Source organism: Ectorhizobium quercum (assembly GCF_026552795.1).
Lineage (GTDB): Bacteria > Pseudomonadota > Alphaproteobacteria > Rhizobiales > Rhizobiaceae > Ectorhizobium > Ectorhizobium quercum.
Genome location: NZ_JANFPI010000010.1, coordinates 114,572 through 155,497, shown reverse-complemented (window position 1 = coordinate 155,497; position 40,926 = coordinate 114,572). Strand labels below are relative to the sequence as shown.

At 62.0% G+C, this 40,926-nt stretch carries 37 protein-coding genes and 1 pseudogene (1 of these 38 running past the window's edge); 21 read left to right on the top strand and 17 right to left on the bottom strand.

Features of this window, described 5'->3' with window-relative positions:
* Positions 1–92: 92 nt before the first annotated feature.
* A pseudogene (locus NOF55_RS21820) lies at positions 93–906 on the top strand (IS3 family transposase); the annotation flags it as partial.
* Between the two features lie 127 nt (positions 907–1,033).
* On the opposite strand, the gene NOF55_RS21815 reads toward NOF55_RS21820, so the two are convergent.
* The 9 genes from NOF55_RS21815 to NOF55_RS21775 all read right to left on the bottom strand — a co-directional run bounded on the left by NOF55_RS21815 (position 1,034) and on the right by NOF55_RS21775 (position 12,863).
* Positions 1,034–2,038, bottom strand: a complete 1,005-nt coding sequence (locus NOF55_RS21815; RefSeq protein WP_306413239.1) for an LLM class flavin-dependent oxidoreductase — start codon at positions 2,036–2,038, stop codon at positions 1,034–1,036.
* 27 nt (positions 2,039–2,065) lie between these two features.
* On the bottom strand, positions 2,066–3,337 hold the full coding sequence (locus NOF55_RS21810; protein WP_306413238.1) for an NtaA/DmoA family FMN-dependent monooxygenase: 1,272 nt from the start codon (positions 3,335–3,337) through the stop codon (positions 2,066–2,068).
* Complete coding sequence (locus NOF55_RS21805; RefSeq protein WP_306413237.1) at positions 3,334–5,355, bottom strand: iron ABC transporter permease; 2,022 nt, start codon at positions 5,353–5,355, stop codon at positions 3,334–3,336. The genes NOF55_RS21810 and NOF55_RS21805 overlap by 4 nt, the downstream gene beginning before the upstream one ends.
* On the bottom strand, positions 5,352–6,152 hold the full coding sequence (locus NOF55_RS21800; protein WP_306413236.1) for an ABC transporter substrate-binding protein: 801 nt from the start codon (positions 6,150–6,152) through the stop codon (positions 5,352–5,354). The genes NOF55_RS21805 and NOF55_RS21800 overlap by 4 nt, the downstream gene beginning before the upstream one ends.
* A 131-nt stretch (positions 6,153–6,283) precedes the next feature.
* A complete protein-coding gene (locus NOF55_RS21795; RefSeq protein WP_306413235.1) occupies positions 6,284–7,108 on the bottom strand; it encodes an ABC transporter ATP-binding protein in 825 nt (274 codons plus the stop codon).
* A 49-nt stretch (positions 7,109–7,157) separates the two neighbouring features.
* On the bottom strand, positions 7,158–9,620 hold the full coding sequence (locus NOF55_RS21790; protein WP_306413234.1) for a TonB-dependent siderophore receptor: 2,463 nt from the start codon (positions 9,618–9,620) through the stop codon (positions 7,158–7,160).
* A 113-nt stretch (positions 9,621–9,733) separates the two neighbouring features.
* Complete coding sequence (locus tag NOF55_RS21785) at positions 9,734–10,711, bottom strand: FecR family protein (RefSeq protein WP_306413233.1); 978 nt, start codon at positions 10,709–10,711, stop codon at positions 9,734–9,736.
* A gap of 65 nt (positions 10,712–10,776) precedes the next feature.
* Complete coding sequence (locus NOF55_RS21780) at positions 10,777–11,280, bottom strand: RNA polymerase sigma factor (protein ID WP_306413232.1); 504 nt, start codon at positions 11,278–11,280, stop codon at positions 10,777–10,779.
* A gap of 809 nt (positions 11,281–12,089) precedes the next feature.
* A complete protein-coding gene (locus NOF55_RS21775; protein ID WP_306413231.1) occupies positions 12,090–12,863 on the bottom strand; it encodes an SDR family oxidoreductase in 774 nt (257 codons plus the stop codon).
* A 139-nt stretch (positions 12,864–13,002) separates the two neighbouring features.
* Between NOF55_RS21775 and NOF55_RS21770 the strand changes: the two genes are divergently transcribed.
* Positions 13,003–13,905: a LysR family transcriptional regulator gene (locus NOF55_RS21770; RefSeq protein WP_306413230.1), complete on the top strand. Its 903-nt coding sequence runs from the start codon at positions 13,003–13,005 to the stop codon at positions 13,903–13,905.
* Positions 13,906–13,941: 36 nt separating this feature from the next.
* Here NOF55_RS21770 and NOF55_RS21765 read toward each other — a convergent pair whose 3' ends face one another.
* The 5 genes from NOF55_RS21765 to NOF55_RS21745 all read right to left on the bottom strand — a co-directional run bounded on the left by NOF55_RS21765 (position 13,942) and on the right by NOF55_RS21745 (position 17,409).
* A complete protein-coding gene (locus tag NOF55_RS21765) occupies positions 13,942–14,568 on the bottom strand; it encodes a trimeric intracellular cation channel family protein (protein ID WP_306413229.1) in 627 nt (208 codons plus the stop codon).
* 127 nt (positions 14,569–14,695) lie between these two features.
* Complete coding sequence (locus tag NOF55_RS21760; RefSeq protein ID WP_306413228.1) at positions 14,696–15,226, bottom strand: hypothetical protein; 531 nt, start codon at positions 15,224–15,226, stop codon at positions 14,696–14,698.
* A 30-nt stretch (positions 15,227–15,256) separates the two neighbouring features.
* On the bottom strand, positions 15,257–15,664 hold the full coding sequence (locus NOF55_RS21755; protein ID WP_306413227.1) for a lysozyme inhibitor LprI family protein: 408 nt from the start codon (positions 15,662–15,664) through the stop codon (positions 15,257–15,259).
* Positions 15,665–15,675: 11 nt separating this feature from the next.
* The gene (locus tag NOF55_RS21750) at positions 15,676–16,818 is read right to left on the bottom strand and encodes a transporter substrate-binding domain-containing protein (protein ID WP_306413226.1); all 1,143 of its coding nucleotides are present in this window, start codon (positions 16,816–16,818) and stop codon (positions 15,676–15,678) included.
* Between the two features lie 156 nt (positions 16,819–16,974).
* Positions 16,975–17,409, bottom strand: coding sequence for a hypothetical protein (locus tag NOF55_RS21745; RefSeq protein ID WP_306413225.1), 435 nt, complete (start codon positions 17,407–17,409; stop codon positions 16,975–16,977).
* Positions 17,410–17,604: 195 nt separating this feature from the next.
* Between NOF55_RS21745 and NOF55_RS21740 the strand changes: the two genes are divergently transcribed.
* Positions 17,605–18,504, top strand: coding sequence for a helix-turn-helix domain-containing protein (locus NOF55_RS21740; RefSeq protein ID WP_306413224.1), 900 nt, complete (start codon positions 17,605–17,607; stop codon positions 18,502–18,504).
* Positions 18,505–18,600: 96 nt separating this feature from the next.
* Here NOF55_RS21740 and NOF55_RS21735 read toward each other — a convergent pair whose 3' ends face one another.
* Positions 18,601–19,515, bottom strand: a complete 915-nt coding sequence (locus NOF55_RS21735) for a DMT family transporter (RefSeq protein ID WP_306413223.1) — start codon at positions 19,513–19,515, stop codon at positions 18,601–18,603.
* A 91-nt stretch (positions 19,516–19,606) separates the two neighbouring features.
* Here NOF55_RS21735 and NOF55_RS21730 point away from each other — a divergent pair, with 91 nt between their 5' ends.
* Both NOF55_RS21730 and NOF55_RS21725 read left to right on the top strand, forming a co-directional pair.
* Complete coding sequence (locus tag NOF55_RS21730) at positions 19,607–20,485, top strand: LysR family transcriptional regulator (protein ID WP_306413222.1); 879 nt, start codon at positions 19,607–19,609, stop codon at positions 20,483–20,485.
* Positions 20,486–20,746: 261 nt separating this feature from the next.
* Positions 20,747–21,175 carry a VOC family protein gene (locus NOF55_RS21725; RefSeq protein WP_306413221.1) on the top strand — a complete coding sequence of 143 codons (429 nt, stop codon included), beginning with the start codon at positions 20,747–20,749 and terminating at the stop codon, positions 21,173–21,175.
* 33 nt (positions 21,176–21,208) lie between these two features.
* Here the strand turns inward: NOF55_RS21725 and NOF55_RS21720 are convergent, their stop codons facing one another.
* Entirely contained in the window at positions 21,209–22,612 is a 1,404-nt protein-coding gene (locus tag NOF55_RS21720) for an aminotransferase-like domain-containing protein (protein WP_306413248.1), read from the bottom strand.
* 386 nt (positions 22,613–22,998) lie between these two features.
* On the opposite strand from NOF55_RS21720, the gene NOF55_RS21715 reads away from it, so the two are divergent.
* The 16 genes from NOF55_RS21715 to NOF55_RS21640 all read left to right on the top strand — a co-directional run bounded on the left by NOF55_RS21715 (position 22,999) and on the right by NOF55_RS21640 (position 39,975).
* Complete coding sequence (locus tag NOF55_RS21715; RefSeq protein ID WP_306413220.1) at positions 22,999–23,481, top strand: MSMEG_0572/Sll0783 family nitrogen starvation response protein; 483 nt, start codon at positions 22,999–23,001, stop codon at positions 23,479–23,481.
* Positions 23,482–23,577: 96 nt separating this feature from the next.
* Positions 23,578–24,627: a Nit6803 family nitrilase gene (locus NOF55_RS21710; protein WP_306413219.1), complete on the top strand. Its 1,050-nt coding sequence runs from the start codon at positions 23,578–23,580 to the stop codon at positions 24,625–24,627.
* A complete protein-coding gene (locus NOF55_RS21705) occupies positions 24,554–25,672 on the top strand; it encodes an MSMEG_0568 family radical SAM protein (RefSeq protein WP_306413218.1) in 1,119 nt (372 codons plus the stop codon). The genes NOF55_RS21710 and NOF55_RS21705 overlap by 74 nt, the downstream gene beginning before the upstream one ends.
* A complete protein-coding gene (locus NOF55_RS21700) occupies positions 25,669–26,211 on the top strand; it encodes an MSMEG_0567/Sll0786 family nitrogen starvation N-acetyltransferase (RefSeq protein WP_306413217.1) in 543 nt (180 codons plus the stop codon). Before NOF55_RS21705 ends, NOF55_RS21700 begins: the two co-directional genes overlap by 4 nt.
* A gap of 3 nt (positions 26,212–26,214) precedes the next feature.
* Positions 26,215–27,189 carry a sll0787 family AIR synthase-like protein gene (locus tag NOF55_RS21695; protein WP_306413216.1) on the top strand — a complete coding sequence of 325 codons (975 nt, stop codon included), beginning with the start codon at positions 26,215–26,217 and terminating at the stop codon, positions 27,187–27,189.
* On the top strand, positions 27,186–28,349 hold the full coding sequence (locus NOF55_RS21690) for an MSMEG_0565 family glycosyltransferase (RefSeq protein ID WP_306413215.1): 1,164 nt from the start codon (positions 27,186–27,188) through the stop codon (positions 28,347–28,349). The genes NOF55_RS21695 and NOF55_RS21690 overlap by 4 nt, the downstream gene beginning before the upstream one ends.
* The gene (locus NOF55_RS21685) at positions 28,342–28,626 is read left to right on the top strand and encodes an MSMEG_0570 family nitrogen starvation response protein (RefSeq protein ID WP_306413214.1); all 285 of its coding nucleotides are present in this window, start codon (positions 28,342–28,344) and stop codon (positions 28,624–28,626) included. Before NOF55_RS21690 ends, NOF55_RS21685 begins: the two co-directional genes overlap by 8 nt.
* Positions 28,627–28,637: 11 nt before the next feature.
* On the top strand, positions 28,638–29,912 hold the full coding sequence (locus NOF55_RS21680; protein ID WP_306413213.1) for an MSMEG_0569 family flavin-dependent oxidoreductase: 1,275 nt from the start codon (positions 28,638–28,640) through the stop codon (positions 29,910–29,912).
* Positions 29,913–29,962: 50 nt separating this feature from the next.
* Entirely contained in the window at positions 29,963–30,784 is an 822-nt protein-coding gene (locus NOF55_RS21675) for a Pnap_2097 family protein (RefSeq protein ID WP_306413247.1), read from the top strand.
* A 286-nt stretch (positions 30,785–31,070) separates the two neighbouring features.
* A complete protein-coding gene (locus tag NOF55_RS21670; protein ID WP_306413212.1) occupies positions 31,071–31,571 on the top strand; it encodes an RNA polymerase sigma factor in 501 nt (166 codons plus the stop codon).
* Between the two features lie 110 nt (positions 31,572–31,681).
* Positions 31,682–32,689, top strand: coding sequence for a FecR family protein (locus NOF55_RS21665; RefSeq protein WP_306413211.1), 1,008 nt, complete (start codon positions 31,682–31,684; stop codon positions 32,687–32,689).
* A gap of 153 nt (positions 32,690–32,842) precedes the next feature.
* Complete coding sequence (locus NOF55_RS21660; protein WP_370869034.1) at positions 32,843–35,470, top strand: TonB-dependent receptor; 2,628 nt, start codon at positions 32,843–32,845, stop codon at positions 35,468–35,470.
* An 82-nt stretch (positions 35,471–35,552) separates the two neighbouring features.
* On the top strand, positions 35,553–36,257 hold the full coding sequence (locus NOF55_RS21655; RefSeq protein ID WP_306413209.1) for a hypothetical protein: 705 nt from the start codon (positions 35,553–35,555) through the stop codon (positions 36,255–36,257).
* Between the two features lie 7 nt (positions 36,258–36,264).
* A complete protein-coding gene (locus NOF55_RS21650) occupies positions 36,265–38,106 on the top strand; it encodes a type I secretion system permease/ATPase (RefSeq protein ID WP_306413208.1) in 1,842 nt (613 codons plus the stop codon).
* Entirely contained in the window at positions 38,093–39,397 is a 1,305-nt protein-coding gene (locus tag NOF55_RS21645; RefSeq protein WP_306413207.1) for an HlyD family type I secretion periplasmic adaptor subunit, read from the top strand. The genes NOF55_RS21650 and NOF55_RS21645 overlap by 14 nt, the downstream gene beginning before the upstream one ends.
* 35 nt (positions 39,398–39,432) lie before the next feature.
* Positions 39,433–39,975 (top strand): invasion associated locus B family protein, encoded by a 543-nt coding sequence (locus NOF55_RS21640; protein ID WP_306413206.1) that lies wholly within the window; start codon positions 39,433–39,435, stop codon positions 39,973–39,975.
* Between the two features lie 158 nt (positions 39,976–40,133).
* Here NOF55_RS21640 and allB read toward each other — a convergent pair whose 3' ends face one another.
* A protein-coding gene (gene allB, locus NOF55_RS21635) for an allantoinase AllB (protein ID WP_306413205.1) crosses the window boundary here: on the bottom strand, positions 40,134–40,926 show its 3' portion. Its footprint extends 584 nt past the window's final position; the window shows 793 of its 1,377 coding nt (coding positions 585–1,377); its start codon lies beyond the right edge, outside the window — the gene reads right to left on this strand; its stop codon occupies positions 40,134–40,136.

Below are 40,926 nucleotides of genomic sequence, written 5' to 3'. Positions count from 1 at the left end.
CTCGCGGACCTCCGGGGAAAACTTGTTCGTCGTCTTGCTCATCATGCTCCACCTTACTCAAGAGTTGGAGCCTCCGGCAAACCCGGAGCGGTTCAGTGGCCCATGTCTGCAAGGAGCATGACGTGAGCCAGCGCCGGGCGTGTGCAATCCTGGCCGTGGACCGGTCGAGTGTGCGATATTGCAGCGTTCGGCCGAACGATGCGTCCATTCGGAAAGCCATGAGGCAGGTCGCGTCCGATCGCCGCCGCTTCGGTTATCGCCGCATCCATGTGATGCTGGACCGACAGGATATCGTCATCAACCTGAAGAAGCTGCGTCGCCTCTACCGGGAAGAGAAACTCGCCGTTCGCAAGCGTGGTGGCCGCAAGCGGGCCTTGGGAACGCGACGGCCCATCGCGCTGCCGTCATGGGCCAACGAACGGTGGAGCCTCGACTTCGTCAGCGATGCGTTCACCGATGGGACGGAGGTTTCGCGTTTTGGCCGTTGTCGACGACTTCACACGGGAATGCCTGGCGCTGGTCGCCGACACATCCCTTTCGGGTCTGCGTGTCACGCGGGAACTCGATATCGTCATGGCCCAACGCGGACGTCCTCGAACGATTGTCTCGGACAACGGCACGGAACTGACCTCAATGGCAATCCTCAGATGGTGCCAGCAGACCCGTGTCGAATGGCATTGCATCGCACCGGGAAAGCCGATGCAAAACGGCTTCGTGGAAAGCTTCAACGGTAGTTTCCGCGACGAATGCCTCAACGAAACACTGTTCTCCTCACTGCCTCACGCAAGAGCCGAGATCCCCGCATGGAAGGAAGATTACAACAGGCAACGACCGCATTCATCGCTGGACAACATCACGCCCGCCGAATTCGCCATGAAAATGGCTATGGAAAAACAGGCTGCATGAGGCCAGATTGAAAACCCAAGACTCTCCGAAATCCCGGAGGAAACTTGGGGCTAAGGTCACCTGCCAAGACCGCTGACGAGGCTGCATCATCCGAACCAGATCAGTCCACGTCGTAAAGCCCATTCCATTAAGGTGAAACCGCCCGAACTGGAGACTTGCCGAAGCCGAGTCGGTCGCACAGGAAAGGGTGTACTTCCTGTTCATCAAGAAGGCCCTGCGCCCGTAATTGCGGTATAATTTCCTCCGTGAACAGGTGGATGCACGGTCCCCTGACGCAGAAGCCGTCGACAAGCCCCGCCTGGAACCAGTCCGTAATCTTGCGCAAAACCGCTCCGATCCCGTCATCCGCCGAGACTGAAAGCTGTGGCATGAACCTTACTCGCTTCGCCGGACACCCATTTGCGTCCGCTTCAGCTTGAAAGGCCAGACGAAACGCTTCCATTTCCTCACGAGAGCGGATATCGGGCATGACGACGTCCGCGAAGCGTGCCGCGAATGCCGGATTCTCTCCCGGTTTCACCTCCTGAAAGCAGACCGGATGGCCTTGCGGCGGCCTTGGCACGTCGAGTGGTCCCTTGACCTTGTAGAACGTGCCTTCGTGCGAAATCGGGCGATTGCTTTTGCCGTCGACGCCGCTTGCTCCGCCCGGTCTTACAATAATTGCTTCGGAAGACCAGCTGTCCCAAAGCGCCTCGACGACCTCGGTAAATTCGCAGGCCCTTTCCAGCGTTTCCGGCCGTGGCGGGTGGCTGTGATCGCCATATTGCTCCGAAAATCTATCCACGGCCTGCGTCAGGTTCCAGCCCATGCGCCCGCGGCTGATATGATCGAGGGAGGCGAGCCGGCGCGCGACATTGTAGGGTTCGCTGGTCGATGCCGGCACGGCGGCAACAAGGCCGATAGAGCGCGTAGAAGCGGCCAGCGCACCGCAGACCGTGAACGGCTCACACGGCAGAAACGGTCTTCCGGCACGCACTGCCTCCGGTCCGTTTTCATTGGGAAGGATCAGAGCCGCGAAGCCCGCGCGCTCCAGATGGCGGGCGATACCCGCAAGCACCCTAAGCCTGCTGGCGTCCGCTCCGGCCTCAAGGCTGTCGGGACCCAGGATATGAACGAGATGAAGCTGTTTCATGTCTTTGAACTTTCTTGCGGGTAACGCTTAACGGTCGGGTCGGGAGAGACCAAGATTGTCACGCAGTGTCGTGCCGCTATAGGCCGTGCGATAAAGGCCACGCCGTTGCAGGATCGGGATGACCTCATCGACGAACAGGATGTTGGCTTCAAGCGAAGGCCACATCAGCGTGAAACCGTCGCAGGCATGGGTGGTGAACCATTCGCTGATCAGATCGGCCATGTCTTGCGGATTGCCGGCATGGGCCAGATGGGCGCCCTGCTGAAGAAGTTGCCGGGGTGTCAGCCGGTGTTTCCTGACGATATCGAGATAAAGGTCCGAACGGCCCCGCATGCCGTTAGTGAAGCCTTTGTCCGGCAGAAGTTCGAGCGGAACGGGCTCGTCGGACGGCAGGGTGGAGAGGTCGATGCCCACCATTTCCTTCATCCTGACCGTGGAATCCGGGCCGTTTTCCTGTCTTGCCGCGAGTTGTTCCACCGCCTCATCGCGCGTCGACGCAACGATTGGCATCAGGCCCGGCAGGATGTTGAGCGCGTCCGGCGCACGGCCGAAGCCCGTCATCCGTTCATGGATATCGGCGTAGAATTCGCGGGCGATGGAAAGAACGGGCTGGGCCGTGAAAATGACTTCGGCCCAGCGGGAACCGAAGTCGCGACCCGCCTGCGAAGACCCGGCCTGCATGCGCACCGGATGTCCCTGAACTGGACGCGGGATGTCGAGCGGTCCCTTTACATCGAACCATTCGCCCGTGTGTTCAAGTGTCTGGATTTCTTCGGGATCGGCCTTGAAGCCACCATCGGGGGCGGGCCGCAGAGCTTCTTCCCCTAAACTGTCCCACAGGCGTGTCACGACATCGATCACTTCGTGGGCGCGTTCGTAGCGCGTGTCATGTTCGAGATGCTCATCGCGGCTGTAATTGGCCGATACGGTGCCGACAGCCGTCGTGACCATGTTCCAGCCCGCCCGTCCGCCGCTCAGCCTGTCGAGCGAGGCGAACATACGGGCCAGATTGAAGGGTTCGTTATAGGTTGTCGAGGCCGAGGCGATGAGGCCGATGTTTCTGGTGACTGCCGCCAGCGCCGACAGCAGTGTGATCGGCTCCATCGAGAAGCCGGGACGGTAAGTATAGAAATCCGCGATGAACATCGCATCCATCAAGCCGCGTTCGGCCAGTCGCGCCCGCTCGGCAAGCTGGCCGAAATCGAACAGGCGGGCGGGCGACCCGTACGGCTCGCGCCACGCGAGGTCGAGATGGTCGATACAGGAATTGAAATGGACCTGCCGCTTTGGCCTGTTCATGCGCGCATACTCCGGCGAATGAGGTAGATGAGATAAGGCGCCCCGATCAGCGCGATGACCGACCCTGCCGGCAGTTCTGCGGGAGCGATGACGACGCGGGCGGCAATGTCCGCGAGACCGAGCAATATGGCACCGACCAGCACGGAAGTGGGCAGCAGCAACCGGAGCGAATGGCCGCAGAGAAAACGGGCGAGATGCGGCCCGAGCAGGCCGACATAGCCGACCGGTCCCGTCTGGGAGACGCAGACAGCCGCGATTGCCACGCCCGTAACGCCGGCTGCGAGCCGCACCGGGGCTATCGCCGTTCCGAGGCTTCTGGCCGTCAGGTCGCCCAGCGATATGAGTTCCAGACGGGCCGCGACCAGCATGGCGCAGGCCAGACCCGCAACGAGTGTTGGAGCAAGCACGAGAACGGTGTTCCAGTTGGCGCCGTAAAGGCCGCCGATCAGCCAGATCATCGGATTGCTGTTGAAGCGGGTCTGCATGACGAGGATCTGCACGATCGCGCCGCACAGCGCGGAAACCGAAATGCCGATCAGGATGAGGTAGGTTGGCGTCAGATGCGTGCGCCATGCCAGCCCGTAGACGCTGGCAGCCGCGACGATCCCGCCCGCCAGCGCCCCGCAGGCGATGGCAAAGGGAGAAGCCGTGGGAAACAGAGCAACGACCAGCAATATGCCCGCCGTTGCCCCGCCGCTGACGCCAACGATAGAGCTATCGGCCAGCGGATTGCGTACCGCCGACTGGAAAAGCGCGCCAGCCAGCGCAAGTCCGCCACCCGCCAGCAGGGCGCTGGCGATGCGCGGCATGCGCAGGTCCCTGATGATCCGGCGCGCCAGATTGCTGCCGGTGCCAAACAGGCCGTCGATCGTCTGGCTGAAGGAAAGCGGCGAAGCCCCCGCGAAAACAATGCCTGCCAGAAGCGTGACGCCCGCAAGTAGGAGGAGGATGCAGAAGAGCACGGCGGGCGGAACATGCGCGGTGCGGCCGAAGCCGAAAGAGGCCTGACCGTTCATGCCCGCGCCAGGGCCGCGCCGCATGACAAGCCATAGCAGCCATGGCGCGCCGACGGCAGCCGTGATCGCGCCAACGGGCGGGGCGCTGGTGAGCGTGCCCAGCATGTAGGTCATGGTGTCGGCAAGAAGCAGCAGCGCGCTTCCCCAAAGCGCACTGGCGGGAAGCAGAAAGACATTGCGTCTGACGCCCGCCAGCTTGACGAGATGCGGTGCGACAAGGCCGACGAAGCCGATAGGGCCGGTGGCGGCAACAGCCGCGCCGGTCATGACGAGAACGAGTATGATCGAAGCGGCCATGACGGGACCGCGCTTCTGGCCTAGGCCCGCGGCCGTATCCTCGCCCAGCGCGGCGATATCGAAGGAACGCGACGTGATGATCGCGGCAGCGAGGCAGGCGACGATCCATGGGGCCGCGATCTGAACGTTCGCCCAGCCGTTCTGCCGCAGCGAACCGGCGCTCCAGCTTATGAGATAGCGCGCCTCCGCCTCGAAGATCATGAGAAGCGCGCCCGTGAAACCGGAAATCGTCATCGAGACGATCAGTCCCGAAAGCAGGATACGAAGCGGTGTGGCGCGGATGTTGCCGGACATCATATAGACGGCCGTGACAGCCAGCGCCCCGCCCGAAACGGCGACCGGTATCGGCATCGCGGCAAGGATATCCGGCGCGAGAATGGCCGCGAGCACGATGGCCAGAAAACTGCCGGAACTGATGCCCAGAATACTGGGAGACACCATGGGATTGCGCAGGACGCCCTGCATCAGGGCACCGGAAACGGCCAGGGCACTCCCCGCAAGGACACCCATGACAGCACGCGGCAGGCGAAACCCGCCGATCACATCCATCATCAGATTGCTTTCGCCGGATCGCAGCGCGCGGACGATCTCCACAATGCCGATGGCCGCCTCCCCGTGACCCATATTGGCGAGAAAGGCGATGGCGAGTGCGCAGAATCCACCGGCCAGCATCAGGCAACCGGCGCGGATATCGTTCGCGATCAAGGAAGAAGCGCCTTCTGCACGTCCCGCAGGAACAGCCGGGCACTCAGAGGACCATTATGAATGAGACGATAGGGAACGGCATGCACCCGTCCTTCCCGCACGAAGTTCAGGTTGCGCCAGACCGGCGTGGACATCAGGTTTTCGACGCCCTTGGCATTGAAGGGCATGTAGAGAAAATCGGCATCCTGAAAGGCAATGAGGCTTTCCGCCGTCGTGACCGTAAACCCCTTGTCGGCAAAGCGTGCGTCGTCCTGTCCATAATCGAACCCGCACCTGGCCAGAATTTGTGCAGGCAACGCATTGGCATTGAACAGCATGATTTCGGCGCCGGTCACGCCGGCATTGACATTGCCGAGGATGACCGGACGTCCGCCAAGCCCCACCGTTTTGAAACGCGCACGGGCTTCAGCGAGACCGGCATCAAGGCTTGCAAGAAACGCCTCGCCTTCCGTCTGCCGGCCGGTCAGCATGGCGAAAACCCGCAACGTGGCCGACATGTTGCCGAACTGATCGGAACTGCCGGACGGCTGCGACAGGAATGCAGCGACAGGCGCGATTTCCCGCAGCATAGAAAGGCTCTTCTGCACGCTCGAGACATTGCCGACGATAAGATCGGGTTCGAGCGCCATGATCAGTTCGATGTTCGGTGCAGAGAAAAGGCCGAGGTCCACGACATCACCGGCAAGGCGAGGCTCTTCATCGCCGGTGAACCTGCGATAATTGGCAGGACCGGTCACACCCGCCGGCTGCAGGCCGAGCGCCAAAAGGTATTCGGTTGTCTGCTGGTCGAGCGCCACGACTTTCACGGCGGGACGGTCGAGACACACGGAACCGAGCGGGGTTTCGGCGCAAAATGGTGCGGCATGCACGGCCGGGGCGACGGCCAAGCATGCAAGCGACATAAGGCAGAAGGTACGCCTGCCGGTGATCATGGTCTGTCTTCCTTTCGTTCGGTCAGTGTCGCAAGCGGAATGAACCACGGGCAGCCGGATACCGTATCCTGACGGATATCGGCTTCTATCTCGAAGGCATCCCGCAACACCTGCGGCGTGAGGATCGAGACGGGTGAACCATCGGCAATGATGTGCCCTTCCCTGAGAACGATCATGCGGTCCGAATAGCGGGCAGCAAGATTGAGGTCGTGCAGCACCATGACGACCGTACGCCCATGCCTACGGTTGAGTGTGAGCAGCAGGTCGAGAACATCGATCTGGTGGGCGATATCCAGATAGGTCGTCGGCTCATCCAGAAACATGACCTGCGTTTCCTGGGCCACGGTCATGGCAATCCATACCCGCTGACGCTGGCCGCCGGATAGGGCATCGACCGGCTGGTCGGCAAGCGCCCCGATCCGCGTCATCGCGAGTGCCCTGTCGACGGCTTCGATATCGTCCCTTGAACGGATGCCCAGAATGCCTTGATGCGGTGCGCGCCCATAGGCGACCAGTTCCCTGACCGTCACCCCCTCGGGCACGACCGGCCCCTGCGGCAGAATCGAGAGCTTGCGTGCGATCTCGCGGGTACGAAGATCGCGGATGTCGCGGCCTTCGAGCAGGACCGAACCGGCTGCCGGCGCAAGAAGCCGCGAGAGCGCCTTGAGCAGGGTCGATTTTCCCGAGCCGTTCGGCCCGACCAGTGTCGTCACAGTGCCCGGCACGATTACCAGATCGACGCCACGCACAACCGGACGAGTTCCATAATCGACATCCAGCATGCGGGCTTCGACGGAGGGATTGGAAAGAATATCGTTCATCAGGAAAACCGTCATGCCGGCGGCTACGATCGCCGCCGGCGGAAGGAGATCAGAACTTGACGTTGAGCGCGCCGATCACCATGCGGCGCGCGACATAATCGCAATAATTGGCGCTGAAGCAGCCACCCACTGCCTTCCTGTCGACGAGATTGGTGACGGAGATCGCGAGGCGCGCGCCATCCATCTTCTCGGACAAGGCACCGAGATCGTAGGAGAGTTTGGCATCGACAAGCGTGTAGGCCAGTATTTTGGCGGCATTCGCATCGTCGGCATACATACTGCCGATATATCGAACGCCCGTACCGATCATGAGCCCATCGAGCGCGCCTTGATCGAACCTGTAGTCAACCCAGACAGAGGCCATATGGCGCGGCGTATTCGTCGGCACCTTGCCTTCATAACCATCATTGCTGGATGTCACCTCGGCATCCATATAGGCATAGCCAAAGGATGCGTTCAGCTTGTCGGTCAGGCTGACCTTGCCTTCGAACTCGAGGCCGCGCACCCGTACTTCGCCCGTCTGGATCGAATAACTGCCGCAATCTGCGAGCGTCGGCGCCATCGCGCAGGTATGGGCATTGTCGGCCGTCGTCACATTGGTGCGCCGCAGGTCGAACAGGGCCACCGTAAAGGCGCCATCAAAAGATGTCGGCTCGTATTTAAGCCCCACTTCCCACTGCTTGCCTTCCGTCGGCTTGAACGGGCTGCCGAAGTAATCGGTACCGGATGTCGGCTCGAACGACGTCGAATAGTTCACATAGGGAGCCAAACCGTTGTCGAACAGGTAAAGCAGCCCCGCGCGACCGGTCAGCGCATGGTCCTTCGTTTCCGTCGTCGCATTGGTGAGGTGGTTGTCGGTATCGGAGGATGCCCAGTCTTGGCGCAGTCCAGTCATGAAGCGCCAGTCGCCGATCGACATCTGGTTTTGCGCGTAAAGACCGTATTGCTGCTGGGTCGCAGTGTTGTTGGTGCGCGTCACCAGTGTCGGAATGGTCAGCCCGCCATACGTCGGATTGAACAGATCGAGATTGAGGGTCGAATTCATACCCTGTGCCGATAGATTGTCCGAGGTGAAGCGGCGATAGTCGAAGCCGGCGATCATCTCGTTATGCGTCGCACCCAGATCGAACTCGTATTTCAGATTGTTATCGATCGAAACGCCGCGGGTGGTCGCCGCCTGATCGAGCGCCGTGCGGGAAATCGTGCGCTCATCGGCCTGCAACGCGCCGGGGCTCAGCGTCTGGGCATCGACGCTTACGCGGGTAAGGCGCAGGTTTTGTCGAAAGGACAGCGCATCGCTGAAATCATGCCTGAAATCGGAGGAGATATAGGCCTGTTTCCGGTCGTAATCGCAGAAGGACAAGTCGCAGGTATAGACATTGCGCGGGAACCTGCCGTTGACGTTCGGCAGCACCATACCCTTGATGGGAAGATAGCTGCTGGAATTGCCTTCCGGATCGCGCTGGAAGCCCGTCATGATGGTCCAGCTTGTCGCATCGGTCGGCTTCCACATGACGGAAGGCGCGATGGCATAGCGCTTGGTCTTCGACAGATCGTTGTTCAGCTCGGTCTTTCGGGCCACGCCGGCCAGTCGGTAGCTGAACACGGAATCCTCCGCAACGCCGTTCAGGTCGACCGTGCTCTCCGCGTAACCGTTCGTACCGAACCCGACACCCGCCTCGTGCTGGTTGATGCCAAGCGGACGCTTCGAGACCATGTTGATCAGCCCGCCCGCGCCGTTCTGCCCGTAAAGCACCGAGGCCGGTCCCTTAAGAACTTCCACCCGCTCCAGCAAGGCTGGGTCGGCCTGCGCCACAGCCAGCGATCCCGAAGGCGTAAGCTGCGTTCCGTCGAGATAGACGTTGTTGATGCTGTAGAAGCCGCGCAGCCGGATACGGTCGAAATAGCTTGTGCTCGGCTGCACCTCCGTCACGGCGCCCGGCGTGTAGCGCAGCGTTTCCGCAAGGCGCGTCGGCTTCAGCGTTTCCATCTGCGCCGAGGTGACCACGTTGACGGTCTGCGGCGTTTCCTTGAGCGGCGTATCAGTCTTGGTGGCGGTCGCGGACTGGCGTGCCACGAAGCCCTGCGCCGGACCCCATGCGTTTTCTTCCCTGCCCTGAACGACGATGGGAGACAAAACCGTGGAGCCATCATTGATGGCCTGTTCCTCGCCGGCGTTGCCGGGCCGGAAGATGGCCACCGTATTGGCCGAAACGAAGCGATAGCCGAGCCCGGTGCCGTGCAGCAGGGTCTCAATGGCCGAAGATGGGGTCAGGCTGCCGTTGGCAGGCGTCGAGCGGCCGGTTATGGCTGCGCCGCCCGGACGAACGACCTGAATACCGGTCACGGCCGTAAAGTCCGCCAGAGCCGCGATCAAGGGTTTTACAGGAATGGCAAAGCCATATTTCGATGACGGCCCGGCTTCCTGCGCCAGGACAGGCGCGCTCATCAGCGCGCCGATCAAGGCCAGCGAGACGCTCGTCTTCAGGATCAGTCTATTGAACTTTTGCATTCCATACGCCCTCGGAAAATCATGTTACCGCGTGTTCCGAGGACTGAACGACTGGGGAGGGCCTAACCCGTAAAAACAGGATAAAAATCTGAAAATTTTTATAAATATTTGATTTATCTGTAGATAATTGTCGCGACGCCGGGAATGCGCACTGCATGGAGATCGGCGGCTCGCAACGCGGAAAGGATGGCGTCCGGATCGCTTACCTTGAATACACCGGAAAGGTGCGTTTCGGGATAGGTTCCGTCCTGACGCAGGATAACGCGGCCGCTGCTCATGCGCGAAAGCTCGCTCGCAACCTTGTCGAGCGGAGTGTGGTTCATAACGAGAAGCCCCCGCCGCCAGGCGAGCGTTATGTCGAGATCGGAAGCCGACTTCTCGCCAAGCCGGTCGTCCCTGAACGACACGGATTCGCCTGCATTCAGTTCAACGGCATCATCCCGCCCCGATGAAACGGCTACATGCCCGCGCTCGACGGTGACATCCACGGAATCCCTGTCGGTATCGACGGCGAATGCGGTACCGAGTACTTTCGTTTCCACCCGGCCCGCCGCAACGATGAAAGGCCGTTGCGGATCGGGTGTGACGTTGAACCATGCCCGGCCGCGAATGAGGCGAACGTTACGCTGCCCTGAGGTGAGCACGGCGTCGATGGCGCTGTCGCCATCGAGAAAAACAACCGAGCCATCGGCAAGGCGCACCTCGCGCCGCTCACCGGGAACCGTCGCATAATCGGCAAACGCCCGGTCGATCAGGCCATCATCACGCCACAGGGCGGCGGAACAGAGACAGACGAGGCAAATGGCCGCCGCATTGGCAAGGTTTTTCAACCTTCTCCGCCGCCGCCCGACCCCCAGCCCTTCGCGATACCAGCGGTTCGCGCCGGCAAGTTGTGCAGGCCGGTCCATCGTGTACCACAACGACTTGATATTGCTGAATGCTTCGTGATTCTCCGGGCTTTCGGCCAGCCATGCCCTGAAATCGCGGCGAACGGTCTCCGTCGGCTCACGGTCACGCAGTCGCGCAAACCATGCGGCAGCCTGCCGTACGGTCTCGTCCTTCGTTTCCTGCTCATTTCCGGTCGGGGTCATTCAGACCTGTCACTTGTTCGTGGACTCTTCCGCTGTTCACTGAACGTTTCCGGCACCGTCAACCCTCAAGGAAAATCATGTTCCTGCTGCCATTTATGGCAAAATGCCATGGCTGCGGCCATTTCCTTCTCGACCGTGCTGAGTGAAACGCCCAGTTCCTCCGCGATTCTCGCATAGGGCATTTCATCGAGTTTCGCGAGCAGGAATATCTGCGCGCGACGGTGCGGCATGGAATGGATGGCCCGAAACAGCGATTGCAACTGGTCGCTCATCATCAGGCTTTTTTCGGGAGAAACCGGCTCGCCGATTATCTGGCTGTCATGCACCTTGTCAAAGAGAGACGTGCGTGTTTTTTCGAGGCGATTGTAGTCACGCGCCACGTTTTGCGCGGCGCGGACTAGAAGGCCACGGTCGGAAATTTTGAGGTCATGGTCGGAGAGTTTCAGAAAGGTATCTTGGATCACATCGTCGGCGGCATCCGGCCGGACGAGTATCCGCGACACGATCCGTTTCAAGCGCGCGTACTCGTTGACATAGAACTCAGTGATCGCACTGGCGACGATACCCATTAATCAATTGCCCCGCAAACCCATCAAATTTCATGAGTGTTTTTATCATGTTTTTGACGTTTCACAATTCATGCTGATGATGATTCGCGGATTATGGGGTGAGCTGGCGTGTGGCAAATTTCCCATCGCGCTGAAGACATCCCGCGTGACGCCGCCGATTTTTTGGAAAGTATATCGTAGCATCCATTGCGAGGGCTATGACCATAGCCGGTTCTGCGAAATGTTTCACAGCGTAGAATAGCGTTTATCGTGGATGGTAGGTAATTATTATGCTGCTATTTTCGGTATTGGTTGCTCAACCAATCGCAGGAATCGTTGTCTGCGCTCCCCTGTAACCACAGATGTCAAGCAATTCCAACGGCTTAAAGCCTTCTCCGGGAGGCTTTCGGCGTTCCCGAAAAATCTTTCCGGAAGCATATCGGAACCATGAGGGCGCGTTTCCTGACGCATAAAAAGAAGTCAACGACGGTCTTTTACAAAAGGACCTTCAGATGTGGATATCGAACATCACCTTGCCGCCCGGGGCGAAGCAAGGTCGACCTGATGCCCTGCTTCCGTGAACGTCAGAAAGGCCTGCGCATCTCTTCAGCAAAGAAGCCGACAGGAAAGCCCTTGAGTTCCGTCGTGTTGGAAACGATGGGCAGGATACGGCGCGCTTCGTGCCTCACACCGATCCTCGTTTCGATTCTCAGGTCTGAATCTGTCGTCTGCATATCGATGCCTTGCCTCATTTGTTTGCTGGGGAGAACACCCCGCGCAATTTGCCCAAGCCAGAAGAGCGGCCCGTCCGTAACCGGACGGGAAATACCCTATTTCGTCGTATAGCCGCCATTGACGAGGATGGTCTGGCCGGTCATCCACCAGCCATCGGAAACCAGGAAGCGGATGTACGGGACGATATCCTCGATGTCGGTCAGGCCGGTCTTCGAGAATTTCGACAGCGCCGCGGCGGTCTTGTGGTAGGCGACCGCATCCTCGCCCTCGGCGGGATAGAAGAAGGGCGTGTCCATCGGGCCAGGGCCGATGGCGGTCACCGAGATGCCGCGCTCGCCGAACTCCTTGGAGGCCGCCCGCGTGAAATGCTCCACCGGTGCCTTGGTGCCGGCGTAAGCGGCGTAGAACGGCGTGTAGGCACCGAGCAGCGATGTCACCAGGGTGCATATCTTGCCGTTGTCGGCGACATGCCGGCCGGCTTCCTTCAGGAAGAAGAAGGCGGACTTTGCATTGACTGCGCTCATCTCGTCGTATTCGGCCTCGGAAATCTCGACGATCGGCTTCTTCAACACCTTGCCGACGGTGTTGATGGCGATGTCGGGCTGCCCGATGGCCGCGACCGCATCCGCAAACAGTTTTTCCACGGCGCCGGCCGTGGTCAGGTCCGCCTGGAACGCGACGGCCTCTGCCCCGGCGGCCTTCACGGCTGCGACGGTCGCGTCGGCATCGGCCTTGGTGCCGGTACTGTTGTAATGAATCGCGATGGCCTTCGCGCCGTGCGCGGCAAAGTCGCGGGCGATCAGCCCGCCGAGGTTCTTTGCGCCGCCGGCGATGAGGACGGTTTTTCCGGTGATGCTGTGATCGGTCATGGCAACAGTCTCCTTTCGCTGCTCGGCCGCGTCGACGGCCGCGTTCTTATGGGAAATTTATCGTCTGGATTTCGATGATAAAGACTGGCATTCTGACAACATCTGTCAGTAATCATGAACAATCGGAGATCATGGGGACTTGGACCGCATCGACCTGTTCCGGATCTTCGCACGCGTCGTCGAATGCTCCAGCTTTACCCGCGCGGCCGACACGCTCGGCCTGCCGCGTTCGTCGGTGTCGGCGGCCGTTCAGGACCTGGAGGGCCGCGTCGGGGCACGGCTCCTCCATCGTACCACGCGCAAGGTCGCGCCGACGCAGGACGGAGCGGCCTTCTACGAGAAGTGCCTGAGCCTGATCGCCGATGTCGAGGAAACGGAGAACCTGTTCCGGCAGACCGATGCCCGCCCCTCGGGCAGGCTGCGGATCGACGTGCCCGGCCGTATCGGCAGGCTGATCATTGCTCCGGCTTTGCCGGAGTTCCTGGACCTCTATCCGGGTATCGACATCGATCTCGGCGTCACCGATCGCGCGGTGAGCCTGATCGAGGACAGCGTCGACTGCGTGCTGCGGGTGGGGCCATTGGCCGATTCCAGCCTGATCGCGCGTTCGATCGGAGAGTTGACGCTGATAAACGTCGCCAGCCCGGATTATCTCAAGCGCCGTGGCATCCCCCGCACACCGGACGACCTCCCCGACCACGCTGCGGTCAACTACGCCTCGCCGTCGAGCGGGCGGGTAGAGGACTGGGAATGGATAGAGGATGGCGTTTTACGCTCGTCGCCGATGCACGCCCGCGTCACCGTCAACAGCGCGGAGGCCTCCATCGCCTGCTGCCTGGCGGGGCTTGGTCTGATCCAGATTCCAGCTTATGACGTCCGGCACTATCTCGATGCGGGCGAACTCGTCGAGGTGATGCCCGATCACCGTGCCGAGCCTATGGCGCTGACGCTGCTCTACCCGCACCGCCAGCATCTTTCCCGCCGCCTTCAGGTCTTCGCCGACTGGCTCGACAAGCTCATGAAGCGGGACGTTCTGTCCTGAAGCTTTCCCCTGCCGGGAGTCGCGTCACGATTTCCGTCAATGCAGGTCCTGCGTATAGACGAATTTCGGCATGTTCCAGTTGAAGCGTAGCGCCAGAAGCCGCATCGCCAGACCCAGCGTCATGGCCGCGAACATGACGACGTCGTGCGGAAGGTCAAGGGAAAGACCGGCCACGTAGAGGCTGCCCGTCACCACCGACACGCTGGCATAAAGCTCGCTCCTGAACAGGAGCGGAATGTCGTTGCAGAGGATGTCGCGCAACACGCCGCCGAGGCAGCCGGTGATCATGCCCGCCACGATCACCACGATCACCGGCATGCCCATCTCCGTCGCGACAGTGCATCCGATGACGGTGAACACCACGAGACCGACGGCGTCGAGGAGCAGAAACATCCGTCGCAGCCGGTGCATGAAGCGTGCGACGGCAATCGTCGCCAGCGCTGCCGCTGCGGTCAGCAGCAGGTAGACCGGATGGGCGACCCAGACCAGCGGATGGTGGCCGAGCAGCACGTCGCGGACCGAGCCGCCACCGAGCGCCGTTACCGCGCCGAGCAGGCACACGCCGATCCAGTCCATGCTGCGGCGACCCGCCGCCAGCGCGGCCGTCATGGCCTCCGCCGTGATCGCGATCACGTAAAGGATGTGGAGTATCAGGATGCTCATGACGGCGATTGTCTCCGGTTTTTCCTACAGCGCATGTAGCCCATGATCGTCGTCGGACGAAAGGCGCAAACATCGCCGGAACGACAAGCGCCCGAGATGACCCGTTCTAACGAACCTGAACTGACCGTCACGGCTTCCACTCGGTTTCCATATTCTCCTCGATCAGCGCGCAGCGAAGCGTGACGGGCTTGCTGCTGACGACTGCGAGCGGGCCATCGATGAAATCGCAGCGGATCAGATTGTCGTTGCTGCTCAGCCGGGCCGAATAGACATTGACGTTGACCATGAGCTCCCCTTCAACCCATTGCAGGCTGTCGGCTTCGATCCCGCTTCCGGTGATCTCGACGTCGCCCGGCTCGGCCGGAACCTGGACCTCCTCCCTGCCGAGGCCGATTTGACCGACCTCGTTGGCATGTTCGCTTCCTTCCGGCGTCGGATTTCCGTAGTAGGCGGCCGCTACGACGATCTGCTCACCCCGATCGCCCAAGGTGGACCGGGCTCTGTCGGAGAGCTCCAGCGCCAAGCTGAAGGGGAAAGGCTGTTCTGCCGTTGTGCCCGCGCCAACCAAGCGGGGCCCATCCGCCCCGGCCGGCCCCGACAGCACCCCCGCAAATGCGAGAGTGAGTGCGGCCGCCCTGATGTTCTCGAACATCTTCATTGTTGTCCCTTCCTGCTCCCGTTTCGTCGTCTAGTTTGCCGACGGTACGGGACAACTCATATCGCCTTCCTCGCAGGCCAGATATTGCTGGAACTGCCGGATGCGCTGTTGCGTCAGGTCGTTGAGACACATGTCGTAGACCATCGGGTAGGCACTGCCGCCCGTAACGGCCGAGGCAGTGAAGTCGCATTCCGCATCCCGAAAGGCGACCCATGTGCGCTCCGCTCCACGGAGAAGTTGCCGCTTGTCGGGATCGTCACCCAGCCGTTTCCTGATCTCGTGAAAGAGCCTGTTCAACTCGGCGTCGGACGCCTGATAGGCCTGGAGGGCGCAGTTGTTCATCGTCGTCTGGTCCTCGGCCTTGTCCATGCATTCGTCCGCATGGGCGACGGAAAGAGTGAATGAGGCGAGCGCTGTCGTCAGAAGGATGCGTTTCATGGCGGTTCTCCTCATGGATCGTTACCGAAATACCGCGTCCTGATCTCCGCGATCAGCCCGCTTTCATGTGCGCCGATCAACTCGACGGTGAGTGGGCGTGTCAGCGCGCTGCCGAGAGGCAGCGCGAAGCCATACTTGTCAGGCGCGAAGATCGGCCCGACCACCGCGACTGGCTGCTGTGGATGGATGTGGGCATGGTATTCGAGCACCGGAGCATCCCCGACAATCGCGGCGATCTCGCCAGAGAGGAGGGCCTCTACCGCCTCCTGGGTGTGCGCAAAAAGACGGAGATTCAGGCCGCGTTCACGCGCGTATTCTTCCGACACGCTGCCGGTTTGAACCCCGACGGGCCGGCCGGGAAGATCGGCCACGCTGTTGATCTGATTGGTCAGCGAAAGGGTGGTCATCACGCTGGTCACAGACGAGGTGACATAAGCCAGCACCGCAATGCCGCAGACCAGCCACAGCCCCTGCCAGATGCGACCGATCCATCCGAACAGGTTCCGGCGCGATGGCGGCTTGCCAGACGTGGCGACCGACATGACAGTGTAGAAGCTTTCGGCAAACCCGTCGCGCCAGCGGCGCGGGAAATCCTTGTCGAAATGACGGTCGAACAGGGTCACAAGGATCGTGGCGACGACGATGACGAAGGCGATCCAGGAATAGGCCCGCAGATGGCCGGACTCGCGCAGCCCTGCAACCACATCCAGAAAGCTCGCGCCACGGTCCTCGTCGACCATGATGCGCTGACCTGCATCGAACCAGGGGTGCGTGAAATCGACGCGCTCGGCGCGGCCTCTCGTGATCGTCAGATTGGTGACGGCAATATCGATCGTGCCTGTCTCCACTGCGTCGACGAGATCGGCGAGGGTGTCGAGTTCGACATACTCGCTTTCCAGGCCAAGCTGACCGGCAAGCCATTCCCACAAATCGACGGCCATGCCGGTGAAGCCATCGTTGTTCTTCATGACGAAGGGAGGATGGACATAAACGCCGACGGTGAGCGGCCCGGAGACCGGAGCAAGCGAAGGCGCATCCTCATCCTGGGCTCTGGACGGAGTTGCGCCGGCAGACATGACGAAGATCGCAAGCAGGGCAAGGCAGGCTGCGTGCGGGAAGGAGATGGTCGAACGTCTTTTGGTCGCTGCTCTCACGTCAGGATACCTGCTGCTCAGCCCTCTCATCGACCGGGCGACCAACGCCCTGACAACCGATATAGTCATCATCGGCAATGCGATGGTGCTCCTACTCGGGTGGCAAGATATCCGTGCATGTCGTTCTTCTCCAGAAAAAACCGATAAGACCCCGGTTCAATCGTTGATGGCGATGATCTTGATCATGTTGCCGTCGCCTACACCGGAGAACCACAGTTCGCCATCTCCGATCATCACGCCCTGCCAGTTCGCGAACAGCGTTGCGTAGGTCTGCGCGGCGATCGCCTGCTTCACCTTGGAGGTGACGATCTTGTCGTAATCGGCGACGAAGTGAGCCGCGTCCCTGAGCGTCACGGCCTTGCCGTTGATGCGCGCCTGGAACGGATAATCGACCATCGCCGCCACGGCGGCCTTGTCGTCCGACGCCACGGCTTTCTGCAATTGCTCGAAGAAATGCCGGTATGGAGCATGCGCGCCGAACAGGCCGTCGAGGCTCGAGTCGACTTCAGCGGCAGTCTGCGCATACGTGTTCGTGGTCCCGGCCGATGCAGCCAGCATCGCGACAAAGAACATCCGGATCGCCTTTTTCATGTTCGCCTCATTGCGTTTATGTCGGTTGTCGCGTGAAGCCCTTCGTTTCCGTGCAGGACTTTTCCAACTCGGCCTGATCGATGCCCGGCACCCACGTCGCAGGCTGCACGGCAGGCAATCATATTGTCATTTATAACCCCGTGTGGAATTCTCCGCTTTCATAATCTTCCTCTCCGCTTGCAGGATATTCTTGCGATGTCATCGACAAGCATCGAGCCTGGCAGCCTTGACGACCTGGTGATGGCCGGCCGAAAGGCTTTGCACAGCCACGGCTTTCGTTGGCGCGGGATCGAGTTCGTCCTGGCGACCGAGGACATCCGCGAACTGACGACATGGCAGTTGAAACCCGATTTTCATTCATTGGTCGTGCATCTCGACGGGGCTCTTGCGACATTCGAATCCGAGGTTGAAAATGGTCCGGTAAAGACAGGGCCGCCCAGGAGCGGTGAGATCTGGATCGTGCCGGCGGCAGCCACCTACACTGCGAAGGCAAGGGGGGCGGCCGTTCGCTATGCTGAAATGCGGCTGCCCCCCGACGCAATGTCGCGTTTGACAGGACAAGCCATTCCGATCGAAGGAATTCCGCCACTCCTTGGAATACGCGACGAACTGATCATCGCGTGCATGCGCCGGCTTGCGGATTTATGCGAGCGGACGGACGACGTCTCGACCATGTTCGGCGAACATCTCGCCGCCGCTTTGTGCCATCATGTCTTCGCCACCTACTCGGCCGGTGGCGAAGCTGTGGAAATCGGCGACGCATCCCCAATCCCGCCCGCCATGACGGCGTTGCTGCGAGAGTACATTCAGGACCGGCTGGACAAGCGCATACGGCTTGAAGAGCTTGCCGCCCTCACCGGCATGGCGCCCAAGCCGTTTCTCAAGGCCTTCCGCCGGGCGTTCGGCACAACTCCGGCCCAGTATGTCATCGACAAGCGCATCGAAAGCGCGCGTGCGCTGCTTGCAGACATGTCGCTCAGCATCACGGAGGTGGCGCTGATGACCGGGTTCTCGCACCATGCCCATCTCACCCGGACTTTCAGCCGGAGATTGGGAACGCCACCCAGTCGATATCGCCATCTGCTGCACGCCTGAATTTCGTCCAGACACCACGCATTAAGCTGCACTCAAAACACCGAATAGGCGAAAGCTCTGCTTGCCGATGCAGGGCTAACGGTCTTCGGGCATGCCTCACCCTTGCAACGTGCTTTCGCGCTGGCTGGATGGTGGCTTGGTGACTGCGAGCATGATGCCGCCCGCGGTGATGATCGCTGACCCTGCGATAACACCCAATGTCGGCTGTTCGCCAAAGAACAGAAAGCCGATCAGACCTGCGAAGATCAGCCACGTATAATCGACAGGGCCGACGATGGACAGCGATGCAAGACGATAGCCGCGGACGATGCAATATTGTGCCGTCACCGCGAGCGGCCCGAGCAGGACGAAGGATATGGCGTTTTCGGGAGACAGAGGCACCCACTGCATGGCCGCGGGGGCGGCCATCAGCAGGATACCGAACGTGTTGACATAGAGCAGCACCGTCATCGCACGATCGGAATGCGAAAGCATCTTGATCATCAACCCTTCGACGGCCAGCAGCGCCGCGCCGAGAACCGCGATGCCGGCCGGAACGACATAAGCCAGGTGGAATGCGGTGAACGCGCCGCGCGATGCCATGATGATCGTGGCCCCGGCGCAGCAGATCGCGATTGCGCCGAGGTGCCGCCGGCTTGGCCGCTCCTTCAGAACCAGTACCCCGAGCGGAATAACGAACACCACATAGAGAAGACCGATGGCCGTGGCATCCACGATGGGCATGTTTGCCGATGCGTAGATCAGCGCTCCGCCGCCGGAGGCGCCGAAGACGGCCCGCATGAAATGGGAGAGCGGTTTGGGGCTTCGATAGGCGGACAGCCTTTCCCGCCGCATTGCCACGACCAGCAACAGCATTGCCAGACCGCCGATGTATCGGAGGAACAGGATTTGCAGCGGGGTCGCGCTTCCGCCAGCGAATTTTCCAGATGCGAAGATCAAGGAAAATAATGCTGTCCCGGCCGTGACCCATGCAATGGCTTTGGTGTTGGTATAAAGCTGTCGAGAATGCATCGCACTTCCAGAAAGGTTTTTTCTCCCGCTTTGTGCTAGATTCTCGTCTGGTGTTCAAACGAGCAATTTGAGGGGATCTTGAGGAAAACTCATGCAGATCAGACGCCGTGTTTCTCTCAATGCCGTCCGGGTGTTCGCGACTGTCGCACGCACCGGGAGCCTGACGGCCGCTGGCGCTGAACTCGGCGTTACCTCCGGCGCGGTGAGCCACCAGCTTAGAAAACTCGAAGAGGAACTTGGCGTGAGCTTCTTCCGTCGAGGAAACAATTCCGTTTCCCTCACCGACGCGGGGGAGCGGTTCTATCAGGAGGTCGCGCCGGCGGTCGCGCTCATCGAGCGCTCGGCCGATGCCCTGTATCGTCGCGCGGCCGAAATCACCGTGCAGGCGTCAACGTCGCTTGCCGTGCGCTGGCTGATCCCGTCACTGGACCGCTTTCGCGCTCTTTGCCCCGAGGTCCGCGTTCGGGTGGAAACCGGTTCTGCGTCAGGCTTTCCGGCCGTCCCGGTCTCCGATGTCGGCATCCGCTATTTCCGGGCCGGTGAAGCGGCCGAAGGATGGGAACTGCTTGGGCGCGATTTGAGCCGTCCCGTGGTGTCTTCGAGCCTGCTGGCAAAGATCGCCGATGGACGGGAGATCGCCGTTCAGGACCTGCCGGCCCTTCAATGCGCAGCCGGCAATTGGGATTGGAAGCTTTGGTGCGATGCGTCCGGCATTTCGTTGGCGGGCCTGACATTCGCCCATGAATTCGACACGGACGACGCAGCGCTTCATGCCTGTGTTGCCGGTCTGGGCATGATGCTTGCGCCGCCGATCCTCACGGCCAGGGAAACACAATCCGGTGCGCTGGTCGTCCCGCCCGGATATGAGCCGGTCGAGATGGGGTCATATCGTTATCAGCGCCGGTCGGAATCGAGGGTGGTTCGGCAGTTCTGCGACTGGATGAGCACCGAAATGCAGGGCCTCGGATAAGCGGTGTCACCGAAAGCGCATTTCTGCAAAATTGCGATGGCGGGGTTATGCTGTGAGGATATATGCGGTTAGGATAGCTGCGTGAGCCTGCCCGACCTTCCACCGGACCTGACCTTCCCAAGACTTCGGCATAAAGTTCGGCTGCTGTGGCTTCACCTTTGAGGCGGAACGAGCAGAATCCGGGGACGCTTTCTTTCCGGGCACTCTTTGATCACTGTGTGCTTCGGTGGATTCTATCCGTTTTTCGTATGGAGAATGATCATGGAAACCAATCAACTGCATCGTGGCCGGCTCATCGACCACCTCCAGCTCGTGGTTCAGGACCTGAAGGCCAGCCAGGACTTCTACACGGCCGTGCTGGGCGTGCTGGACATTCCCATCGTCGGTACGGCCGACAACTATTTCTGGGCCGACGAACTCGTCGTGTCTTCGGCGGAAAGCCCGGCGGCGCTGGGTGTGCTGACGGGGCGTCACCATCTGGCCTTCCAGGCCAGGGACCGCGCGACGGTGGATGCCTTTTATCGCGCCGCGCTGGCGCATGGCGGGCGCGATAACGGTGTGCCCGGCGAGCGGGACTATCACCCCGGGTACTACGCGGCCTTCGTGCTCGACCCCGATGGCAATAACATCGAGGCCGTATATCATGGCGAGGGACGGCGCAGCGCGCCCTCGGTGGTGATCGATTTTTAGGGTTGCGTCCGTCGTGCGTGGATCGAGGGCAGGTCAGAAGAACGAGCCGACCATTTCCGGCGTGCCTTCCAGCGCATGGGCCATGAACTCGAGCCCGCTGCGCAGCTTTTCGCGGGTGATCGGCCCGCCGAGGCATACGCGAACCGTCTCTCCCGGGACGCCCTCCACCGTGAAGGCGTCGGAGGCGACGATGCCGATCCGCGTATTGCGCATGTGGCTGGCGAAATTCGAGCGGGTCCAGCCGTTCCCCAGGGGCAGCCAGATGTTGAAGCTGATCGGGTCGGCCATGTAGCTTCCGGCCGGAAGCAACCCGGCGACGATCTTCTGGCGAGCCGCCGTCTCCGAGCGAATAAACCTCAGGATCATGTCGGCGGTGCCGTCTTCTATCCACCGTGTCGCAAGCGCGGTGTTGAGCGGCGAGGCCATGACGTTGTTCGCCTTCATGGCGGCGATGAAGGGCCAGGCAGATTTCGTGTCGGGCGCCACGACATAGGCAAGCCTCAGGCCCGCGCCGATGCACTTCGCCAGTCCGCCGATATGCCAGGTGAGGTCGGGCGCCATCGTGGCGAGCGGCGGCGGCGCCTGCAACGGGATGAAGCCATAGGCGTCGTCCTCGATGATCGGCAGACGGAACTTGCGGGCGACCGCGCAGATCTCCTCGCGCCGGGCGAGCGGGATGGTCAGCGTCGTCGGGTTCTGGAGTGTCGGGTTGAGGTAGAGCGCCTTCGGCGAGCGCTTGAGGCAGGCCTCCGCCAGGGCGTCGGGCAGGATGCCGTGTTCGTCCATCGGCAGGCCGTGCATGCTGAGCCGAAGCTGCGCGGCGATGGAGCGCACGCCCGGATAGGTTATGTTTTCCGACAGAATGACCTGTCCCGGCTTCGCGAGCATGCCGAGGATCGCAAGCAGCGCGGGATGCGCGCCGGGCGTGGCGAAAATCCGCTCCTGCGAGGGAACGAGACCGCGCCGGCTGAGCCAGGCGGTGGCCGCGTCCTTGTCTATCTCCGCACCGCCGAAGCCCTGATAGCGCAGCAGCGGCACGAGGCTGGACGCGATGGCGCAAAGCCCCTCGCGCATGCGTTCGACAAGGTCGGGATCGTCGGGCTCGGGCGGCATGTTCATCGAATAGTCGACGGCCGGCAGTCGGCGTGGATCGGGCGTGAAATCCAGCGCAAAGCCGCGCCGCTCCCTGTCCTGCCCGCCGGTGACGAAGGTGCCGCGCCCGACATGCGTGTCGATCAGTCCGCGCTTTTTGGCCTCGACATAGCCGCGCGCCACCGTGGTGAAGTCCATGCCGAGCTGGCGGGCGAGTTCGCGTTGCGCCGGCAGCCGGTCGCCGACGACCAGCACGCCGCTTCGCAGGTCCATCTCGATCAGGTCCGCGATCGCCATGTAGCGCGGGCTGTTGCTGCGCCGGAGGTCCGGCAGCCATTCCTTCATCATGTCGTCCCCGTATGATTCTCAATGACTGTATATATATCCATTCAATTTGTGTCATCCTCCTATTTCGCGACGGCGCCGATGACCGCCGCAGCGCGGAGGAGGGCGAGCTGATGGCGTCTTGAAAAAGGGTGTTCTGGCGCCTTTCCTACTGAAAGACGGCACATTGACGGGATCAATCAACCGGCAATCCGCGTCGAAATTCGGCAGGTCCTTGCCTCTCGTTTGAACGCGTTTCTCAACGCTTTCCTTTAATTGAATGCATTATTGTATGTATTTGCACAATGATTGATCGGTTTTTGCGTAAAATCAATTTGGCACGGGCGTTGCAATGAAGGAGGGGCACCCCGCGGTTGGGGAAAGCCTTTCATTCAGAGGAGCGTCCAATGCCCGCAGTCACCAAGCCCGCCCATGAGACCGGTGATTTCTTCGTCGATTACGAGGAAAAGGTTTTCGAGGATGTCCAGGCCAGGGAGGGCGAGAAGGCCCTCATCACCTTCCACACGGTCGCCTTCGAGGGCTCGATCGGCCTCGTGAACCTGCTCCAGGCCAAGCGTCTGAAGCGCAAGGGGTTCGAGACCTCCGTGCTGCTCTACGGTCCGGGCGTCACGCTGGGCGTCCAACGCGGCTTCCCGAAGCTTGGCGACGAAGCCTTCCCGGGTCATCTGAATTTCAACAACCAGATCAAGGGTTTCATGGAGGAGGGCGGCAAGGTCTATGCCTGCCGTTTCGCGCTTCAGGCGCTCTACGGTCACGGCGAACCGTCGCTGATCCCCGGCATCAAGCCGATCAGTCCGCTCGACGTGCTCGATCTCGTTCTCATCCACCGCCGCGACGGCGCGTTCATTCTCGATACCTGGACGCTCTGACCCCGCGCGCGGGGCGGCGCCGTTTCCGCCCCGCGCCTTCCCGAAACGCGAAACCGCTTCACGCTTTTGCTGGAAATGCTCTGGAGGAATTCGCCCGTGGACAAGAAAACCGTGAGGGTGGCCGCAGCCCAGATCGCTCCCGATCTCACCTCCCGCGACAAGACGCTGGCCCGCGTGCTGGAGACGATCCGGGACGCGGCTGGCCGGGGAGCCGAGCTGGTCGTCTTTCCCGAAACGTTCGTGCCGTGGTATCCCTATTTCTCCTTCGTTCTGCCGCCGGTGCTGTCCGGCCGCGAACATCTCCGGCTTTACGAGGAAGCCGTGACGGTCCCATCCGCCGCAACGGATGCCGTGGCCGGTGCCGCGCGCGAATTCGGCATCGTCGTCGTTCTCGGCGTCAACGAGCGCGATCACGGCACGCTCTACAACACGCAACTGGTCTTCGATGCCGACGGATGCCTGATCCTCAGGCGCCGCAAGATCACCCCCACCTTCCATGAGCGGATGATCTGGGGGCAGGGCGACGGGTCCGGCCTGAAGGTGGTGGAGAGCGCGGTCGGACGCATCGGCGCGCTCGCCTGCTGGGAGCACTACAATCCGCTGGCCCGCTACGCGCTGATGGCCCAGCACGAGGAAATCCACGTCGCGCAGTTCCCCGGCTCGCTGGTCGGCCCGATCTTCGCCGACCAGATGGAAGTGACGATCCGCCACCACGCGCTGGAAAGCGGCTGCTTCGTCGTCAACGCGACCGGCTGGCTGACAGAGGCGCAGATCCGTTCCGTGACGCCCGACGAAGGCTTGCAGAAGGCGCTTCGCGGCGGCTGCATGACGGCGATCGTCTCGCCCGAGGGCAAGCATGTCGTGCCGCCGCTGACGGAGGGCGAGGGCATCCTCATCGCCGATCTCGACATGGGTCTCATCGTCAAGCGCAAGCGGATGATGGACTCGGTCGGCCACTATGCCCGTCCCGAACTTCTCCAGCTTTGCCTCGACGACCGCCCGACCGCGCCGATGGCGACGACGTCCGGCGCTCTTCCTTCCCTTTCCGCCACGCCGACAAGGACCGAAAACGATGGACACTCTGCCGTCTCCCTCGACCGAAACCCTGATCAACGAATTGCAGTCCTACGGGGCGAGGCTGGTTGATCCGAAGGCCGGCCACGAAAGCCGGCGCGGCGGCGCCGGGCCTTCCGACCACAAGGCGCTGACCATCGACGGCATGACCGTGATGGTGCCGGTACATACCGCGCCGGCCTTCGAAAGCCCCTATCTGGTGGAAAAGCCGGATGAGGCCGGCAAGAGCCGCATCAGCCGCGACGGCAAGGTGCTGGGCGAGGTCAGTTTCCCGCTGCGCCCGCGCTTTTACGAAAAGACCACGGCGGACGGTATTCCCTATTCGAAGATTGCCGTTCTCCACGGCCGCGACGTGCTGGCGACGACGGTGCTGCAAACCTGCATCCGTTACCAGAGCCGCACGAAAACCTGCCAGTTCTGTGCCATCGGCCAGTCGCTCGCGGCCGGCCGCACCATCGCCCACAAGACACCGGAACAACTGGCCGAGGTGGCGAAGGCGGCGGTCGAACTCGACGGCGTCAGGCACATGGTCATGACCACCGGCACGCCGAAGGGCGACGACCGCGGGGCCGCGATCCTTGCTGAAAGCGCCCGCACCATCAAGGCGGCGGTGGACCTGCCGATCCAGGCGCAATGTGAACCGCCCGAAGACGACGTCTGGTTCGAGCGCATGAAGGAAGCGGGCGTCGATGCGCTCGGCATGCATCTCGAAGTGGTGACGCCTGAGGTGCGCGCCCGCATCATGCCGGGCAAGGCGCAGGTCTCCGTCGAAAAGTACATGGCCTCCTTCAAGGCGGCGGTGAAGGTGTTCGGGCGCGGTCAGGTCTCGACCTACATCCTGGCGGGGCTGGGCGATACGCGCGAAGCCATTCTCGACATGTGCGAAAAGCTGGTGGAAATCGGCGTCTATCCCTTTGTCGTGCCCTTCGTGCCGATTTCGGGAACGCCGCTCGAAAGCCATCCGACCCCGAAGCCGGATTTCATGCACGCGATCCTGAAGCCGCTTTCGGAAATGCTCGTCACGAGTGGATTGAAGGCCGTCGACATCAAGGCCGGCTGCGGCAAGTGCGGCGCCTGTTCCGCCCTCTCCACCTATGAGCGGAGGCTGACGGCATGATGATCGAGCCCGTGCCGGTCTTCCGGTCTCCCGAATATCAGGTGAAATTCGCGACCTGTAACTGGGAGCGTGGTCGCGCCTATGCGCTGCGCCGGGCCGTGTTCTGCGCGGAGCAGGGCCTGTTTGCCGGCGACGACCGCGACGGGATCGATGACCGGGCCATTCCGATCGTGGCGCTTGCGATGCTCGGCGTCGTGGCCGACGAGGTGGTCGGCACGGTGCGTATCCACGAGGCGGAGCCCGGCGTCTGGTGGGGCTCGCGCCTTGCCGTCCATCCAGACTACAGGAGGATAGGCGCCCTCGGCGCGACGCTGATCCGGCTTGCTGTTTCCTCCGCCCATGCCAGGGGTTGCCGCACCTTTCTCGCCAACGTGCAGGCGCAGAACGGCCTTCTGTTTCGCCGCCTCCACTGGCGGGTGACGGACGAGTTCGAGATCTACGGCAAGCCGCATCTGCGCATGCAGGCCGATCTCGACCATTATCCGCCGTGCTTCTCGCCGGAAGCGGGCTTCACGGCCCTGCCGAGAAAGGCGGCCTGAGCCATGACGGAAGGCGAATTTCATTCGATCGTCGCAGCCCTGCGGGCCAGCGCTGGCATTGCCGCCAAGCGCGACATTGCCGATGTGGCCGGGCGGCTTCGGCTTTCCGGCCAGCCGGTCGCCGTCGGCGACGACTGCGCGGCGATCCCGGACGGTGACGGCTATCTGCTGCTCGCCATCGAGGGCTTCATGAACGAATTCGTGGCGGGCGATCCCTGGTTCGCCGGCTGGTGCGGGGTCATGGTCAACCTTTCGGACATCGCTGCGATGGGCGGCCGGCCGATTGCCGTGGTCGACGCCATCTGGGCGAGGGAGGCGGACGGCGCGGAGCCGGTGCTCGCGGGCCTTGGCGCAGCATCCGAGGCCTTCGGCGTGCCCATCGTCGGCGGCCACACCAACCTGAAGACCGACCGGGGCCAGCTTTCGGTCGCGGTGCTCGGCCGGGCGAAGCGCCTGCTCACCAGTTTCGACGCGAGGCCCGGCGAAAGGCTCGTCGCCGCCGTCGATCATCGCGGCGCCTATCGCGAACCCTTCGACAACTGGCAGGCTGCGACCACGGCGCCGCCGGGCCGCCTGCGCGGCGATCTCGACCTTCTGCCGCAGATCGCCGAGGCCGGCTGGTCGAGCGCGGCCAAGGATATCAGCCAGGGCGGCATCGTCGGCACGGCGATCATGCTGGCCGAATGCTCGGGCGTGGGCATCGATATCGATCTCGACTGCATCCCGCTGCCGGCGGGCGTCGCACTCGCGCGCTGGCTCGCCACGTTCCCCAGCTACGGTTATCTCCTGTCGGTGCCCGAGGCCCATGTGGAAAACGTGCTCGGGCTTTTTGCCGGCCGCGACCTGACGGCGGCGGTGATCGGCGAGGTCCGGGCCGGTTCGGCCATCCATGTGGTCTCGTCCGCCGGGCGCGCCCTGATCCGCGATCATGCCGCCGAACCGCTGATGCGGTTCGACCGCGGGGAGGCCGCCCGATGAATCGCTCTCTCCGCATCGCCATGCTCGCCCATTCCACCAATCCGCGCGGCGGCGTGGTTCACGCCCTGCACCTGTCCGAAGCGCTTGCCGATCTCGGCCACGAGGTCGTGCTCCATGCGCCGGACGCATCGGGAAAGGGTTTCTTTCGCGCGGCCGGATGCGGGGTCAGGCCTTTCCCGGTCGGTCCCGCGCCGGCGGATATGACGGCAATGGTCATTCGGCGGATCGAGGATTATGTGCGCCATTTCGAGGAGAAGGACGTTTCCGGCTTCGACCTTTACCACGCCCATGACGGTATTTCGGGTAATGCGCTGGCGACGCTGAAGGCGAGGGGAAGAATTTCCGGTTTCATGCGCACCGTCCATCATGTCGACAATTTCGCGGATCCGCACCTCAACCATCTCCAGGCGCGCTCCATAGACGAGGCGGCCGGTCTTTTCACCGTCAGCGACCATTGGCGGACCTGGTTCGCGGAGCGCGGGCGGGATTCGGTGAAGGTCGGCAACGGCGTCGACATGACCCGTTTCTCGCCGGACAGGGACGAAAGCGACCTGAGGCTTGCCGGGCGCCTGCCGCGCGGTGCCGGCCCCGTCTTTCTGGCCGTCGGCGGGGTGGAAAGGCGCAAGAACACGCTCGGCATCCTCAGGGCTTTCGCACAGGTTCTGGCCGTGCGCCCCGATGCGAGGCTGATTATTGCCGGCGGCGTCTCGCTGCTCGATCACCGCACCTATCAAGCCGCGTTTTCCGCCGAACTGGCCGCCCGCCCGCATCTTGCCGCCGCCGTCACCTTCCTCGGCGGCGTTGCGGACGAGGACATGCCGGCCCTGTTCCGCAGCGCCGACGCGCTTGTCTTTCCCTCGCTGATGGAAGGCTTCGGACTGGTCGTCCTTGAGGCGATGGCGAGCGGCTTGCCGGTCGTCGTGTCATCCGTGACGCCATTCACCGAATATGTGCCTTCCGACGCTGCGGTCTGGTGCGACCCGCGCCGCGCCTCCTCCATCGCCGATGCCATGCTGACGGTTCTGTCGCCCCGCATCCGCCAGGGTTGCATCGAGGCCGGCCGGCGGGTGGCTGCCCGGCACGACTGGCGCTCGGTGGCTATGGCGCACCTGCCCGCCTATTACGCCTTCACCGGCAGCAAGGAGATGGCCCATGCCTGAAATGCGTTTCATCGTGACCTGGCCGGACGGACAGGACGAGGAGTGCTATTCGCCCTCACTCGTCATCCGCGATTATTTCGAGGAGGGGAGCCGTTACCCGCTGGCCGATTTCCTGACGCGCAGCCGCGAGGCGCTGACCATAGCCAGCGACCGCGTGAAGGCCCGCTACGGCCATGCCTGTTCTCTGGCGCTCGGCCAGTTGTCCCGCATCGAGCAGCGCGGACGCGCCTTCGGCGATCCGCAGGCCGAAGTCCAGATCAAGACATTCCTGTTGTGAAAGGTATTGCCATGACCTCCCTGTCTCTCAAGGATCATTACGGCGCGGTCGTCGTCGGCGGCGGGCAGGCCGGACTGTCGGCCAGCCATTATCTCGGCAAGGCCGGGATCGATCACATCGTTTTCGAGAAGAAGACCGCGGCCCACAAGTGGAAGAGCGAGCGCTGGGATGCCTTCTGCCTCGTCACGCCGAATTATCAATGCCTGCTGCCCGATCATCCCTATGACGGCGACGATCCGCACGGCTTCATGGTCAAGGACGAGATCGTCGCCTATCTCGACCGCTTCATCGCCAGGGTCGCAGCGCCCGTTCTGGAACATACCGAAGTGCGGCTGGTGGAACACACGGGCGAAGGGTTCCGGGTGGAGACCTCCGCCGGCACGGTGACGGCCGACAGCGTCGTCCTCGCGACGAGCCTTTATGCCGATCCCTTCATTCCGCGCGCCGGCGCGAAACTGCCGGAGACGATCCTTCAGCTTCATACCGCCGACTATCGCAATCCGCAGTCGTTGCCGGAAGGTGCGGTCATGGTCGTCGGGTCGGGCCAGTCCGGCTGCCAGATCGCCGAGGATCTTCATCTCGCCGGCCGCAAGGTGCATCTCGTGACGGGCAATGCGCCGCGCTGCGCCCGCTTCTATCGCGGCCGCGACGTGGTCGACTGGCTGACCGATATCGGCCAGTACGAAATCACCATCGCCGATGACGGAATGGAGAAGAAGAAGCACGACACCAATCATTATCTGACGGGTCGCGACGGCGGCCGCGACATCGATCTGCGGCAGTTTGCGCTGGAAGGCATGGAACTCCACGGCCGCATGGAAACCGTCTCGGGCGGCAGGATGATCTTCCGGCCCAACCTGAAGCAGAATCTCGACGAGGCCGACCGGGTCTATAACGGCATCAACGCGCTGATCGACCGGTACATCGCCGGGAAGGGGATCGAAGCGCCGCCCCCGAGCGTCTATCGGCCGGTGTGGACGCCGGAGCGGGAGGTGACGGAAATCGATCTTCGGGCTGCCGGCATCACCAGCGTCGTCTGGGCGACGGGCTTCACGCCCGACTGGTCCTTCGTGGCCTTGCCGATCTTCGACGGCACGGGCTATCCGGTGCAAAGACGCGGCGTGACGGGCGTGCCCGGCCTCTACGTGCTCGGCCTGCCCTGGCTGTGGACCTGGGGGTCCGGCCGTTTCCTCGGCATCGCGAAGGATGCGGAATATATCGTGGATCATCTGGCGGATTTCGTTGCCTGCGACCTGCCCGCAGCCAGACGCGTTTCGGCCGTCTGATGCCGGGGAGCGAAGCCTTGACCGCCCGCAGAAGGAAACCCGTCTTGGATATGATGCCGCGCGATCACAGGCCCGCTGACGCTTATCGCAGGGCGCTCGTCGAGGCCGCGTTGTGTCCCGGCATGATGCTCGGCATGCCGCATCTGACCCCCTTCGGCCTGTCGCGCACATGGCTGCTGGAGGAGCTCGGGCACCGGCACTGGCTTTTGCTGGCGCGCCGCCTCGGTCTGGAAACCGCCGACTTCCGCACGCCGGACGGACTGGAAGCCTATGCCGCCATCTCGGCGCTTCGGGTGGATGCGCGCCTTTCGGGCGCGGGCGCCAACGCCGTCCTGTCCATCCATTCGGACCTTTATCCCGTATCGGGGGCGCGGATGGAAAGCGTCCACAGGCTGGCCATCGACGGTCGCGAGATCGGCACGGTCGTGCTGCAATCGGTCTTCGTGGTCCGGACCGGCGCGGACAACCGTTCCATCCGGCGCTCCGTCGTCCGCCATTTCCGGGCGGAGGGCGCGGCGCGCGAAAGCCTGCTGACGGAGGACATTGCCGCGCTGCGGCTGTGGGATGATCAGGGCAAGGACCATGAGAGGGACATGGTTTTCCAGCCCTGCCCGTTCGAGGAGTTCAATGGCGCAGGGCTGTTCTATTTCGCCGAATTCGCCGCTCTCGTCGGCCGCGCCTTCTGCCACTGGGAAGGGACTGCGACGCGCGAACGGCTGGACGCTCCACTCTCGCTTCTGTTTCTCGGCAATATCGAACCCGGCGAAGCGGTGCGTATCGGCGTTCTTGCTGAGGACGACGCGGATCATCTGCGCCGCTGCTCCATCGAGCGGCCGGACGGCTCGCCTCTGGCCCGCGCGCTTTGCGGCTGAAAGCGGGAGAGGCGCGGCCTTTCTGTCCAGCATCATCTTCACCATCCTGCCGGTCGAGGCCGGCAGGATGGTGCCGGCTCTCGACAGCGCGTTTCCCTTGCTCTCCGCCCAAGCGCGCCGAGCTGCATGGGCCAATAACTTGATTAAAAAAATCATGTATTGGCTGGCTCACGGGTGGTTTCGATGGTAAGAAGCCGGATCGGGATTGCATCGTTGCCATGACCGACAGGGTGTCATCGACCCCAGGTCGTCTGGACTGTCAGTGAATTTTGCGTTCGGTTGAAAAATGGGCATACGGGAAGATGACAAGCGTTATGACGCCTATGTCGCGCATCGTCTCGACCTCATCAACTATGCGACGCTGATCCTCGGATCGCGGGAGGACGCCGAGGACGTGGTTCAGGAGGCGTTCGTCAAATTCGTCCCGGAGAACGCCAATAATCCCTCAAGCCTCAAATCCTACCTGTTTCGGATCGTTCGCAACCTTGCCCTCGATAACCGCAAGCATCGCCGCTACGATCTGAGGCAGATGCCGGACGACACGCCTTTCTGGGGGCTTCCCCAGGAACACGCAACGCCGGAGGAGCATGCCCTGTTCTGCGATCAGGTCAGGCAGGTGCAGGACCTTCTGTCGCAGCTTCCCTCCCAGACCCGTATCGCGATGGAAATGCACCGGTTCGGCGGCTACAAGATGGCCGAGATAGCCGCCCATCTCGGCATATCCGTCGCCAGCGCCCATCGGCTGGTCAAGGCCGGTTTTGCGGCCTTCGCGGAAAAAATGAAGTGAAGATGCGGAAGTTGCGCGGTTCCGTGAAAAAAAAAGTCGAGTTAATCGTCTTTATAACAAGAACGGATGACGGGTAGTGAACTGCCTCGCATGGGAACAGGCCTGACTTCATGAATATCGATCCGGACAAGAAAACAGAGCTGCCGCCCGAAGCGGTGGAGGAGGCCGCCGAGTGGCTGATCCAGCTTCAGGAAAGGCCGCAAGATCGAAAATTGCGCAGGAGGTTCGATGTATGGCTTGCCGCGGCGGAGGCAAACCGCCTGGCGTGGGAGCGGACATGCAGGGCATGGCAAGCTTTCGGCGGGACGGAGCCGGCCTATCGAAGCTTCTGGGAAGGCGCGCCGCGCCTGTCCGGAAGATCCTCACCGGGACGATGGGCGCGTCGTCGGCCCTTATGGCCATATCTGGGAATAGCAGCAGCCGCCATTTCCCTCTGTCTTGTCGTCATGGCGGCGCCGGCACTGCTCATCCAGTTCCGTGCCGATCATCGCACGGCGACGGCGGAAAGCCGCAGCATAACCCTTCAGGACGGCAGTACCGTCTTGCTCGCCGCGTCGAGCGCGATCGCAACCGATTTTTCGTCGGGACGCCGTGAGATCGTTCTTCTGGAGGGGGAAGCCTTCTTCGACGTCGTTCCCGATGCAAAACGCCCCTTTGTCGTCGAAGCCAACAAGGTGAAGGTGGAGGTTCTCGGCACGGCTTTCGACGTGGAAATTTCCAATGGCGTCACGAGCGTCGCGCTTGCCCGCGGGTCGGTGAAGGCATCGCTTGAAGGTGCCTCTTCGACATCGTCGTCCACGCTGGTGCCCGGCGAGTTGCTGACTGTGGATGCCCGTGCCGGCACGATGCGGAAAGAAAGCATCTCCGTCGAGGATATCGGCGGCTGGCGGGATGGGCGGCTTTATGTCGTCAACGCGACGATCGGTTCGGTCGTGCAACAGATCCAGCGCTATCATCCGGCCTGGATCACCGTGGCGGATCCTTCGCTTGCCCGGCAAAGGGTGACGGGTTTCTACAATCTCCACGATCCCGATCAGGCGCTCGAGGCATTGGTGGAACCGTATAGCGGCAAGGTGCGGGCGGTTTCCGGCTATGCACGTATCATCACCCGCTTTTGACGTTGCCCCACACGTCAGAAATTTCGCTTCGATTTCCGTGGTTTATTAAAATGTTCCCGGAACCCTGAAAAAAATTCGCGAGGCAATCGTCTTTTTGTTGAGGACGCCGATCAAGAAATGATCGGCGCAGCAATCCGGAGAGACGAAAGCAGCATGCGCAGCAGGGCAGGAACGAAAATCAAGGGGAACGATATCAGCCGGCACGCCTGTCGGGCAATGTTGCTGGCGACCACCGCACTTGCCGTTTCCTTCGCGGCAGCGCCGGCGACTGCGCAAAGTGCTGCGAATGGAACAGCCTCGCAGGCGGGTAGCGCCGGGTCGGGGGCAACGAGACCGTTCAATATTCCGGCGCAATCGCTGACCAGCGCCGTGAGCGCGTTCGGCCGCCAGTCGGGGTTTCAGGTCACGCTTTCATCGACGGCATCAGGCAATGTCCGGACGAAAGCCGTCGTCGGCAACTTTACGCCAAGCGAGGCGCTTTCGAGACTGCTTGACGGCACGGGTGTCGAATATCGTCTGTCCGGAAACGGAAACACGGTTTTGATCGGAGCCCGCCAGACCGCCGGCGGCGCACCGGCTGTCGACGGGTCGACGATGCTCGAGACGATCATCGTCTCCGGCAAGACAAATCGCAATGCTGCGTCGGGATCGGGATTCCAGGGGACGCCGGATTGGGTTTACCAGACGCCCTCGAGCGTGAGCGTGGTTTCCCGCGAGGCGATCCGCAATTCTGCGACACGCAACTCGCGGGAACTGTTTGCCGACGTTCCCGGCGTCGTCGTGTCGAACGACAACGCCCAGAGCCAGGGGCTGAATGTCAATATCCGCGGCCTCCAGGACCAGACCCGCATCAACATGATGATCGACGGCGCGCGGCAGAATTTCCAGCGCAGCGCCCACGGCTCGACCGGGCTGACCTATGTCGATCCCGCCTTTATCCGCCAGGTCGATATCGAAAAGAGCGGAACCTCGGGCGTGGGCGGGGCGGCCTCGCTCGGCGGTTCCGTCAATTTCCGGACGCTGGTCGCGGACGATCTGATCGAGGCGGGCAGGAACTGGGGGGCGGAGATCGATGGGACGACCGGCACAAACGCCTATCATTTCGCCGGTAACGCCTCGGCCGCCATCCGGTTGTCCGACAGCTTCTCGATCCTCGGTGGCATCAGCTACAAGGACGTCGGAAAGTACGACATCGGATCGCGCCATCCGAATACGACCAATCTCGGTAATGTTTACGATCAGATGCCCTGGGGTTCCGAAACATGGTCCGGCCTGCTCAAGACGGAAATGCAGCCGACCGACGACACCACGCTCGACCTGAGCTGGCTGCACTACGATACGGAATTCGCGCAAGGTACGGACAGCAATCTACAGAATGATGTCAACGACGTGACGAACGACACGGTGACGGCCAGTTTCGGCTGGGATCCTGACAGCGAGTTGATCGACCTGAAGACGCGGCTCTGGTACAACCGCGTCAAGGACGAGGAACATCGCTCGCAGCGCACCAGCAGCATGCGCGAGGTCTTCGTCGATTACACCATGTCGGGCGTCGGCGGCAGCATCGAGAACACCAGCCGGTTCGATCTGCCGATCGGCAATCTTTCGCTGAACTACGGTGTTGAGGCGTTCCGCGACGACGGCGACACGAAGGCGAACGGCGACGACATTACCGACGATCCGGACGAGGCCTGGTGGTATCAGGGAGCGAACGGCTCCGGTACGCGTGACGTGGTCAGCGGCTTTGCCAACGCCACGCTCGATCATGACGACTGGCTGAGCGTCAGCGGCGGCATCCGTTACGACTACTATACGATCGACGGATCGACGACGGTCTTCAGCGAGTTGAAGCAGATCAAGATCGATCCGGATTGCGTGTGGCGCTGCGCGACCATCACGATCCCGCAGGAGGCCTATGCCGCCGATGTCGATCTTTCCGGCGGCGCATGGTCTCCGACTTTTGGTGTCACCGTCAAGCCGGCGGACGGTCTTCAGCTGTTTGCGAAATATGCCCATACCTACCGGCCCCCGACGGTCATGGAAGCAGTGATGGGCGGCACGCATGTTGGCGGCGCTTCCTCTGGAACAGGCCGATTTGCGCCCAATCCGTGGATCGAGCCGGAACAGGCCGATACGTTCGAGATCGGCGCCAATCTTTCCTATGACAGCGTGTTTCAGGCCGGCGACAGCTTTCGCGCGAAAGCCGTCGCCTTCTATCGCAGGGTCGACAATTACATTGCCATAGGCACCGTCGACCTCGACGAGGAGACTTATCAGACCAATTTTGGCGCTTACGTCAATCTCGACGGCACGACGCCGATGCGGGGCGTGGAACTGGAGGCGAATTACGACGCCGGCCGTTACTATATCGGCGGTTCGTTCAGTTACCTCGATGCCGACTACGCCACCACCTACACCTATAATGGCACGTCCCACCTGACCGATTCCTATATCCTGTTCGTGCCGCCGCGCACCAAATTCTCGCTCGACGGCGGCGTGCGCTTCTTCGAGGAAAAACTGACGCTTGGCGGGCGCGTCACCCATGTGGGAGCGGCTGACAAGAACATCGGCGGTTCTGCCAGCGCCGGCCTGGTTTCGTCATGGCAGACCGGCGATTACACGCTGTTCGACATTTACGGTTCCTACAAATTCAACCCGAAGACGACTTTGCGTTTTGCAGTCAACAACGTGACCGATGTCGCCTATGTCCCGGCACTGGGCCAGTCCACCCTTCCGGCACCGGGGCGTACCGTGACGGCATCACTGAATTTCAAGTTCTAGGGATTTCGCGTCCTCAAGGCGCGATAACGAGGTTCGCCGAAGGCGGACAACAGCAGTGAAACCAACCCAAGGAGAACGAGAGATGTCGCTTCTTATCAATCTGACGGATGCCAGCGCCGATCTGGAAGCCTATATCGACAGCTATGTCGCGGCGACGGCATCGCTGGCGAACAGGTACGGGACATTCTATCCCTCCTCCGCGCCATACGATCAGTGGATCCAGGGGACGAATACCTCGGACTATGCCGCCGTGCTCGACGGTGATTTCACGGCCTATTCCGGCGGCAATCTGACCGGGACGGCCGATGCCCTGACCTTCGGCTATGGTCTCACGACCGATGCCAGCGGCCTCACCTCGGTCACGAACGTCGAACTGACGTTCGACTTCCGCGACCTCAACGTCAATGCCGGCCCGGATAGCTTCGACTATCTGGTCTATGGCCTCATTGCTGGCGATGCGTCTCGCGTCTACGACTACTTCGACGACGCCGGCACCATCCAGGTCGGCACGGAGGCGGACAACACGCTCTACGGCTATGACGCCACCGATTACTTCTACTTCGAAGACAATTGGGGCTCCGACACGATCAACGACTTCACCGATGGCGAAGACTACATCGTGTTCGATACCTCCCTGTGGACGAATTACGCGGACTTCGCGGACGATGCCACAATCAGCGGCAATACCATCGCGTGGGATGGCAACACCATCACGCTCGCCGGCTTCTCCGGTACGCTGAGCAGCGCCGACTTCCAGTTCGTCGCCGACCCCGCAACGATTGCGTGAGCGAAGGATGACGAACCGTTCAAAGGTTCGGGTGCCGTCGCGGCTTGATGCCGCGACGGTTGCCTTTCCCCTGACGCGAAGCGCAGCGGCAATCGCGATGATCAGCGGCGTCGTCAACGTGCTGGCCTTGACCTCGCCTTTGTTCATGCTGCAAATCTACGACCGGGTGATTGCCAGCGGCAGCGTGCCGACCCTGGTCGGGCTCGCGGTGCTTGCGGCCGGACTCTATGCCTTTCAGGCCCTTCTCGACATTATCCGCTCGCGTGTCCTGTTGCGCATCGGCGAGCGTTTCGACGGACAGTTTTCCGGTCGCGTTCACGATGCTGTCGTGCGCCTTCCTCTTCTGACGCGCATGCAGGGCGATGGCCTTCAGCCGTTGCGCGACCTCGACAATGTTCGCGGTTTCCTCGGCGGAAACGGCCCGACCGCGCTTTTCGATCTGCCGTGGATGCCGCTCTATCTCGGCATCTGCTTCCTGTTCCATTTCTGGATCGGCGTCACCGCTCTGGTCAGTGCGATCGTGCTGGTATCCCTGACGGTGATCACCAACATTCTGTCGCGCCAGCCGATCAGCGACGCCATCACCCACAACATGATCCGCAACGGCCTGCTGGAAGCGACCCGCCGCAATGCCGAAGTCGTTCGCGTCATGGGGCTTGAAAAGCGTATAGCGGCGCGATGGCAGAAGGCCAATGGCCAGTATCTCGCGGCAAATCGCAAGACCGGGGATGTGGCCGGCGGTCTCGGTTCCGTTGCCAAAGCCCTCCGCATCATGCTGCAATCGACGATCCTCGGTGTCGGCGCGTATCTCGTCATCCGGCAGGAGGTCACGCCGGGCGTGATGATCGCCAGCTCGATCATGATGGGCCGGGCGCTGGCCCCGGTCGATCTCGCCATAGCAAGCTGGAAGCCGTTCCTCATGGCCCGCCAGAGCTGGAACCGCCTGAAAGACCTCCTCGGAAAAGTGCCTCCGGATGCACAGGTGATGGCATTGCCGGCACCGGAAAAGGAATTGCGCGTCGAAGGCGTCACCATCGTCCCGCCGGGGGAAAAGGCCCCGACCGTCATGGGAGCAGGCTTTGCGGTTCCGGCCGGAGGCGCACTCGGCATTATCGGTCCTTCGGGGTCGGGCAAGTCGACGCTGGTCCGCGCACTGGTCGGCGCATGGATGCCTGCCTCGGGCAAGGTGCGCCTCGACGGTGCGAGTTTCGACCAATGGGACCGGGAGGTTCTTGGCCGGCATATCGGTTATCTGCCGCAGGGCGTCGAACTGTTCGGCGGAACGATTGCCGAAAACATCGCCCGGTTCGAACCGGACGCGAACCCGGAATCCGTCGTTGCCGCAGCGAAGGCCGCCGGCGTCCATGAGCTGATCCTGCGTTTCGAAAAGGGTTACGAAACCCAGATCGGCGAGGGCGGTTCGGCGCTTTCGGCGGGCCAGCGCCAGCGTATCGGCCTTGCCCGCGCCCTTTACGGCGATCCTTTCCTCATCGTCATGGACGAACCCAACGCCAACCTCGACGTCGATGGAGAAGCCGCCGTTATACGGGCCATCGCCTCGGTTCGCGCGCGCGGCGGCATCGCCATCGTTGTTGCCCATCGTCCGGCTGCCATCAATGCCGTCGATTATATACTGATGATGGACGGCGGCCGTCAGAAGGCGTTCGGCCCGAGGGAGGAAGTGTTGTCCAGGGTCCTCAAACCTGCGTCCCGTCCGCAGGCAGCGGGGAAACCCTTTCCCGCGACGGGTTTCGGCATGACGCCCCTGCGTGTGATCGCCAATCCCGCCCAGCCTGAAGCGACGTCCGCAAACGATACGGTGACGGAGAAGCCCGATGTCGAGCATTGACGATGTTTCCCGTTCCATCCGCCGTCACCTGATGGCCGGCCTGCTGGCGAGCGTGGTTCTGGTCGGTGGCGTCGGCACCTGGGCGGCTGCGACCAATCTGGCCGGCGCCGTCGTCGCGTCCGGGCATTTCGTGGTCGATTCCTATGTCAAGAAGGTGCAGCATCCGACCGGCGGCGTCGTCGGGGAAATCCTTGTTCGCGAAGGCGACAAGGTGCGTGCCGGCGACGTGGTCATGCGTCTCGACGCCACCCAGACGCGGGCCAATCTCGCCATCGTCACCAAGCGGCTGGATGAACTGGGTGCCCGTCTGGCGCGGCTGGAGGCGGAGCGTGACGACCTCGACGCTATCGAGCTTCCCGATTGGCTGCTGGCCCGCCGCGACGATCCCGACGTGGCGTCCGCCATCCACAGCGAGACGCGGCTGTTCGATTTTCGCAAGGAATCCCGGGAAGGCAAGAAGGCCCAGCTCATCGAACGGATCGCCCAATACGAACACGAAATCGAGGGGCTGAAAGCACAGGAAATCGCTTATGCGAATGGCCTTGCGGTTCTGGAAACGGAAATCGTCTCACAGGAAGCGTTGCACAACCAGGGCATCGTTTCGGTGCAAAGGTTGAACAGCCTCAAGACGCAGGCTGCCACCTATGGCGGCGAGCGTGGTGAGAAGATCGCCTATCAGGCGCAGGCGGCTGGCCGCATTACCGAGACGCGGCTGCAAATCCTGCAAATCGACCAGGACCTGAAGGCCGAGGTCGGCCGGGAGTTGCGTGAGATTCAGGGGCAGATCGGCGAATATGTCGAGCGCAAGGTCGCGGCGGAAGACGAGCTGAAGCGCATCGATATCATCGCGCCGCAGACGGGTATCGTTCACGAACTGGCCGTGCACACGGTCGGGGGCGTGGTCTCGCCCGCTGATCCGATCATGCTGATCGTGCCGGAGGGCGACGATCTGGCGCTTGAGGTGCAGATTCAACCGCAGGATATCGACCAGATCCAGCTTGGCCAGAAGGCCGTGCTGCGCATGTCGGCCTTCAATACGCGCATCACCCCGGAATTGAACGCCCATGTCAGCCGGATCGCGGCAGACCTGACAACCGATGAACGTACCGGGTTTTCCTATTATCTGGTGCGCCTTGCGGTTCCGGCTGACGAATTGAAGAAGCTTGAGGAACTGACGCTCGTACCGGGCATGCCGGCCGAAGCGATGATCCAGACCGGCGAGCGCACGGCCCTGTCCTACTTCGTCAAGCCGCTGTCCGACCAGATCAACCGGGCCTTCCGGGAAGAATGAACATGCCACCTTTCAGGAAAATGGAGGAAATGCCGATGATGGACCATACTCTTGCATTCGCCTCGTTGTTTTCGACAACCGCAACGATCAGGCTCAGGGCCAAGGGGAACAATGAGGCTTCCGCGTGGAACCGGCCCGGTCCTGTGCTACCGGAAGCGGCCTGCTGGACCATCGAGCGAACCGGCCCCGAGGGGCATGAAGTCAGCGTCGTCCGATACATCGAACATCGGGGCGGCTTGCCAAAGGTGATGATTGACCTCGGCTTCGCAAGCGGCGGTGAAATGCGGGGTATTCTCGTCCTTCCGGCGGGTCTTGAGGCATCGGACGGAGTCCGCCTCCGGATCGACGATGCTGGGCTGACGAGGAAGATACCGATCGCGGCCAATAGCCCGGCCCGTTGCGTGGTCAAGCTTCATTTCGATAGGATGGCCGTGGAACAGCTCGAATATGCCGAAAAGCTTGATATCCACGCATATACCGTCTCGCGCAACAGGACGATCGCATTCTCCGTTCCGCTTGCCGGCTTCGCTGCGTCAACGGAAATGTTGAGGGGGATGGGGAGGCATCTACCATCCTGAGGTTATGGTGCAGCCGGTGTTGAAACGCGTGCCGACCGCATTGCGATGTCATCTGCCCATTGCAGGATCATTGGATTGCTTCAACGCCTTGCCATCTTTGCAGCCAGTGGTGATCGCAAGAATGTCGAGATGAGTGCTCACGATACGCTGATCAGCTTTCATGAACACGCGGCGTGCTGGAATGTGCCGAAGCCTGCGGAAACCATGATGGTGCCATCGGCATAGACATCCGTCCCGCGAACCATCGTCCTTACGACGCGGCCCGTGCAGCGGGTGCCTTCGAACGGGGTCCACTTCGCACGGCCGGGAAAGGACTGCCCGGTGATCGTCCATTCCTCGTCGGGGCGGTAGAAGACCAGGTCGGCATCGCTTCCGGGAGCGATCGTGCCCTTTTTCGGATAAAGGCCGAACAGTCTGGCCGGACCTGCCGCGGTCATGCGGGCAAAATCCGTCAGACTCAGCCCCCTTTTCACCACGCCTTCGCTGAACAGGAGCGGCACCGTCGTCTGGACGCCGGTCAGGCCCATCCCGGCCTTCCAGACGCTTTCGAACCCGATCGATTTGGCTTCGGGCAGATAGGGGCAATGGTCGGAAGCGAGGATGTCGATCGTACCGTTCAGCACGGACGTCCAGAGCAGGTCGATGGTCTCCCTCGGCCGCAGCGGCGGCCCGCAGCGTGCCCAGGGGCCGATGCGGACCAGATCGTCTTCATCGAGGAGAAGATAATGGGAGCAGGTCTCGACGGAAACCGGAGCCGTGCCCTTCGCGGCGGCGATCAGTTCCGCTGCTTTCCCGGAGCTCAGGTGAACGATATGGCAGCGCGTTCCCGTTTCGCGCGACAGCGTGATGATGCGTGAGACCGCCTCGATCTCGGCGATTTCGGGTCCCGCTTCCGCGTGGGCGCGCATGTCGGTGCGTCCTGCGACGCGGAGCCTCGCCTGCGCCTCGATG

What these genes read in the sequence shown, in the direction of transcription:
- NOF55_RS21815 (WP_306413239.1), bottom strand. Translation starts at nt 2,038, where the DNA reads ATGAAACAGCTTCATCTCGTTCATATCCTGGGTCCCGACAGCCTTGAG.
- NOF55_RS21810 (WP_306413238.1), bottom strand. Translation starts at nt 3,337, where the DNA reads ATGAACAGGCCAAAGCGGCAGGTCCATTTCAATTCCTGTATCGACCAT.
- NOF55_RS21795 (WP_306413235.1), bottom strand. Translation starts at nt 7,108, where the DNA reads ATGAACGATATTCTTTCCAATCCCTCCGTCGAAGCCCGCATGCTGGAT.
- NOF55_RS21790 (WP_306413234.1), bottom strand. Translation starts at nt 9,620, where the DNA reads ATGCAAAAGTTCAATAGACTGATCCTGAAGACGAGCGTCTCGCTGGCC.
- NOF55_RS21785 (WP_306413233.1), bottom strand. Translation starts at nt 10,711, where the DNA reads ATGACCCCGACCGGAAATGAGCAGGAAACGAAGGACGAGACCGTACGG.
- NOF55_RS21780 (WP_306413232.1), bottom strand. Translation starts at nt 11,280, where the DNA reads ATGGGTATCGTCGCCAGTGCGATCACTGAGTTCTATGTCAACGAGTAC.
- NOF55_RS21775 (WP_306413231.1), bottom strand. Translation starts at nt 12,863, where the DNA reads ATGACCGATCACAGCATCACCGGAAAAACCGTCCTCATCGCCGGCGGC.
- NOF55_RS21765 (WP_306413229.1), bottom strand. Translation starts at nt 14,568, where the DNA reads ATGAGCATCCTGATACTCCACATCCTTTACGTGATCGCGATCACGGCG.
- NOF55_RS21760 (WP_306413228.1), bottom strand. Translation starts at nt 15,226, where the DNA reads ATGAAGATGTTCGAGAACATCAGGGCGGCCGCACTCACTCTCGCATTT.
- NOF55_RS21755 (WP_306413227.1), bottom strand. Translation starts at nt 15,664, where the DNA reads ATGAAACGCATCCTTCTGACGACAGCGCTCGCCTCATTCACTCTTTCC.
- NOF55_RS21745 (WP_306413225.1), bottom strand. Translation starts at nt 17,409, where the DNA reads ATGAAAAAGGCGATCCGGATGTTCTTTGTCGCGATGCTGGCTGCATCG.
- NOF55_RS21740 (WP_306413224.1), top strand. Translation starts at nt 17,605, where the DNA reads ATGTCATCGACAAGCATCGAGCCTGGCAGCCTTGACGACCTGGTGATG.
- NOF55_RS21735 (WP_306413223.1), bottom strand. Translation starts at nt 19,515, where the DNA reads ATGCATTCTCGACAGCTTTATACCAACACCAAAGCCATTGCATGGGTC.
- NOF55_RS21730 (WP_306413222.1), top strand. Translation starts at nt 19,607, where the DNA reads ATGCAGATCAGACGCCGTGTTTCTCTCAATGCCGTCCGGGTGTTCGCG.
- NOF55_RS21725 (WP_306413221.1), top strand. Translation starts at nt 20,747, where the DNA reads ATGGAAACCAATCAACTGCATCGTGGCCGGCTCATCGACCACCTCCAG.
- NOF55_RS21720 (WP_306413248.1), bottom strand. Translation starts at nt 22,612, where the DNA reads ATGAAGGAATGGCTGCCGGACCTCCGGCGCAGCAACAGCCCGCGCTAC.
- NOF55_RS21715 (WP_306413220.1), top strand. Translation starts at nt 22,999, where the DNA reads ATGCCCGCAGTCACCAAGCCCGCCCATGAGACCGGTGATTTCTTCGTC.
- NOF55_RS21705 (WP_306413218.1), top strand. Translation starts at nt 24,554, where the DNA reads ATGGACACTCTGCCGTCTCCCTCGACCGAAACCCTGATCAACGAATTG.
- NOF55_RS21700 (WP_306413217.1), top strand. Translation starts at nt 25,669, where the DNA reads ATGATGATCGAGCCCGTGCCGGTCTTCCGGTCTCCCGAATATCAGGTG.
- NOF55_RS21695 (WP_306413216.1), top strand. Translation starts at nt 26,215, where the DNA reads ATGACGGAAGGCGAATTTCATTCGATCGTCGCAGCCCTGCGGGCCAGC.
- NOF55_RS21690 (WP_306413215.1), top strand. Translation starts at nt 27,186, where the DNA reads ATGAATCGCTCTCTCCGCATCGCCATGCTCGCCCATTCCACCAATCCG.
- NOF55_RS21685 (WP_306413214.1), top strand. Translation starts at nt 28,342, where the DNA reads ATGCCTGAAATGCGTTTCATCGTGACCTGGCCGGACGGACAGGACGAG.
- NOF55_RS21680 (WP_306413213.1), top strand. Translation starts at nt 28,638, where the DNA reads ATGACCTCCCTGTCTCTCAAGGATCATTACGGCGCGGTCGTCGTCGGC.
- NOF55_RS21675 (WP_306413247.1), top strand. Translation starts at nt 29,963, where the DNA reads ATGATGCCGCGCGATCACAGGCCCGCTGACGCTTATCGCAGGGCGCTC.
- NOF55_RS21670 (WP_306413212.1), top strand. Translation starts at nt 31,071, where the DNA reads ATGGGCATACGGGAAGATGACAAGCGTTATGACGCCTATGTCGCGCAT.
- NOF55_RS21665 (WP_306413211.1), top strand. Translation starts at nt 31,682, where the DNA reads ATGAATATCGATCCGGACAAGAAAACAGAGCTGCCGCCCGAAGCGGTG.
- NOF55_RS21660 (WP_370869034.1), top strand. Translation starts at nt 32,843, where the DNA reads ATGCGCAGCAGGGCAGGAACGAAAATCAAGGGGAACGATATCAGCCGG.
- NOF55_RS21655 (WP_306413209.1), top strand. Translation starts at nt 35,553, where the DNA reads ATGTCGCTTCTTATCAATCTGACGGATGCCAGCGCCGATCTGGAAGCC.
- NOF55_RS21650 (WP_306413208.1), top strand. Translation starts at nt 36,265, where the DNA reads ATGACGAACCGTTCAAAGGTTCGGGTGCCGTCGCGGCTTGATGCCGCG.
- NOF55_RS21645 (WP_306413207.1), top strand. Translation starts at nt 38,093, where the DNA reads ATGTCGAGCATTGACGATGTTTCCCGTTCCATCCGCCGTCACCTGATG.
- NOF55_RS21640 (WP_306413206.1), top strand. Translation starts at nt 39,433, where the DNA reads ATGATGGACCATACTCTTGCATTCGCCTCGTTGTTTTCGACAACCGCA.